Here is a 54,933-nt window from a genome sequence, read left to right as displayed (position 1 = left end):
ACAAAAGCGGCGAACTTGATCAAGTCCGCCGCTAACCGGGTTGCTTTAGCCGCTAACCCAAACCGGTCCGGTGTTAATGCAATCCCTTAAATGGCCCTATCCGGGCTTGCCGGGGAATAAAAACCCCAGTAGTTTCCGCCACCCGAAATGCTTCCGGATGACCCGACCCGGGCAAGTACAATAAGAACCATGACCCCTATGGCGACCAACCACCAGCGTGGGCTGGTAGCACCGGTACGTTGTACGGCCCTGGCTTCGTACTGCCGGACTTCCCGGGTATGGGTGCTGTCCCGCAGGTTGTGTTTTTCCTGTTTGGCATCCGAACGGAGTTTTTACATGTCGTTTGCAATCTCCTTCATAAGTCTGCGGTTGCTTTCCTGTCATTCCTGAAACCGGGCTGCTTCTGCCTCCCAGCGCTGTTGCAGGACCAGTATACGGGTGTTTAATATATCCATAATACAGTTTTAAATGGTTAATACTTATGCGTAGGGGCTGTTCCAGGGAGGATAAAATACAATGCTCATAACGGGGTGCGAAACTTTCCGGGTTATTGAGGGTACCTGCCGGCTCGGGTGATCGAAACGTGAAACAGCTACCACCGTTGGTCTATGTTCTAGATGACATACCTTTGGTAGATACCGTCCCCCCCGGAATGGCGTTGCCCTCAAATACACGGGTATAAGGGTAATTTTTGCTTCATTTTGCATTACCCATAAGCGACTTTATATGATCAATGACCAAATTTTCCGACATTACAGATCGCGGAAAACATGAAACAACTATCTTGAATGGGATTCCTGAACTTAACCGGGCACAACCGTTCGGCGGGTTTCCTATGGCCAATGGAACAGAATACGATAGAGCCCTTGGAGCCATAGCGGTACGAATGCCCATAAAATATCACCTCGGGCACTAACCTACCGTCCCGTCGTTAAGCAAATTGTCGGAATTCGCAGTCGAGACTTTTGTTAATACCTTCTATTATGCATCTAAATTATTTGCAATACAAAAATTAAAATAATATTTATACAAAACATATTTTTAAATGAGTTCACTATATTAATCATTCTCCATACATAAAAAAATCATATATTGCTATTTCGATTATACATATAACTGATGCAGTAATTATTTATTGATTTACAGACAGATAACACCATCTTTAATAAACAAATGAAAATCTGTCATGAAATCGGAAAAGAAAAAACCAGACGATAATACTGCAAAAGAAGATTCGAATCTTAATGCAAAGACTTTGGAAAAAGCATTAAGAACCTTAAAATCCAGATTGGCGACCAATGATATAAAGTATATGAAGGAGATTCCCGGAGAATATACTACAGGTATTCGAAGTGCGCTTGGGTTAGGATACAATACTTTAATCAATCGTTATCACGATCCAAGGAAATTAACCTTGAAAGATATTCTGAATACTGCAGACATTACCAATACCGATTATGAGATAGTACTAAAAATTGCAATACGTGAAGCTATACGTAATCATACCAAACGAGACATCTCCATATTTTTGCCTAATGAAGGGGAAATTACTGAATAATTAAATAACGGAACAAATAAACGCATGATTAAAATAAATGTACAGTATATGAAAAAAATAATATTGATCCTTAGTATCTATTTTGGATGTTTTAATGCCTTATACGCTCAAAACCAGCCCGAACTGGAAAAAGACAAAACAGCATTGAATGAAGTACTGAATACATTTATGAATAGTCTAAAAACAAAAGACAGTACCAGTCTATACAATTTATTTTATGAAGGTAACGTGACCTGGGTTGGCGTTTATAAAGAAAAAACTCAACAAAAAAGGCTGGAAAAAGACAATGAGGCATTGGACTACAAAACAGCTGATTATAAAACCTGGTTTAGAAGTACAACCAAGGGATCGATAAAAGAAGAAAAATTTTATAACGTTAATATCGATACGGATGGCAGCATCGCTTCGGTTACATTTGATTTTAGCTTCTGGGCCGGGGGTAAAAAAGGGTTATGGGGAAAGGAATCCTGGGGGCTTGTCAAAATAAATAATGAATGGAAAATTACAAGTGTCATATTTTCTATGGAACAAGAAAATATTTCACCCGAACCGGACAGGAATAAGTAATTCAGTTTAGTGGATGGATATTCCGTAGATATTGTAAAAACTGTTAGATGATGAAATTGATAATTCAGATTAGATTTTCACTCAACCAGGTAGTATCCAAAAAAACTGTGTAAGTAGTGATTTAGGCGGGTTTTAAAACCCGCCTAAATTTTTGTTTAATTTTATAAACACAGTTCTTATGAAGGATTTTAAGCTACAATTTTTAGAAAGTGACGTCTTGGATCTCTCTACTGGTCAAGGACAAAGAAGTCGTGCAAAGGATTGAAGATATTTCTGAACTCTCCAAAGATCGTAAAAAATATAAAAAGCACTGATTTTTTGACATTCCAAATTTCAGTGAGTTAAAGAAATAAAGCAGTACCATTTCGCCACTCTTCAAGCTTTAATTTAGCTATGCTAGCATTTAAATATATAATGCTTACCCGGATCATTAACATACAAAAACAGGAATTAGGTCCTCACCCTGCCCTGCCGGGGGTGTACAGAAACGGCCGGGGATTTTAAAATATTAAACATTTCATCCTCATCTTTTATATCTTTTGTTTCTGGTGAAACACCCCCGGTTTTCTAAGATATGCCGCAAAAACGGTAGACATCACCATAAGTATTGCAATTTCAAATGGTTCCCCTTTATACATATGGACAAAAACAATCAGCGTCATATAGAAAGCCAAAAGCATTGTGCCCCAAATCAGCGTTTTGTTTACCAGGAACAGGGCCACTGCTATCAGCAGGCCAATACCCACAATGGTTACGGTCATATCATTTGCCACGACTTTATCCAGCTTATCGGGTTGAAATATTTTTTCTGTGGCATTAGCGATATAAAACACGGATATCACGATCGAGGGAAGCCAGATTAATATGGTCCGTACTATTTTCTCCGCTTTCATTTTTTTACTGATGTTTATTTATTTTTCAAGACCTGCTTTACCATAATTACAGGCTTTTACAATGGTTACCCGGCATTCCCGGTCTCAGTCTTTACCCCTCCTATAATCTTTTTGCGGTGAAGATATCCCCATGTCTTGAGTGCATCGACTACCGGATGAAGAGATTTTGTATGCGGCGTAGCACTGTACTCCACAATGGGAGGAAATGCGTCAATAACTTTACGTTTTACGAGTTCGTTCATTTCGAGCTCTTTAAGTTCTTTTGACAACATTCTGTCACTGATACCATCTACCTCTTTGGCTATTTCCTTAAATCTTTTTGTTCCATTTAAAACGGCAATCAAAATCTGTAATTTCCATTTTCCGTTCAACACTTCCAATGCATCCCGGACAGCCAGTAGATCTTTGTTATCACATTTGTTGTTATCCCCTCTTTTGCTCATTACTTACCTTTTGTATAGTGCTTACTGAAAGTATAGTACTAATTATTAGTAATCAAATATACTTAATATTGCATTAGCACTAGTGACTTATGTACCCTAAAAACATATTTATCCTTTTTTAATTATCAGATCAGTAAAACCAAAAAACAGGAACAATGCAAAAAAAGAACAGATCGGGCCTTTTGAAATGGTCGTATTATATAGCTACCCTATTGTTTACCTTGATTATAGTATTCTCCGTAGGGAATTATTTGTTTAACCACGATTTTATCCGGGAAGGTTTTATTAAAATGGGCTATCCTACATATATTATTTACCCTTTGGCAGCAATTAAAATTCTCGGACTTGTTGTGATCTGGAGCAGAATGCACAACCTGCTTTATGGCCTGGCCTACGCAGGTTTTTTTTATAACTGTATTCTGGCTGCTTTTGCTCACCTTATGATTGGCGATAACGGACAATGGTTTGCGGTTGTTGCCTTAATTTTAATTGTGATATCATATTTTATGTCAAAGCAATTGCCGATCAATAAGGCTAATAAAGGAGCATCAGGCGAAAAGAGAGGTAGGGTTTGAGCCGGGGTTTCGGCACATCCCAAACAGAGTTCGGGATATTCAGTCCCCCGCTCTGAATGCCTCCGGTTACGCAGCCCACGGCGCATCCGCAACAGGCTTATACGTCACACTCCTCTCTGAGTCTGAAGGGCTTAAAAAAACAAAAACTCAAGTCATCCCTACGAAAACCACCTGAGTCTGTCGTTTATTTATTAGGAAATTGGCTTACTTTTGAATATGCCTATATTACCAATGATTTGTATGTGCTGAGGGTAAGGTTGAAGTAGGTTAATTTAGCGGTTAAAAGGAGTTTCCTCGCCGGTACGCGATTGTATTACGTTCTTTTCTCCCCTCTCGCCGGCTCCGCGACCGTACCACAAAATTTAGTAGCTTTAACCCATGAACAGAAATCATAAATTCCACAATCCCGAAGGGCGTATGTTTAGGTAAAACAAACTTTATAAACAAAACACTCAAATCCAGTAGGTGAAAAATTACAGATTTCCGGTTACCAGGTCTACACTTTCCGCAAAAGAATTAGGAGCGTTTATAAAAGACCAGTATCAGTTGAACGAAAATTTTACTTGTGAATTATTCAGGACAGGAATGAATCACACTTATTTCATTTCATCAGGCGAAACAAAACATGTCATAAGGGTTTATAGTCACAATTGGAGGTCTGAAGATGAAATTACCGAAGAGATAAAACTGCTCAATCTTCTGAAAGGAAATGAAATAACGGTCTCTTTTCCAATTCAGGATAAAAACGGGGAGTTCATTCAAGAAATAAATGCCCCTGAAGGCACCAGGTATGTAGTGCTTTTTTCATTTGCACAGGGTGGCAAAATCAGATTTATTGACAAAGAGACCTGTTTCTATATTGGTTCGCTAATGGCAAAAATCCATAACGTTACTCTAAATAAAGCTATTGACCGGATTTCTTATAACAAACAGTCGCTTATAGCATTGCCTTATGAGCATTTAAAACAATACTTCCCCGGGAAATTAACAGAAATGGAGTTCATTAAAGAGTTCGGGGAGTCTTTCCGGGATTCGGATTTTGACGATATTCATAGGGGAGTTGTACATATGGATATCTGGTATGATAATATGGCTATAGCAAATGAAAAGGAAATTACAATTTTTGACTTTGATTTTTGCGGAAACGGATGGCAGGTTTTAGATATTGCCTATTTCTGTAAACAATTATTTTTCATAGAATCTGACAAAAAACAGTATGAAGCAAAAATCCAAAGTTTTCTAAACGGATACCGGAATGTCAGAGCGTTATCAGACAATGAACTCAGGTTAATACCTAAAGCCGGAGCTTCTGTTTTTATTTTTTATCTTGGTGTACAGGCCCGGAGATTTGATTGGTCAAACATATTCCTGACTGAAAACTACCTCAAAATGTTTGTCGGAAGGATAAAATCCTGGCTTGATTATTACAAGGAGAAAGAAATAACTGTGGTTAACAACTAAGCGTTGTATGGATACAACAAAAAGCTGTGTAGGCAATGTTGAATCTTTATTACTGCAATATCAAAAATATGGAACAATTAAAGCAGCTTATCATTAAAAAAACAGGGTTAACTGACAATCATTTTGAACAGCTGTATTCTTTCATGACACAGATATGGATTGATAAAAACGATTGCCTTATTGCCCCCGGAAGGGTTTGCGATTTTATAGGTTTTGTAAACTCGGGCATCTTAAGATATTATATTGATAAAGGCGGAGCGGAGTTCAATATTGACTTTCATTTACCGGGGAGTTTCGCCAGCGCCTATTCAAGTTTTTTAACTCAAAAACCCGCAATAGGCTATTTGCAGGCCCTGGAGCAAACGGAATTATTTATCCTTAAAAAAGAGAAATATGAAGAACTCCTAAAAGCATCTGACGATTGGTATAAACTGGCAAAATATATCAGTGATGATTACTTTTTAAGGAAGTGTAAACGGCAAACTTCTCTTTTAACGGATTCCGCAAAAGACAGGTTCGATTTGTTACTTAACACCTATCCTAAAATAGAACAATTGGTCCCTCAGTACCATATTGCCTCCTATCTTGGCATAAAACCCGAATCACTGAGTAGGATAAAATCCTTAACATACATCAAGAAATAAAATAGAATAGTTGTTGACCTTTGAGTTCTAAAACAGTTATTATGAAACTCAAAGAAACATTCTTTATTCTAATTGCAATAACGTCCTCATTGGCAACAGGGCAATCTTCAATGCCTTCAAAAAAATATGTTGCCATCCAAGGCCGCAATGTATGCTACTATGAACAAGGGCAGGGCGAGGTCATAATCCTTTTGCACGGCTGGCCCCAAACTTCTTATGCCTGGAGAAAAGTGATTCCCATACTGTCGGAAACACATCGGATAATAGCTATCGATTTACCGGGGACAGGATGTAGTGAGCCCACTGCAAAATATGATACAAAAAGTATCGCAGCCATTGTCCGTAATATTACCTCTAAACTTGGCATAACATCTTTCCATTTGGTGGGCCATGATGTAGGAGCCTGGGTCGCGGCTACATATGCACTACTTTATGAAGAGCAATTAAACACCTTAACATTGATTGAGGCCGGTATTCCCGGATTAATTAACCCTTCTCTTTTTGTGCCTGAAAATGCCGATAAAATCTGGCAGTTTTATTTTAACCAGATTGAAATGCTTCCGGAAGAACTGATAGCAGGAAAGGAGAAAACCTATTTGTCCTGGTTCTTCAACAGGAAATCCTTTGTGAAACCGGCCATCTCCAAAAAAGACCTGAACATGTATTATAAAGCATACAAGGGTAAAAAAAGGCTTAAAAACGGTTTTAATTATTACAGGGCTTTTAATAAAAGTAGTGAATACAATATTGAACTTAAAAAGATCATACACATACCGGTTTTGGCTATTGGCGGAAGCTATGCGGTGGGTTATGGTGTTGGAAAATCGGTGGAAAGCATCACTACAGATCTAAAATCGGTTTCTTTGGATAATTGTGGTCATTACATTCCGGAAGAAAAACCGGTTGAACTTAGCCGGCTGATTCAGGAGTTGATAGCTGGGAGCCAAAGAAATAAAGAATAAATGACACAGGAGTCTCCATTTTTGGGGACAACGAAAAACACTCACGCCCGTCGAAGTGCTACGGCCTGCAAATGTCTACGGCTACGTAGCTTACGGATCGGGAGTAGATATGGCTTCACCTCATCCATTGCTTACAAATTTACCCCACACACCTTTTGATAACAAAAAAAGGAATTGTGTATATTTATGTATTACAACCCATTTTCGGATAAAGATGTGCGATAACTTAAATTCAAAGAATAACAGGTAAAATGAATGCATTACATAAATTAGGATTCCCGGAAGGAACAAAACTACTTATAATACATGCAGATGATGCCGGCCTTTCCCATTCTGAGAATACAGCTACAATCCGGGCATTAGAAAAAGGAATTGTAAATTCATACGGTATTATGGTTCCGTGTCCGTGGTTTTATGAAATAGCACTATTTGCTAGAAACAATGCTCATATTGACAATGGAATTCACCTGACACTTACTTGTGAATGGGAAAATTATAAATTCGGACCTGTTCTACCTGCATCCGAAGTTCCGAGTTTAGTGGACCGGAATGGCTACTTCTATAAAACCCGGGAGGAACTTAAAAAGAATGCTTTGGTTGAAGATGTGCGAAAAGAACTCCAGGCGCAAATAGAGAAAGCACTTCAATTCGGATTAAAACCCACTCACATGGATTCGCATATGTATAGTGTGGGAGCAAATCCGGAATTCTTAAAAATTTACAGGGATCTGGGCAAAAAGTATAACCTTCCGGTTTTGATAAACAGGCAAATGATGGAAATGGTTGGGTTGGATCCTGATTTGAATATTGAAAAAACCAATTTTGTTATTGATAAGACTTATGTGGGAGAATCCAGATATTTTGAAAATGATAAACTGGATGATTACTACAGTGACATTTTGGAAAATCTAACGAGTGGCCTGAACCTTATTCTAATCCACCCGGCATTTGATAATGATGAGATGAAAGGCATCACCATAAATCATCCGAATTTCGGCTCCGGGTGGAGACAACTAGATTTTGATTTTTTCACCAGTGAGAAAACCAGGTTAAAACTTGAAGAGAATCACATCCAGTTTATAACATGGAAAAATATGCTTCGAAGGTCTTTGTTTTAAGCCGAAAGTGTCTAAATCTGTTTCATGGCAATCAGTATCCCCCGGCAGCACAGCCTTTCCGCAGATGCTCAGTTTTTTCCATATTCGGGAACAGGAAAGTTTTTCGAACCGGCATACCGTACGGAATGCCCTTTGTAAGACCACACTCCCAGCCCGGAAATCATCAGTTTCATATGGTATATGAATTTCTCTACGTTCTCATCATAAAAACTAAAGTGAGAAAGACCCTTATGGAGGCGTTCCAGTTCGTTTACATAGTCGTCGTGAATCCGCATCGTTTCCTTACAGGCTTCTTCCAATGATATGTTGTGCTCATGTTGCAGAACGATTACAATATTGAGCTTTTCCGATTCGATATCCAGCTCCTTACGGAGGGAAGCAAGATCGTTCTGGATAGCGATAATACGGCACATCAGAGCTTTTAACCGTTCTATGACCGGATGTTCGGAAATGTGTCGTGGTACGATATAGCCTATGGAGAGCTCCACGGGTTCTCCGAACGTATACATGGAGATGGAATACTCGCGGATCATCAGGAGGTTATCAACCGTAGGGTACCGATCGGAATGTTTATAAGGCGTTTCTTCCATAACACCATAGGTGATATAACGGTAAAAACCTTTGGCCCACCGTTCAAACCAGTAATCGTCGGCATAAGGTCTGAACTCATCCCTGCTCAGGGCCACCTACCGCACTAATCCGATATCGTCTTTTTCGGGAGGCGCCCCCAGCATGACGTCTATGACATGGTCCCGGATTCCCCGGAGCTCATGACGCGGACAGAGTTCATAATAGTCGTCGAATTTCGTTAGCCAAAGCATAAACCGTACAAACGGACGCAGCAGTTCCATGTTTCCGACAGCAGGGAACAGATAGGATGTGGCCTCGGCCAGTGCGTGCTTCTTATACATTTTACGGGTATCCTCCGACATAAAGGCGTAATCCGTATCTATCCATTGAATTTCCTCCTCGTTAAACGAACCGGCAAAAGGGCCCACGGCATGAAGCCATGGGTATTGCGGGATTGGAATGTTAACCTGTTGTTTCATGTTGTTTACATGTTATAATCACCGGTGATTCGTAAATTTTTCAACAACCTATATGATAAACTGATCTATAGCATGCCAAAATAAATCTTCTGCTTTCTGATTTGAATTGAGCTTTTACTTCCTTGAGAACATTGCGCACAACTTTATGTTGGTGATTAATTCATCTCCTGAAATCTTTTTACCACAAACGGATCATAAACCGGTCAGGTTGGCGCCCCCTGCTTAATAGTTTCCACCGAGGGAAATCCCGTTGCCGTATTGTAACGGGCCATATTGAAAGACACGGCCTTCCACCCGCTCAGGGTAATGCTCATATAGTGTACCCAGTTAACCACAGCACTATGCCACTCCCCGAAATCGGGCAGGTTGCGCTGCAGCATTAAAAATTCCTTCAGGTCTTCGTTATGCATACGGATGTCTTCGGCACAGGCCGCCTCAAAGGAGACTCCTTTTTGATATTCTATGACCTTTACCAGGTTATAATAGACACCCCCGGTAAGCTGATCTTTAATCAGGGACTGCACATCATTGTACAAGAGCATCATCCGGCTGGCCAGGGCCTGTAAGCGTTTCAGCGAAGGATGTTCGTGAATTTCATCGGGAAGGGCAATCCCGGTATCGATCTCGGTAAGCTGTAAAAAGGGGTACAGGCAAAGGGAATCTTCGCGTATGGCCAGGCATTCGTCAATCCCCGGATACCTGTGCTCTGCCTTGTATGTCAGTTCTTTTTCCAGGCCATTAAAATAGCGTTCTATCATGGCGACGAAACGACCGTAAGAAGCCGGGGAAATATACCGCAAAAGTTCTTCCCGGAGAGACGCCAGTAATGGTCCGAGGGGAATTGCGGCGGTTGCGCCTTCCGTTTCTCCGCGGAGCACGGCGAGGGAACGGTCGCGGATATCCGGCAATTCCGCAGGGGTGATCTCCTCGTACATATCGTCGTTATACAGCGTCCAGAGCATGAGCAGGCAAACGGGCCGGAAGCGTTCGTGGCTCGCAGTGGGAAACCAGTGCGAGGCAATATGGGCCGTACGGGTCTTTTTATATTTTTTTCGTACGGTTTCACGGTCCTCGTAAAGATAAAGATAAGTGCCGTCTATCCATTCTGTATCCGTAATGTATTGCAGGGCGTCCGCATATGGGTTTTTAAAACAGGGAAAGGGATAACGGAATCCGGTTTGAAGAATTTCCTTGACGTTCATAATAAGAGGTATTGAGACAGGTTAAAAGACTGGGACAACAGCTCCCGGCAAAACGAAAAAATGCCGGATAACGAGCAGTAAGGATCAATGATCTGGAAACCATAAGCGGTGTTCCTTTCCACATAAAATTAAACCTATATTCCGGAAATACCTTACGGATTTCCATAAACTGCAGGTACAGCCTCCTTAACGGAACTATTTACAATTTTGCCAACCATCCCCGGCAGGATGAACGGAAAAGTACGGCACCATATAACGGACATAATTTCAGGGAAACATCACAGACCGAAGCATGGGACTGTGCAAAGTTCAGGGACAACGCGGGTTAATAATGTTTGATTTTTACCCGTGGGATCGTTTCGCCTTTGCCATTTGGCGGTGACGGATATCCGCCGGGTTCATATCGCAGGGTTCCGCTTTTATAATACCAGGCATTTAAACCGCTGACCATTAGTTTTACGTAATAAAAATACGCTTCGACCTCTTTTTGGTACGGACCGAAATCCGGCAGATTGTCTATTAGGGTTACAAATTCCTCTACAAACTCGTCATGCATCTTCATTCCCTCCTTACAGGCTTCTTCAAAAGATATGTTGTTGTGATGCTGTAATAGTATAATGATGTTGAAAGTCTCGGTTTCTATCGACAGCTCTTTTCCGATGGTTGCAAAATCGTTCTGAAGCGCAGTTATAATAGCCTGTAGCAATACCAGGCGCTGAACAACAGTATGGTTATAAATGTTATCAGGTAAGGCAAAACCGGTTAAGAGACTGACCTGTTCTATAAACGGGATCATGCCGATAGAATTGGCACGGATCAAATGAAAGAGAGGGATCGGGGGGAGCTCTTTACTGATCTTATATGGCGACTCTTCCATGATCCCATCCGTTATAAAGCGATCTCTGTAGTTTCTGGCCATCCGTTCGATCCAGAAGTCGGGCATCCCGAACCTGATCCATTCTTTTCTGCCGGTTTGCATTTGACGAAGAATCCCTTTTTCTTCCGGCTTGGGATCATCGCCCATCATAACCTCAAAGATCCGGTCCCTGAAAGCCGCGATCTCCTTTACCGGTAAAATTTCCACATAATCGTCTGTCACCGTCATGTAAATTACATAACGCGATAAGGAAAGTACTTTTTCTTTGTCGAGAATCGTAGGGGCCATATAGGACCCTACGTCGACCAATCGCATTTTTTTATAGGTCTCCCGCGCCTTTGGCGACAGAAATTGATAATCCTGGTCATACCAGTTACTTTCTTCTTCATAGAAAATGCCGCTGAGCGGGCTCTGAGGGGTTGCCCAGGGATATACCGGCATGGGTACTTCGAATTGCTTGTTCATGGTGAAATGGGTTTAAATTAAGGATGGGTATTCATCATGGTTTTTAGGGACTGTCTGCCAAAAAAAAAGCAGGAATATTACCCGGAAAATTTCTTGGGCATTGATGACTGATGATTAAGACCGGTTGTATATAAAAGTCAGGACAACAGCTCCAGGTAAAAGCAATACATCACACCGTGAGCAGTAAGGGTCGGTTAAGCAGCAAGGCTAATTTAATCACAAATTCCCGGTTTCCCTTATGGAAATCCGTAAGTGCAGTCAAAAAAATACAGTACCCTATTTCACGGACTTTCAAAAATTACCGCACCCATATTTCATCACAGGCTATCATCGGCCTTTTGCGGTTATGATGGCACCAAAGCGGCCATTGTTTAAGAGGAACGGTCTTTATTTATAAACCAGCCCTCGCCGAGTACTTTTTTTGAGAATCGCTTTTTTCTGCTTTAAGCTATCTTAGGAATATCACCACAAGATATAAAATACTGAATTTATGCCCCTTATACTTCAATCTTCATGCTAAAAACAAGAGAGATTATGTATATTTGAGTATTGACAGTCATCTAAGAACACATCTGTTTGAAAACAAGGATAAGAATGAAGAAACAAATATTATTTATACATGGTGGAGGTGAAGGTGGTTATGAAGCAGACACTAAATTAGCGGATTCCCTCAGAAAAGAACTGGGAGATGCCTATGAGGTACTTAATCCCGAAATACATTTTAACGACACTCTTCCGGATTTCGGATGGCTTAAGCAAATCGGTAAAGAGATTTCATTGGTTAAGGAAGAAATCATCCTGGCAGGACACTCTTTTGGTGCCTCGATGCTTTTGAAATACCTGTCGGAAAACCAGATACCGAAAAAAATTGACGGCCTTTTTCTTATAGCTGCACCGTATTGGCATGGTGACGAAGCGTGGAAAAAGGGCATTAAGCTGCACAACAGTTTTACGGATAGCATACCAAAGGATATTCCGATTTTTCTCTACCAATGCGAGGATGACGAGGTAGTGCCGTTAGCCCATCTCGAATTTTATGTGCAAAATCTGCCGCAAGCTATCGTTCGTAGAATCAGCAGCGGGGGGCATCAATTTAATAATGACCTGTCACTCGTAGCAAAAGACATTAAGTCGTTATGAAGATCAAGATCAGGATAATTAAAAAAAGAACATCGGAAAAGCGGTGTTAATCTATTCGGACAAGACCATTAGTGAAGTTGCTTATGAACCCGGTTATACCGAATCCAACCATCTCCTGCGTTTTTTCAAGAATCAAACCGGCCGGCCCCCTACCGAATTTCCATGATCTTATTAAAAGGATAGTGATTAAGCAGAGAAAGATAGTCTTTGTCTTCAATGGAGATAGGAATCTTGTATAAAGAAACCAAAAATATAAAGCAGTGCAATCAAATATCCGGTTTATCAGAAATGCAACCCTGGTTTTTAATTATGAGGGAAAAAGTTTTTTTAATGGACCCCATGTTCGCCGGGATGGGAATATATCCCGGTTTTCCCGGAACCATGAATTCCGAATTGAGCCCCCTTGGTCAATATGTCGGTAAAGCCCGAAAGTTTATTTGACGTAGACGCGGTATTGGTCTCGCATCTCCATAATGATCATTGGGACCAGGTAGCCATAGAAACTTTACCCAAAGATTTAAAAACGGCAGTTCATTTTTTAATCTTAAATTTACGTCGTGAAAGAAAAACTGATCCTGAAAAATAGAAGCGTCCTGTTGCCTGTTATGGGGTTAGTATTGTTATTGCTGCTTTCACCATGCAAGGTTAGAAATTTTCTTCAATCAGAACTCAATATCCCGCAAACTGAAGTTGCCAACAAAAATAAATCTGCAATTGGCAATTCTAATTGCAGTAATTTTGAGAATGGCACAAGCATTTTAACCAAAGAAAAATCTTCTTCTCAGCATTTACCCGTATTCGCAGCAGACAACTTTAAGTTGACTTTTAGTCCATCTGGTTTCTCTACCAATTGTATATGGCCCCGCAGGATAAGAAACTGCTTTGTTTCTACAATTCCCCTCTATATTTTATATCGGAACTTTAGGGATTATCTCTAAAGGCCTTTTATTCCAAGACAATGTCCTTCAGTTTATAATAAGGGGACTTGTATCAATTTCAAAATGAAATTTCAGGAAAAAACCTGAAACAGGCTTCGCTTCTGTAGTAGTAATTCACATAATGCTCAGCCTGGTTTATGGTAGCAAATGCAAGTTGCTATAGTCGCCTTTTGAAGGATGTAGCCTACCTGGCAAGCTTCTTTTTTAGTATTCATCCAACTATAAAAATTCAGATTTAAATGAAAAATTCCATAATAATCATATTTATAACATCAATGTTCTTTTCATTATTAGGAACAACCCGATTACAAGCACAGGATTTTAATCCAAAAAAGAATAATTATTTAATACTTTCCAAAAATCTACAACAACTTAAACCTGTTTTACTAACTGCCAATGAACTGGCGAAAGAAGATAGTGAAGAATACGGGGCCTTTTATGTGATCATTTGCGGTAAGACAGTAAGCGGCATTCCGGACAACAGTGATTTTAATGCACTCCTGGAAGATGCTAAAGCCCAAAACGTAAAGGTTTTTGTCTGTGCCATTTCGCTTAACAAGTTTAATATAAACCCGGACCAAATACCTGAACTTCTGGAAATTACCGAAAACGGCATATTATATGGATTTCAGTTGACCAAAAAAGGGTTTATCACACTAACCATTTAATCAGTAAGAAATGAAAAATATCAGTATAAAAAACGATGCAGGATTATTAGCTCTGGCATTGCGATTCGTTGTAGGGTGGACGTATTTTTCTGCTTTTTGGAGAAGAACAATTTTAGCGGATAAACTCGATCCTGAAGCAGTGGGATATATTGGTGAAAAGTTCAATCATTTTTTGCCCCATGCTTTAGGCATTAAGCCCCTGATTCAATACCTGGTAGAAAATCCGGATATGCTATGGTTAAATATGGTGGCTTTCACCATTATTGAAGGCATTGTGGGATTGTTTGTTATTTTCGGTCTGTTCACAAGAATTATGAGTATTGGAGTGTTTGGCCTCGCTATGGGTATTCTTCTTGGGGCTGGCTGGATAGGGACCACCTGTTTAGACGAATGGCAAATTGGTGTGTTAGGTATTGCTGCCGGTTTTGTATTATTTCTAACAGGTAGTGGCCAATATTCGCTTGATAACCACTTAATGAAAAACAATTTTGCCATCACAAAGAAGAAATGGTTTGTATGGGCAGGCTCAGGCATTTTACCCATTAAGGGAAGTATGTTTCCTAAAGTAGTTCTGGTTGGTTCCCTGTTGATTCTTGGAATGACTTTGATGACGAACCAAGTGTTTCATGGTGGTTTGTGGGGACCGCTTCACAATAAATCCGTAAAACCAAAACTCGAAATAACCGAAGGCGAAATCAATAATGATATACTTTCATTTGATATCTTTAGAACAGAAGGTGTTGATGTGTACGGTTCCTGGATTATTGGTATTGAATTATCAGATGAAGAAAACAATATTATTATCCGGTACACACAAGATGACCTGGCTTCCTTAAATAAAAATAATATTTCTAATTACTATATAGCCAGGGTAAGACCGGGAAAACATAGCTTAATTGTACCACTGGGAGCAAAAGCAAAAATGAATTTGCATAGCCCTCATCTGAAATCTTTATCACACGGAAATTATACGATTAAAATCACCGATATAAGTGGTGCTTTCTGGGAGTATGAATTAAAAAAATGACAAGAGGTAACAAAAGCTGAGAATAGATAAAACAATAGCGACTCCGGTTAGTAAGGGCCGGATCGCTATTGTCTTTGCGTTAAATAGAGCCTACTTTAGAGGGATGAAAAATGTAGAGTTCTTTCTTTTTAAATTATCCAGCATTTTTGCCCAGTCCACAAGTTTTGGGAATGATCCTGAAAATGAATGAAAAAAGGATTTATTTAGGTATAAAAAAAGAGGGATCTCAAAAAGAAACCCCTCCCGGTTGGCCTACAAGGACTCGAACCTTGAACGACTGAACCAAAATCAGCTGTGTTACCAATTACACCATAGGCCAGTGCATTATTGCGGATGCAAATTTATAACAAAGTTTGATTTGCACAAATATTTTTCACCTTTTTTATCTGCCATCATATTTCCCGTCAGTAAAGGTAGCCGGAGGGCTTTAACCTTTATTTAAGAAAATACGAAGGTTTTATTCTTATTTTCACTTTCTAAACACCAAAATATCAATGCCTACAACTACTTTTAATCGTTGGAATACCCTTCTCGGATGGGTTGTATTCCTTATCGCTTTAGTTACGTACGGGCTTACGGTAGAGCCCACGGTAAGTTTCTGGGATTGCGGCGAGTATATAGCCACTTCTTCCGGACTGGAGGTAGGGCACCCTCCGGGAGCCCCTCTTTTTCAAATGCTCGGGGCCGTTTTTGCCATGTTTGCCGCCGGGCCAGAAGACATTGCCCTGGCTGTCAATTATATCTCAGTACTGTCCAGTGCTTTTACCATTTTGTTTATGTTCTGGGTCATCACTAACCTGGTGAAAAAGATCGCCATAAAGAACGGAGAAATATCCGCAGAAACCGCTATTGCCATTTTGGGTAGTGGTATCGTAGGTTCTCTGGCCTTTACGTTCTCCGACACCTTCTGGTTCAGTGCGGTGGAAGCCGAAGTTTACGCTATGGCCAGTCTTCTCATGTCCCTGTTGCTATGGCTGGGACTAAAATGGACCGACGACCTGCACTCTCCCCGGGGAAACCGATGGCTATTACTGATAGCACTTATCACCGGTATGGCATTCGGACTTCACTTCATGGGGTTTCTTGCCATTCCCTCTATTGTTCTTCTGTACTTTTTTAAAAAATACCGGGCTATTACCCTTAAAAATTTCATAACAGCCCACCTCTTTGCGGTTGTTATCCTTATTCTCGTCTATCAGTTTTCCCTCACGTACACCTTAAAACTGTTCGGGTGGGGTGAAATATTTTTTGTGAATCACACCGGACTTCCGTTTCATTCCGGCAGTGTTATTACGGCACTTGCAATAATCGCATTATTCTGTTTTGCGCTCCGCTATACCAGGCGGAAAAAATTATACGGAGCCAACACTGTAGTACTTTGCCTGTTGCTAATGTGTATAGGTTTCTCTTCCTGGCTTATGCTGCCTGTACGGGCAAATGCACATACACCCATTAACGAAAATGACCCGTCGGACGCGCGTCTCCTGCTCTCTTATTACAACCGGGAACAATACGGAGATGCCAATTCCCCGTTCTACGGCACCATGTATTCTGACATGTTTGCCGATAAAGACCCGGACCGGCCTTATAAAGATGACAAACCAAAATACGAACGGGATGAGAAAACAGGAAATTACGCAATTGTCAATAATTATAAAAATGCCCTCCAGGCTCCTAACAGCCGTCATGTAAATATCCTGCCCAGGATGTGGAGCAGGGAACACGCAGCCAATTATATGAAACTCTCCCGCCCGTTACAGTTCAGCATCAAACCCGAATATATCTCCCACAAAGAATTAAAAGATACCATAAACCGGTTTAAAGCGGACTATACTACGGGCAAGATCGACGAAGAAGGCTATGTAAATTTCCTGCAACAGCTGGCACCTTATATAGATGTGGATCCGCCTGCCTTATGGGACAATCTGAAATTCATGTTCCGATACCAGTTCGGTTATATGTACTGGCGCTATTTTATGTGGAATTTTGCCGGACGTCAGAACGACGTTCAGGGGCAAATGGACAATAATGGCAACTGGATAAGCGGCATAAAGGCCATAGATGAGAAATTGATCGGTTCCCAGGATAACCTGCCTTCGGATGCTTTGAACAACAAGGCCCGTAATACCTATTTCTTTCTTCCCCTCCTTTTGGGACTGGCGGGATTACTTTTCCAGATACGAAAGGACCCCAAACGCTTTTGGGCACTCTTTGTGTTTTTCCTCTTTACCGGCATTGCAATACAATTTTATACCAATGTACGTCCCTTTGAGCCCAGAGAACGCGACTATTCCCTGGTAGGTTCTTTCTATGTATTTGCCATATGGATAGGTATGGGAGTTTTTGCCCTGTACAGTGGCCTTCGAAAATCAGTCCGGCCGAAAGTACTGGCCCCTGCCCTGAAAATAGCCTGCCTGCTAGCCGTACCGGTAGTTATGGCCTACCAGAACTGGGATGACCATGACAGGTCCGACCGCTATATTGCCCGTGCCATGGCCAGAAATACGCTCGACTCCATTCAGAAAGACGCCGATGCCATCGTATTTACCCTTGGAGAAAATGATATTTTCGGCATGTGGTATGCCCAGGAAGTGGAAAAACACCGTACGGATGTAAGGGTAGTCTATCCCGGTTATCTTGCTACGGACTGGTATATAGACCAAATGAAACGAAAAACACATAAAAGCAGCCCTGTTCCGTCTCAACTCATACACAGCCAATATGTATACGGAACAAGAGATATACTGTATCATCAACCGCTTACGGAAGAGCGGTGGGATATCAAACGCTTTATGAACTGGATATCCAATGACCGGAATACCATGGAAAACCTCATACGCCGTCAGGGCGGTTCCCCGGAGCAATACCCGGAAGTCGTCCGGAATGCCGTTTTTTATCCCACCCATAAAATCCGGGTTCCGGTAAATAAAGAAAACGTACTGCGCACCGGGCTGGTTAAAAGCAATGATGAGCACCTTATCACGGCCTATATAGACATAGATCTGCCACAGGGAGGCATAACCAAAAGCCAGATGATGATGCTCGATATCCTTGCCAATAACGACTGGAAACGGCCCATCTATTTCACCGGGGGAAGTTTTGACCCGGCAGATTACCTGTGGCTCCCGGAATATATGCAGCTCGACGGACTGGTCTATAAACTCGTTCCCATCAAAACTCCCGTATCCAAAGAAAATCCTTTTGAAATGGGCAGGATTGACAGTGAACTTATGTATGATAAAGTTATGAAATGGGATTGGGGCAATTCTGATAAGGAAGGGATTTATCACGACTCCATTATACGCAGGAGAAGTATTTCCTATCGCGTACATATGGCACGCCTGGCAGAAACCCTGTTACGGGAAAATAAAAAGGATAAAGCCGTTGAGATCATGGATCTGGCAATGCGGAAGATGCCGCCCGACAAGTACGGGTATTACACTTTCCTGGAACCATTTATCGAAGGATATTATCAGGCAGGAGAAACCGGAAAGGCCCGGGACCTCTTTCGCAGGACCAGTGGAAAATACCGGGAAAACCTGGATTATTACCTGACCTCAGGTAACCATCCGCTTATTACGGCAGAAGACATATTGTTTGACATACAGCGTTACAGGGCACTGGTGGACATTGTAGTTAAAAATGACGGGGAAACATTCGGAAAAGAAGAGACCACAACATTTAACCGTTACCTCGACCGTATGGAAAACGATTATCTGTCAAGGCAATCGGGGAAACTGTAAGAACCTTTAAATAGATAAAAACCCGCCTTATATACCGAATAATTATTAAATTCGCCTTTTCAGAGAAAACCAGGTTTATGACGACAGACATATTTAAACGATGGGATACTATAACCGGATGGATCATATTTGCCATCGCTTTACTGACTTATGCGCTCACCGTTGAACCCACGGTAAGTTTCTGGGATTGTGGAGAATACATAGCAACTTCGGCAAGACTGGAAGTCGGGCACCCTCCCGGGGCACCGCTCTTTCAGATGCTGGGCGCGTTCTTCGCCATGTTTGCCCCCGGAACGGAATATACAGCCTTGATGGTCAATTGTATGTCTGTACTTTCCAGTGCCTTCACCATACTTTTTTTATTCTGGATCATTACTAACCTCGCCGGAAAAATGGCTTTCGGCGAAGGAGAAATATCCCGCCCGGCAGCCATCGCCATCCTGGGCAGCGGTGCCGTAGGGGCCCTGGCCTATACTTTTTCCGACAGTTTCTGGTTCAATGCGGTAGAAGCCGAGGTTTATGCCATGGCAAGCTTACTGATGTCCCTCCTGTTATGGCTGGGTATCAAGTGGGTGGACGAACTGAATTCCCCGCGTGGAGACCGATGGCTGGTCCTTATAGCATTTGTAACCGGAATGACTTTCGGTGTACAGTTTATGGGGTTTCTGGCTATCCCTACCATAGGCCTGTTATACTATTTTAAAAATTATAAAACCACTACGGTAAAGAATTTTTTGCTCGCCAATATTATAGTCGTTGCCATCCTGCTTCTGATATATAAATTTTCACTTACTTACGTCCTGAAGTTTTTCGGGTGGAGCGAGATTTTCTTTGTAAATACCATAGGGCTGCCCTTCAATTCGGGAAGTATCATTATGGGACTTATATTTATACTGATATTTTATTTTGCCCTTAATTACACACGTAAAAACAGGTTATACCTGGCCAATACCATTACCCTTTGTTTCCTGTTCATGTTTATCGGTTTTTCTTCCTGGCTGATGCTGCCCATCCGGGCAAATGCCCACACCCCGATTAACGAAAACGATCCGGCCGATGCCCGTGCACTCCTGGCTTACTACAACAGGGAGCAATACCCCGGTGTTGACAGCCCGGTTTACGGGGCTATGTATTCCGATATGTTTGCCGGACAGGACCCGGAAGACCCCTATAAAGACGATAAACCCAAATACGAACAGGACAAGAAAACAGGGAAATATGTGATTGTAAACCATTATGAAAATTCTCTGCCGAATGCCAACAGCAAACACGTGGGCCTGCTGCCCCGGATGTGGAGTTCCGAGCACGCAGCCAATTACATGAGGCTTACCAGGCCGCTGGATTTCCGGATAAAATCGGAATATCTTTCCAATTCCGACCTGAAAAATGCCATTAACCAGTTCCGGACCGATTATGCCAACGGCAGGATAGACGAAGACGGTTATGTGAACTTTCTTCAGCAGTTCGGCCAGTATATCGATGTGGATCCGCCTGCATTGTCCGACAATATAGGCTTTATGCTCCGGTATCAGTTCGGGTATATGTACTGGCGTTATTTTATGTGGAACTTTGTGGGACGCCAGGATGATATCCAGGGGAAAATGGACAATCACGGTAACTGGCTCAGCGGTATTAAATTCATAGACGAATGGCATCTCGGCCCGCAGGATAACCTGCCTTCGGATGAACTGAACAATAAAGCGAGGAATACCTATTTCTTTCTGCCGATGATCCTTGGCATTATAGGACTGATTTTTCAGATCCGGCGAAATCCGAAGCAATTCTGGACACTCTTCGTGTTTTTCATGTTTACGGGTATAGCCATTCAGTTTTACACCAACGTCAGGCCTTTCGAACCCCGGGAAAGGGATTATTCGCTGGTGGGTTCCTTCTACATCTTTGCGATATGGATAGGTATCGGCGTCTTTGCCCTGTATGAAGAATTTAAAAAATGGCTCGCCCCCAAAATACTCGCCCCCGTTGTTACCGCCGTATGCCTTCTTGCCGTTCCGGCGGTTATGGCATACCAGAACTGGGACGACCACGACCGCTCCGGCAGGTATACGGCCGAAGCCATTGCCAGGAATTACCTCAACTCTATCCAGAAAGATGCCGGCGCCATTATATTCTCTATCGGGGACAATGATACTTTCGGCCTGTGGTATATCCAGGAGATCGAAGGGCATCGCACCGATGTAAGAGTCATAAACTCCAGCCTCTTTGCTACGGACTGGTATATTGACCAGATGAAACGAAAGGCATATGAAAGCGAACCCATTCCTTCGCAACTCACCCATGCACAATACGCTTATGGGGTCAGGGATGCTATTTACTACCAGCAACTTACAGACGAACGCTGGGATATAAAAAGGTTTATGGACTGGGTAGCCAATGACGAAAATACCATAGGAAACCTCATAAAAAGACAGGGAGGAGACGTACGGCAGTATCCGGAAAACACCAAGAGTACCATCTTCTATCCGACCAATAAAATAAGGATACCCGTCAACAAGGAAAATGTACTCAAAAGCGGACTGGTAAAAGAGAAAGACAGTGCCCTTATTGTGGATTACATAGATATAGACCTCCCGAAAAACGCTATCGGCAAGAACAGGATGATGATGCTGGACATCCTTGCCAATAATGACTGGAAACGTCCTATTTACTTTACCGGAGGGAGTTTTGCAGCCGCAGAATATATCTGGATGAAAGATTACCTCCAGCTCGACGGCATGGTTTATAAACTGGTGCCTATTAAAACCCCGGGAGAACAGGGGAACTTTGAGATGGGAAGAATTGACAGTGACCTTATGTACGACATTGTTCAGAAATGGGCCTGGGGAAATTCCGGTTCTCCGGATATATATCATGATCCCGAAACCCGTAAGAACAGTATTTCGTACCGTAGTAATATGGCCCGGCTCACGGATACCCTCTTAGATGAAGGCAAGAAAGAAAAAGCCAGGGAAATTATCGATCTGGCCATGGAACAGTTTCCATTCGAATATTACGGGTACTATGTCTTTCTGGAACCTTATGTAAATGGTTATTACAAAACCGGGCAAACCGAAAAAGCAAGGGAGTTATTCCTGAAAATAGCCGGAAAATACCAGGAAAACCTGTCCTATTATCTCTCTTCCCGAACGGCCTATGTGTCGCAGGAAAATATCATTTATGATATCCAGCGTTACAGAAGCGTACTGGATGTGGTAGTTGAAAATGATGAAGAAGGTTTCGGAAAAAAACAGACGGATATTTTTAACAGCTATCTGGACCGCCTGGAACAATCCTATAACGGGCCGGCCAGTGACTCCCTGGAAATTATGGAGCCGCCTGCGGAACAACAACCTGTGGAATAAAAATCTTACATGATTTTAACATTTTTTAAAAACCAAAAAGACAATTTTGTATATTAGCATCATAGTACCTTTTAGAATTTCATAATCTATATCAAAAACAACTATGGGTTTCTTCAAAGACTTTAAATCGTTTTTATTAAAAGGAGACATCGTTAATCTCGCAACTGCAGTTATTGTGGCCGGGGCGTTCGGCAAGATCGTTTCTTCCTTCACCAATGACATATTGATGCCACCTATTGGATTATTGCTTGGGAATATGAAGTTTTCCGAGCTGAAATACGAATTAAAAGAAGCAGTAACAGATGCCTCCGGAGAAATTACCCAGGCTGCGGTCACTATTAATTATGGCAATTTTATTCAGTTCATCATTGATTTCGTTATCATAGGGTTCTGTATATTTGTATTGCTCAAAGCTTATGAAAAGAGCAAGAAAAAAGAAGAGCCCGCACCTGCAGCCCCAAAAGGCCCCACACAGGAAGAATTACTTGCAGAAATAAGAGACTTATTGAAGAAATAAACCGCTTCACTGCATATTCTAATCTAAACCCTCCCCGAAAAGGAGGGTCTTTTTTTATACCTGAACAATGGAGATAATATACGACAACTCAAAGTATCCCGGTAGCAAAAGTCAGGTTTTGCCGGCAAGATTATAAAATTCCGGATTTTGTTCTTTTGCCTTGCAACTTACGCTTCAACCCGATATAACCAGAAACTTTCAAAATCACCAAATTGTTTAGAATAAAACATTTTGTTTTAAAAATATATTTCTTTTCTACATAACTTGTTCATCTGGTTTTTATACCTACTTTTGCTAACTTAAAATTGTTAAACCATTTATTACCGGTCTGAATATATGAAATGCCCCGTAATGGCATTCCATCCAAACAGTGAAACCTGACGAAGTGGTTCATGAACACCTTTTTCATAAAACAGTAAACAGGTGAATAAAAACAAATAAAAATATTAACAGATGAAAGTTGCAGTTGTAGGCGCCACCGGAATGGTTGGCGAAGTTATGTTACAGGTGCTCGAAGAACGCCGTTTTCCCATAACAGAATTATTACCCGTAGCTTCGGAAAGGTCCGTGGGAAAAGAGATCCTTTTCCAGGGCAAACCCCACAAGGTTATCAGTCTCGCCGATGCGGTAGCTGCCAAACCGGCGATAGCATTGTTTTCGGCAGGAGGTGCCACTTCCCTCGAGTGGGCTCCTAAATTTGCCGCGGCAGGTACCATTGTTGTCGACAATTCCTCGGCATGGCGGATGGATACCGGAAAAAAACTGGTAGTCCCGGAGATTAATGCCTCGGAAATCACAGAAGAGGACAGGATTATTGCCAATCCCAATTGTTCCACCATACAAATGGTCATGGCCCTGGCCCCGTTACATAATAAATATACCGTTAAAAGGGTCGTAGTCTCTACTTACCAGTCCATTACAGGTACCGGTGTAAAAGCCGTACGTCAACTGGAAAACGAATACGAAGGAATACGGGGTGAAATGGCTTATCCTTATCCCATACACCGGAATGCCCTGCCGCACTGCGATGTATTTGAAGATAACGGCTACACCAAAGAGGAGATGAAACTCGTCAGGGAAACCCAAAAAATACTGAACGACAACACCATAGCCGTTACGGCTACCGCCATCCGGATTCCCGTAGTAGGCGGTCACAGCGAATCGGTAAACCTGCAGTTTGAAAATGATTTTGAAATAGAGGACATCCGCAGAATCCTGAGTGAAACCCCCGGGGTTACCGTACAAGACAATACCGACACCAATACCTACCCTATGCCAATCTATGCACAGGGCAAGGATGATGTCTTCGTAGGAAGGATAAGACGTGATCATTCACAACCCAACAGTCTTAACATGTGGATCGTGGCAGACAACCTCCGCAAAGGGGCAGCCACCAATACCGTTCAGATTGCGGAATATCTTGTTGCCAATAACCTGGCGAAGTAATATTCCCTTTATTTTCCTGTCACCACAAAAAGTGTACTGGGTCCTGGAATTCAGTACACTTTTGCTTTTAACGGTAAGAACAGGACCGCATATATTACATTTCCTTCCGTGCCGCGAAAGAATATACAACACCCTCCCAAGGTTTTGTTAAAAACCTGCCCCGTTCCGTTTTGTTTTTCATACTTTTGCCTGGAATGAAAGCATTTAGGGCACATATCAGTTTTTCCCTTATAACCGCAGTATTGTTTTCCATACTGTTCCAGGCTTATCATGTCATCGATCACGCTTCCGAAACTCCTCTTTTACTTAAGGAGAAACAAAATGTAATCAACCAGTCGGTATCCAAATGTCCTGTTTGTGATTTCAAATTATCGGTCTTTAATACTCCCGAAATTACAAATTTCACTCCGAAAGGACCTGTGGAATCTACCATCTACATCAACGACTATACTCCTCCTGCCCTATCTGCATCCGGCGGAGGCATAACGGCCCTCAGGGCACCTCCCTGTATATAAGCGGTTTTTTCCGGCCGGATTGTTACGATCCCGACCTTTACGGGTATGGCATCTTTTCCCGATGCTTCCCATATCCTATATTTTTTCCGAAACGGGACAGTAACTCCGCATAAAAAAGCTTCTTTCCATTACAGGAAAGACCGCATACATTCCGCAACAAGGGATTTTCCATAATTTTCCTTGTCCGATCCTAATCAAAAACCAGTTGAAGGCTTATGAAATTAATGTTTTCCTTATTCCTGTTCGTTTCCCTATTGGTAAATCCGGAAGTTGTTCTATCTCAAAACTGTACTGCTACACTACAGGGTGAGGTCGTAGATTTTCACGATGGTACTCCGCTTGTGAATGCAGTAGTGCAGATCCTCGATACCCAAAAAGCTACGGCTACGGATATCGATGGTAAATTCACCATTACCGGAATATGTCCGGGCAGCTATGAAGTGGAGATATCGCACGAATCCTGTACTACCCGTATCATGAACATTCGGATTTCCGGAAATACCAAACAGCGCATTACCCTGGAGCATCACCTTGAAGAACTCAAAGAGGTAGTGGTAGAAGGCAACAGGGATCACCCGATCACCAACTCGGGCACGGAACAGGTACTCCACCAGGAAGTGATTGAAAAATTCAGCAGCGCCTCACTTGGAGATGCATTAAAGGAAATAAGCGGTGTATCGTCCCTGAATACGGGAAGTTCCATCGTAAAACCGGTAATACAGGGGTTACACAGCAGCCGGATCATCACCATGAACAACGGGGTACGGCTACAGGACCAGGAATGGGGAATGGAACATGCTCCGAACCTCGACCTGAACGCTGCCGGCAGTCTGACTGTCGTTAAAGGTGCCGCCGCCCTGCAATATGGCGGTGATGCCATAGGAGGAGTAATCATTGCCGATCCGCAGAAAATTCCGGTAAAAGATACCTTATACGGGAAAACCCTCCTGTCAGGTGCTACAAACGGACGTGGGGGAGCGCTGATGTCATCCCTCACCAAAAGTTACAAAAGCGGATGGTACTGGTCTGCCCAGGGTACATTAAAACGCTTTGGGGATTTTAAAGCGCCGGACTATTCCCTGACCAATACGGGGTACTCACAACAAGCCTTTACTACTTCATTCGGATTAAACAAGTTCACTTACGGATTTGATTTTTACTATAGCTTTTACCGCAATGAAATAGGAATATTAAGGTCTTCCCATATCGGTAGCCAGGAGGATCTGCTCAATGCCATCAACAGCCGGCAGCCGAATGTTACGGAACCTTTTTCTTACGATATCAATGCTCCCAAACAGGAAGTTACCCATCACCTGGCCAAACTCCGTTTCTTCCGGCGATTTGAAAAACTCGGAAAATGGAACGTACAGTACGATTTTCAGCAGAACAACCGGCAGGAATACGATATCAGGAGAGGAAACCTTAAGGGAGTTCCCGCTATGGACATGGAGCTCACCACTCATACGGTGACCTCCGATTTCCAGTTCGATGCCCACAGCGACCGTAAAATAAATACGGGCATTATGCTTCGTTACCAGACCAACCTGCCCGATCCGGAAACGGGTGTACGCAGGTTAATTCCGGATTACGACCGTTATGATATCGGGGCTTTTGCCTCCGTTTCACAATACCTTACCGATGCCCTGGTCCTTGATGCCGGCCTGCGCTACGATTTCTCTCATCTCGATGCCAAGAAATTCTACCAGAAAAGTCGCTGGGAGCAACAAGGATATGATGGAGATTTCCGGGATATTATTATTGAGGACTACGGGGATCAGTGGCTGACCAATCCCGTTTTTGATTTTCACAGCGTTTCGGCTACGGCAGGCCTCAAATACGAGTCAGGTTTTAATGAGATACATTTTAATTATGCCATGGCCAACCGCGCCCCGAACCCGGCAGAACTGTTCAGTGACGGGCTTCACCATTCCGCTGCGGCCATCGAACTGGGAGATTTGAGAATAGATCAGGAAACATCGCACAAGTTCTCTCTTTCATTTTCCAGGGATACGCAAAAATTACATTTAACCCTGGTGCCTTATGCCAATTTTATAAACGACTTCATACTCCTCGAACCTACAGGAGGCGAACTGACTATCCGCGGGGCATTTCCCGTATGGCAATACAAACAGGTTAACGCCCGGTTTTTAGGTGTGGATTTCGATGCCACCTATCACATTGCCGACAACTGGGTTTTTACCCATAAATTCGCATACGTACATGCCAGGGATGTCACCAGGGACAGGCCTCTTATCGATATTCCGCCGGCGAATACCTCCAACCGGATAACATTTACGAAACCGGAATGGAGAAACCTGCAATTAACACTGAGAAGCGATTATTTCTTCAAACAGAACGAATTCCCGGACAACAACTTTGATCTCCGGGTCGTGGAAAACGGGGAATATGTTAACCGGGAAGTAGATATCAGTACCCCTCCCGGTGCCTATCATCTTTTGGGGCTGGACGCATCTGCCGGTTTCCCGTTCCTTAAAAAATCGGAACTGACGGTAGGGTTGTCGGTCAACAATATATTTAACACCAATTACAGGGATTACCTGAACAGGCTCCGGTTTTTCTCGGACGACCTGGGCAGAAATTTCCAGTTGCAGATAAAGATTAATTATTAATTCAATAAACCATTTGTACTATGAAAACAATCAAATTGCTTGCCTTTTTATGTACAGGAGCCTTGTTTTTCACCTCCTGTTCCAGCGACGATGATAATCCGGATCCTGTTAACGAGGAAGAACTGATTACCAAAGTCACCATAACCCTGCAAGCCGAAAATGCGGAAACCGTGACGATGGAATATTCGGACGAAAGCGGATTAGGCCATGATCACGACCATGACCATGAAGGCGAAGGAGCGGAAGACGACCACGACCATGACGGACTTGAAGGTGTTGTTTCCGGACCTCTGAAACCAAATACCTCCTATACAGGGTCTATAGCCCTGTGGAACGAATCTGTTTCCCCTGCCGAAAATATAACCGATGAGATAAAAGAAGAAGCTGACGAGCACCAGTTCTTCTACCAGGCTATAGGCGGACTGGAGATCGATACCGACTATCTGGACAAAGAGTCCGATTATCTCTCTACCGATTCGAGTAACCCGGTGGGACTTCAATTTAACTTAACCACAGGTGCCGCAGGACATGGCGACCTGAGAGTCGTACTTCGCCATCAGCCCAAAAAACCTAATACCGGACTTGATGATGCGGGAGGAGAAACGGATATGGATATCAGCTTCCATGTACATATAGAGGAATAAAATTCCTGAAAAAAGGGTAAAAAAGCAAAAGAGGCGGTGTATGTACATCGCCTCTTTTACTTAACAAGATCAACCTAAAACAAAACCCAAAAAGGGGGCGCCGACGCAAACTATAAAGCCGGAACGCCACTCCTTTAAGGCCCCCTAAAACCCAATAATCCTTCTATTACATTTACAATTATCCAAAAAATTAATAATAGCATGTTCTTTTGATTTATCGAAAATACCATCTCCCATCTTATCCTCACCCTATCATTTTCGAACAACGGAGTAAAAGTAAACTTCCTGTGGTGCCCGTACAACAACTTGTAGTCTGCATTTATAAATCAAGGGTTCGTTTTAGACGAAAAACACTACATCACAAACTAATTAAAAAACTGATTATCAATACAATAAAAACGAACGGAATGTTAAAATACAGGGGTCGGCGCCGAAGACTTCTTATCAGGTAAAAAAGCTGCTTTTACAGAATAAAACACCAGTTAAAAGGCACTGTTTTTCAGATCGGCCGTTAACTTTTTTATGAAATAGGAAGGATAGATTCCCGTCTGACGATAAAAAGCCCGGGTAAAAGATTGTGAAGTATTGTACCCGGCCTCTTCGGCCAGGGCCTGTATGCTATAAGCCCGCAGGCGTTCCTCCGTTCTTAAGCGATGTACGATGTGATCTATCCGTAAGCCGTGAAGATATTGACTGAAATTTACTCCCCTGCTGGTATTGATGACGCGGGAAAGATAAGTGGTATTTGTCCCCAGGTCTTGGGCCAGATCATACAGGGTGATTTCCGGACTGGTAAAACGCTTCTTCTGTTCAAAAGCGGAGAGTCCTTTTATTATTTCTGCAAAAATAGCTTCCGGTACCCCCGGATCTGCACTCTCCCCTTTGACTGTCAAAGGTGTTTCATTCAATACATTACCTGATAACAATTCGTTGTATCGTAAACGATATCTACGCTGGCGCAAATAGTAATAAATCAACCCGGTACCCAGCAGGAACATCCCGGAAAGCAATATCCCCTTATAAAGCCTGTTGCGACGATGACGTTGCTCCATATCGCGGATCAATGCTTCTTTCTGCCTCAGAAGGTTCGGGGTATCATACCTGCGGGAAATCTCCCCGTCCAGGGACCGGACTTCCAGTAATTCCTTATCCAGATCCAGCATTTTATCAATAAAGACAAGCTGGCTGTCAAGTTTTTGTTCCTTTTTATATTGTTCGGCAAGGTACTCATAAGCCAGTCTTAATTCGGGAAATTTATAATTTATACTTCCCGCAATAGAATCGGATTTTAACAACATGGACCGGGCTTCCTTGTCGCTCCCCAGTGCCCGAAAAGATTGCCCTTTGTAGTAATGAGCCATGGCTATCCTGTGTAAATCAGTAAGATGAGGAAGGGCCTTATCCAAACTGTCTAATGCAGCCATATAATTCTTCGAATAATATTCCATAGAGCCACTACTGGATAACAACCTGTAATATTGTACCGTATCAGCGTATTTCAAACTTTCTCTTATTCCTCTCCCGAAATATTTTCTTGAAGAGTCAAGTTCCATTAATTGTAGATGGTTTATAGCTATATTATATATTACAATCCTTATATTTTCTAAATATACATCCCCATATTTTGGGTCGTTCAAATATGCCTCTTTATATTTTGGATTATATTCAAAAGCATTTAAGTATTCTTTTGACATAGCTAAAGCCCCTCTATGATCCCCTCCTCTGCTTTTTAATGCAGCAATCATTAACCGTACGTGATTTCTCTGTATAAGGTTATCTCGTTCTCTCGCATATTCGGAAGCGGTAATATAATGAGATAATGCATTTTTATAATCATCCTTTCTATAGGCCCATGCCCCTTTTAACAGATATCCAACAGCAGGATAAGATTTATCATGGGAATTTCTAGTCAAAGTTATAATTGTATCCGCATATAATGATCCGATTGTATCAGCGAAATCAGCAGCATAATAATAATACCCCTTCGCCATCTGCACAGAATCTTTTTCCGCTCTCCCTTTTGCTATATAAGCATCCGCAATTACCTTTGCTTTTAATGTATCTTTAGGCAGCAGTTTGTAAAACAGCGTATTGAGTTCATCATAACTTTTACCGGATAAAGTGTCTCCGGACTGTTGACTTTCCTGAGCCGTCCCTAAAGAAAAGCCGCATAACAGGATGATAAAAAGAGTATAAGGTAGGAAGTTCACTGCTGAATTTTATACAAAACTAATTATTTCCGGTTCTTTTACACGGTTTTAACACTCCACCCCCTAAAAGAAAGAGACGAAATCTTCTTTCTACCTGTATTTTGCATTATTTTTGGGTACACAAAAACATACACTAACCACAACAAAATGAGAAAAATAGTAATACTTGCTATCGCAGCACCGCTTCTGTGGTGTTCCTGTGAAGAAAAAGAAACAAACGAAATGAGCCTGACTTATCCCGAAACCAAAAAAACAGATATCTCCGATGTATATTTCAATACTGAAATAAAAGATCCTTATCGCTGGCTTGAAGATGACAGGTCTGCAGAAACTGCCGAATGGGTGAAAGCCGAGAACAAGGTCACCCGGGATTTTCTGAAACAGATACCCTTCCGCGAACAGATCAAAGAGCGCCTGGAAAAGCTTTGGGATTACGAAAAAATATCCGCCCCGATGCAGGAAGGGAGCTATACTTACTATTATAAAAATGACGGTTTACAGGACCAGTCGGTGTTATACCGGAAAAATGAAGAGGGTGAGGAAGAAGTATTCCTGGACCCGAACACCTTTTCCAAAGACGGCACGATATCTCTGGGCGAAATGGATTTTTCCAAAGACGGCAGCCTTTTTGCCTATTCTATCTCCGAGGGAGGAAGTGACTGGAGAAAAGTCATAGTCATGGATGCGGTTTCGAAAGAAATCATGGGTGATACCCTTACCAACATAAAATTCAGCGGAATCTCATGGAAAGATAACGAAGGCTTCTACTATTCCAGTTATGACAAGCCCGAGGGCAGCGAGCTTTCTGCCAAAACCGATCAACACAAGCTGTATTACCACAAGCTGGGAACCCCGCAACGCGAAGACACTGTTATTTTCGGCAATACCCCGGAGCAGAAAAACCGGTATGTAGGAGGGTATGTAACGGAGGACCAGCGTTACCTGGTCATATCCGCGGCAAATTCCACTTCGGGCAACAAGCTGTACATCATGGACCTTCAATCTCCAAAATCGGAACTCAAAATCATTACCGACAACGAGGACAATGACTCTTCGGTCCTTGACAACAAGGGCTCTCTGCTTTATATTGTTACCAATTTCGAGGCCCCGAACCAGAAAGTGATAACCGTCGATGCTTCCGATCCATCCCCGGAGAACTGGAAAGACCTTATTCCGGAAACGGAAAATGTCCTTCAGATCTCCAAAGGAGGAGGATTCTTCTTTACCAAATATATGGTCGATGCCATCTCCAAAGTATATCAATACGATTACGAAGGAAATAAAATAAGGGAAATAGAACTTCCCGGAATTGGTACCGTTAACGGGTTCGGAGGTAAGGAAGACCAGGAAGAACTGTATTATTCGTTTACCAATTACAATGTACCGGGCAGCATTTATGCGTATGATGTAAACAGCGGGATATCTTCACCGTACTGGATGCCCGACATCGATTTCAACCCGGAAGATTATATTTCCGAACAGGTATTCTACAATTCCAAAGACGGTACACGTATCCCCATGATCATTACGTACAAGAAAGGGATAGAATTCAACGGAAAAAACCCTACTATACTATATGGCTATGGCGGGTTTAACGTCAGTCTGCAGCCATCTTTCAGCACTCCCAATGCCATTTGGCTGGAGCAGGGTGGTATTTATGCTGTTCCCAATATCCGCGGAGGCGGGGAATACGGGAAAAAATGGCATGATGCCGGCACCAAAATGCATAAACAAAACGTATTTGACGACTTTATAGCCGCTGCGGAATACCTGATAAAAAACCAGTACACTTCGCCGGACTATCTTGCCGTAAGGGGAGGTTCCAATGGCGGATTACTGGTCGGAGCCATAATGACACAGCGTCCGGACCTTATGAAAGTAGCGCTTCCCGCCGTTGGTGTCCTGGATATGCTCCGCTATCATACATTTACTGCAGGAGCAGGTTGGGCCTACGATTACGGTACTTCCGAAGACAGTGAAGAAATGTTCAGGTACCTGCTCGGTTATTCCCCCCTGCACAATATTAAAGACACCGTGCATTATCCGGCTACACTGATTACCACGGCAGACCATGACGATCGTGTCGTACCGGCACACAGTTTTAAGTTTGCCGCTACTTTGCAGGAAAAACAGGCGGGAGATAACCCTGTTCTCATACGCATAGAGACCGATGCGGGTCACGGAGCGGGAACGCCCATCAGTAAGACGATAGAACAAACCGCGGATATCTTCGGATTTACATTATACGAAATGGGATATAAAGAATTACCTAATCCCGAAACAGAAAAAGAAGAAGTTTCTGAATAACAGAAAAACAAATCCTCTCCGGTTGCCGGACATAACCGGAGAGGAAACATATTTTATGTATGTTCCTGCAGTAGCCCGATAAGGGTATTGGCATCGAGTTCTCCGCTTTGGCGCCAGACCATTTCCCCTCCCTTATAAATCATCAGAGTAGGCAATCCCTTAACCCTGAGAGCATTGGCCAGCTCCTGATTTTTATCTACGTCAATTTTAATCACTTTTGCCTTATCGCCCATAGCTGCGGCCACATCCCGGAGTACGGGGTGCATTGCTGTCGATGCCTCGTTCCAGTCAGTATAGAAATCCAACAGGACCGGGACACTGATATCTATTAATTCACCGAATTTTGACATTTTAGCACGGAATTAGTAATACAAATGTAATATTTTCTATGAATTATGCGGTTTTTCCGGCTTTTTTTAGTTCTATTACGGTAATTTCAGGCCAGATTCCCAATCTTCCGGGATATCCTAAAAAGCCCAGCCCCCGGTTCACGTTAATGTACTGGCCCATTTCCTGGTAAATACCTGCCCAGTACTTATAACGCCATTTGATAGGACTCCATTTTATCCATCCGGGAATTTCCACACCAAACTGCATTCCGTGCGTATGTCCGCTGAGGGTAAGGTGATAATGATACGGGTGACCTATTACCTGCTGCTCCCAGTGCGATGGATCGTGGCTCATGAGTATTTTAAAATCTTCCTGGCCTATATGTCGTACTGCCTTATCCAGATCTCCCGCCTTCTTGAAGCCTCCTGCCCCCCAGTTTTCCACACCTATAAGAGCTATCTTGTCTTCTCCTTTCTGCAGGTACCTGCTTTCGTTGAGTAAAAGGTCAAAACCCAGCTGTTTCTGCAATGCTTTCAGTTGCTCCAGATTGGCTGTTTTCTCTTCCTCACTGTTCCAATAGGCATAATCCCCGTAATCGTGGTTTCCCAGTACGGCATACATACCATCTTTAGCCTTCAAGCGGGAAAAAGTTTCCATCCATGGAAGCAGTTCGTCGGATTTGTTGTTAACAATATCTCCCGTAAAGAGAAGCACGTCCCCTTCCTGCCGGTTTATCAGGTCTACCGCATATGCCACCATTTCCTTATCGTCGAAACTACCGCTGTGAATATCGGATATCTGCGTGATCCTGTAACCATCAAAAGCATCGGGCAGGTCCTCAAATTCCAGGATGTGTGTCAAGACCCTAAAATCATATTTTCCTTTGTATATTCCATACAGAAGACCGGCAAAAGGTATGGAAGCCACGCCCAGAGCAACAGCGCTTAAAAATTTTCTCCTTGAAGGAATAACGGTATCGGATGTTGAACTACTCCACTTGCGAAATCCTCCGATAACCAATCTCGCCAGGTCTTCTCCGAACAGAAAAATAACTACTACGAGTTGAAACACCATAAAGATCATCAGGTAAGCAAGAGCATAGCTTCGCGCTCCGCTGATCCCCCTGTCCCCGCCGGTCAGGGCAAAATAATATATAAAAGTCCCCAGTACTACCAGTGCCAGAACAGCATACACAAACAGGAGATACGGGTTTTTAGTAAATACCCGGACCGCCTGAAAGGCATAAAATCCCAGCAGGGTGTACAAAAAGACAAAAAGAATCCAGTTCCACATGTGTAACCTGTTAGTTTTGAGAGTACAAAATTAATACATTAAAGTTCCTGTGGTTGTTATGGTTATGTTAAAGAAAAGCAGAGGCATGGCTGCATCTCCCTTTAAAAGTTTGGCGTATCCCTATCCTATATCTATGTCCGTCCTTCCAAATAACCTCCGCTATTATTGATCTTTGCCGGAAAAATCCCCGAAAAATTCACTCCGGTCTCCGCGGTTGCCATACAAGGCAGATGCTGACATTCCCTTAAATACCATCATGCTCCCTGTGCCATCGGAGACCTGGACAGACACCCTCCCAACCTACTGCCAAAAAGCAGCGCTTTTAAAAACAACTCACCACATTAACATTCTAGCGTTTCTTTTTTTAACTTAAACCCCGGAACGACAGGATTCATTAAATACTGTACCACATATTTGTATTTCTTAATCCGGAACCATACGATAAATCCAAAGCTGATCAGGACATGAAAAATACACCGGGCCCTATTGCATATAATTATACCATCCCCTTAAAGTATCATCTTCTCTTCTGGATAGTATATTACTTGTTCAATACCATACGCTGGGGCGGCTATTTCGACGACTACCTCTATTCGGCAAAATCCAACCTGGTCAGTTTTTTTGTAAGCATTCTTTTTTGTTACTGGCATATCTATTTCCTGATCCCGAAATACATTGTCCGGAAAAAGATCATCCCTTACATTTCCTGGATGGTCCTTTCTTCTGTTTTCTTTTACTTTCTGAAGACAGGAATGATCTATCTCTTTATTGACAAGACCATATGGCCGGAAGCGCCGGAAGGACAGACAGCACCGGGCTTCAATCATTTTATCACCGTTGTCCTTGGAGAACTATACGTGGTGGCATTTGTATCCGCCATTAAACTGACAATAGACTGGATTTCCGTAAAAAATCAACGGGACGAGTTGCAAAAGCTACAGCTACAAACGGAGATCAAATACCTCCGGGCACAGATACAACCTCATTTTTTCTTTAATACGCTGAACAGTTTGTATGCACTTACCCTGACAAAATCGGACAACGCTCCCAGGGTAGTGGTAAAACTTTCCGAGATCATGCAGTACGTCCTTTATGATGTGCAGGAACCGGATATACACCTTACCAGGGAAATCCGGTATATCAACAGTTATGTCAACCTTGAAGAACTCCGCCGCGGAAATGTTGAACTCTCTCTTAGTATTATCGGCGACATAGAGGATATAAAAACACCGCCCTTATTGTTCCTTCCTTTTATAGAAAACTGTTTTAAGCACGGGGGCAGCGTAGATGAGGAGATGCATATAGATATTACTTTTAAATCGCTTCCCGGCGACAACAGCCTGCATTTTCTGATCAAAAACACAATAAACCCTGAGGATGACTCCATAAAACCCAAAGGGGGGATAGGCATACAAAATGTAAAACGAAGACTTTTTCTGTTATACCAGAATAATTTTATACTGCAAACGGGGATAAAAAGACAGTGTTTCATAGCCTACCTTAAAATCCCCGTATCCGCATAACAATTAATTATTTTTCAGTTTCCGTATAATTGCTTCTATTTTATCCTTATCCGAATAGGCTACCGCGGTTTCATCCCGGAATTTAGGGCTATTCATAGAGAATTCCGGGATACGGGATAAGACCTGTTTAAAGGCCGTTGCGGAAAAATGAACTTCCCGGAACCCGTTCTCCGAAAAACCCGTGATATTATCCGCATTTATACCTCCCCCGGGCATGATTGCCGGGCGTCCCTTACAGTGCTCCTGTAACTTTACCAGCATGTCCATTCCTTCGGAAGCGGTGCTTTTTTGCCCGGAAGTCAATATTCTTTTGACTCCCAGTCGGTATAGCCGGTCTGCTGTTTTCAGGGGATCGTTAGTCCAGTCGAATGCACGGTGAAATGTAAAGAGAAGAGGACCGGAAATATCCACAAGTTCCCCGGTACGTTCCGCGTCCAGATCATTGTCCCGGGTCAGGACCCCGGATACAATCCCGGCACAGCCGGTTTCCCGGCAAAACGCTATATCTCTTCTCATAACATCGAATTCCGCATCGTCATAACAGAAATCCCCGCTCCTCGGACGGATAAGTACATAGACCGGAATGTCGAGTTCTTCCGTTACTTTCTTTATAAGTCCGTAAGACGGGGTAATTCCTCCGACTGCGAGTTCCGTACAGAGTTCAATACGGTCCGCCCCGGCCAGTTGGGCATTACGGGCAGACAGAAACGAATTGGCACAAATTTCTATGACCATGTGTTGTTTTATTTTTCGCGAATAATCTGTTATAATCAAACGAACGCGGGCACCCTCAATAGGAAAGTGCCCTCTGTTGATCTGTCGTTCTGTTGATAAAATTTTTTATAAGAGAACCGCAGCTTTATTTCTTTTCGGCGGTCAGTTCATTTCCCGCCTCCTCGTTTTTATCTCCGTGCTTCACTCCCATGGCATCCAGTCTCTTTATAACCGGTTCGAGGCGATAAAGAAAATTATCGTAATCTTTATTTTCTTTTGCGCTCCACGCCACTTCGCCCATGGCAATAGCACGCGGGTACTCCATATATTCCACTTTTTCGGGAGAGTCTATATATTCCGTCCATAAATTCACCTGGCTTCCAAGTACATATTTTGCTTCCTCGGCAGTCAGTTCTTCAGGTATGGGCTCAAAGCTGTAAACCTTTTCCAGGGGCAGATACCCTCCTATAGCCAGCGGGTCCCTGTTTTCCTTATCTTCTTTATATTGATAATAATCCAGGTAACAGTAAGCCGTAGGGGTCATGATCACGTCATGATGTTGTTTTGCTGCTTCTACCGCCCCTTCGATACCTCTCCACGACATTACCGTAGCATTCGGTGCCAGGCCTCCTTCGAGTATTTCGTCCCAGCCTATGATTTCCCTGCCTTTGCTGTTCAGGTATTTTTCGATCCGCTGAATAAAATAGCTTTGCAGTTCGTGTTCGTCGGCAAGTCCTTCGCTTCGTATAAGCGCCTGGCAAACCTCGCATTGTTCCCATTTTTCTTTAGGTGCCTCATCGCCTCCGATATGGATATATTTTCCGGGAAAAAGTTCCATAACCTCATCCAGGACCCCTTCCAGAAAAGTAAATGTTTCCTCCTTGGTACAATAAATATTGCTATGTATTCCCCAAAGGCCCTGTACCTGATAGGGCCCGCCGGTACAACCGAGCTCCGGGTAAGCAGCCAGTGCTGCCTCGGAATGGCCGGGCATTTCTATTTCGGGAATAACGGTAATAAAGCGCTCCTGCGCATATTTAACTACTTCCTTTACTTCCTCCTGCGTATAAAACCCTCCGTAACGGATGGTATCCCATTTTCTCGGTTTATCCTGGTAGTGTCCTATAACGGTACTGTCACGGTAAGCCCCGACTTCTGTCAGCTTAGGATATTTTTTTATCTCTATGCGCCATCCCTGATCTTCCGTAAGGTGCCAGTGAAACGTGTTGAATTTGAACATCGCCATCAGGTCTATATATTTCTTGACAAACTCCACCGGGAAAAAATGCCGTCCCACATCCAGCATCTGACCGCGGTAAGCAAAACGGGGCTCATCATATATTTCTACGGTAGGAATACCGATCTCCTTTTCTCCGTCCTCCCTGTAATTTCCGCTTTCCAAAGCTACGGGCATAAGCTGGCGCAGGCTTTGAATGGCATAAAAAGCCCCTTTGGGGGTAGCTGCGGAAATAACGATCTTCTTTGGGGTTACACTGAGTTTATACCCTTCTTCATTGGTAATGCTAGCATCTTTCAGGAATACTACAGCATTACGGGAGTCTTTGTCGGTTTTCTCCATCCGGATTTCCGAACGGTTATTTATATAGTCGGAGAAAAAGGTGGCCACCTGTGAAAAAGATTCCGGATACAAAATTTTTGTATCTTCATCCAGAACAAAAACTTCATTCTGGAATTCCATCTCCAACGGCTGTGGGATTACACCTACTTTTTCGACATTTTTCTTCTCCTTCCCACAAGCGGAATAGAGAAGAACCAATGTCATTAGTATGCAAAACCGGGTCGTTTGTCTAATAATACGCATAAAGGTTATTGTTTTTGAATTAACATGCTTTAAATCAAATATATAAAAATACATTTAAAAACTGCTAAAAATATTTTCCGTATGGTGTTATCGATACCATTTTTCAATTTCTTTCACAGAAATCCCTGATGAGGGAATACATAACACAGCCGGGGATCGGATATGATTTCCCGGCTGTGTATATACTAGAAATTGAAATTGAACATCTTCTGTTTTTTATCAGGGCCTGTACGGGTTAAATGTCCGCAGCAGCGGCAGCTATCTGCTTTTCCTTTTTCTCCTTTTCCTGGGCATCCACAACAGTAACAGCAGCTATATTCACCATTTCTTCCACACTTGCGCCCAGTTGCAGTATATGTACCGGTTTGCGCATTCCCATTAATATGGGACCAATGGAATCTGCTTTGTTGAGTTCTTTCATCAACTTATAGGTAATGTTAGCGGCATCCAGGTTGGGGAAGATAAGCGTATTTACTTTTTTACCTGCCAGTTTGGAGAACGGGAACTTATCCTGGAGCATATCCCTGTTCAATGCAAAATCCGATTGCAATTCCCCATCCACGATAATGTCCGGGTAATACTTGTGAAGATAGGTAACTGCTTCCCGCACTTTCGAGGCTTCCGGAAAGGAGGAAGAACCGAAATTGCCATAAGAAAGCATGGCAATAACCGGTTCAAAACCGAACATCTTCACCGTATGCGCTGTCATTTGGGCTATTTTGGCGAGTTCTTTTCCCGTCGGATTAATATTTATGGAAGTATCCGAGAGGAACATGGGCCCTCTTTCCGTGATCATCAGGTTCATGGCAGCAACTTTTGCCGTTCCTTTCGCTTTCCCGATCAGTTCGAGCATAGGTTTTACGACGGACGGATAACTCCTGGAATATCCTGTTATGAGACCATCTGCGTCTCCTTCATTGACCATCATGGCAGCAAAGTAGTTGCGTTCCCGCATTTTTTTCTCCGCTTCGTAAAGGGTAATACCGCTGCGCTGTCTGCTCTCCCAGTAACGTTTTGCGTACTGGTTCTTCTTATCGTTGTGTTCGTCGGTTTTGGGATCGATGATCTCAATATCCGCATCAAATTCTATTTCCTTCTTAAGCTCCCGGATAATGTCTTCCCTCCCCAGAAGAATAGGATGCCCTATACCTTCTTCATAAACAATCTGGGCGGCTTTTAGCACATCGAGCTGATCTGCTTCTGCAAAGACAATACGTTTCGGATCGGTCTTGGCCCTGTTATGGAGCAATCGTACTATTTTGTTATCATTGCCCAGCCTTTGCATGAGCTCCTCTTCATACTTTTCCCAATCATCAATGGGTTCTGTGGCAACTCCGCTTTCCATTGCAGCCCTGGCTACTGCCGGAGGGACCCTGGCAATAAGTCTCGGATCAAAGGGCTTGGGAATAATGTATTCCCTCCCGAAGTTGAGTTTGGTTTCTCCGTAGGCAATATTCACCTGCTCCGGCACACTTTCCTTGGCCAGTTCCGCAAGTGCTACCACGGCAGCCTTTTTCATTTCTTCATTGATCTTAGTTGCCCGTACATCCAGTGCTCCCCTGAAAATGAAGGGAAAACCGAGCACATTGTTCACCTGGTTAGGGTGGTCGGAACGCCCAGTGGCCATGATAATATCTTTTCGTGTCGCGACCGCCAAATCATAAGAAATCTCCGGGTTGGGATTGGCCATGGCAAAAACTATAGGGTTTTCGGCCATGGACAACAGCATTTCCGGGGTTACGATATCGGCAATGGAAAGACCTATAAATACATCGGCATCCACCATAGCTTCTTCGAGGGTATCTATTTTTCGGTCGGAAGCAAACTCCATTTTTTCCATAGAGAGGTTCTCCCGGTCTTTCCGGATCACTCCTTTACTGTCCAGCATGACAATATTTTCTGCCCTGGCGCCGAATGATTTGTACAACTTGGTACAGGATACCGCTGCCGCGCCTGCCCCGCTTACCACTATCCTTATTTCCTCTATTTTTTTACCGGAGATCTCCACGGCATTGAGCAGCGCAGCTGCCGATATAATGGCCGTGCCGTGCTGGTCATCGTGCATTACCGGTATATCCAGTTCTTCTTTTAGTCTTCTCTCTATTTCAAATGCTTCGGGAGCCTTTATATCTTCGAGGTTTATCCCTCCGAATGTGGGCGCTATATTCTTTACCGTTTCAATAAATTTGTCCACATCTTTGGTATCCACTTCTATGTCAAACACATCGATATCCGCAAATATTTTAAAGAGTAATCCTTTACCTTCCATAACGGGTTTTGCCGCACTGGGGCCTATATCTCCTAATCCCAGCACCGCTGTTCCGTTAGATATTACGGCAACCAGGTTACCTTTGGAAGTATATTTATATGCATTGCTAACATTCTTCTCGATTTCCAGGCAGGGCTCTGCCACCCCGGGAGAATACGCAAGCGCGAGGTCTCTCTGCGTAGCGTAGCGTTTGGTAGGAACCACTTTTATTTTTCCCGGCTGGGGCTTTGCATGGTAAACCAAAGCCTCTCTTCTGAGCTTGTTATTCTTTTTAGTCATGTCCAGTATTTTATAGGAGATACAAAGGTAAAAGGAAAATTAACCGGTGGCATAAGAAATCGTTAAAATTGAAACGCCGGACCCAAGAAATCCGGCGTCTGTCCGTATTCTGTTTTGCTCCCCTGCACCCGTCAGTGTACCACTACTTTTATCTCTTCTTCTTCGGTAATAACATTAGAGAGGTTAATAGCCGTTTCTATAAGGGCGAGATGGGAATAGGCCTGCGGGAAATTCCCCAATAACCTCTTTGACTGAAAATCGATATCTTCACTGAAAAGCCCTAGGTGATTACTGTAAGAAAGGAGTTTTCCGAACATCTTTATCGCCTTTTTGTGCTCCCCTATTTTATACAGGCTGTTAATAAACCAAAAGGTACAGACGGTGAAAGAAGATGTCGGGAGGCCGAAATCATCTTTGTTTTTGTAGCGGTACAGCAGTCCTTCGTAGCACAGTTCTTTTTCGATAGCCTTGACGGTTTTGATGTACTTAGGGTCATTGGCCTGGATAAAACCATAAGGCTCCATCAACAGCACGGAAGCATCAAGGTCCTCCACGCTGTAGGCCTGGGTAAAAGCCTGGACCTTCTCGTTCCATGCCTTGTTCAGTATATCTTCGCGGATCTGCAGTTCCAGGTCTATCCATTTGGTGACATGCTGCGCTTTTCCGAGGATATGGGCTACCTTTATGGCACGGTCTATGGCCACCCAACAAAGAACTTTGGAAAAAGTAAAATGCCGTTCCTCCGTACGGAATTCCCAAATCCCCTTATCAGGTTCTTCCCAGTGCTCACGTACGACCCAGACTATTCCCTTGGTTATGGTCCACAGTTCCTCGCAATTATCCAGTGAGGTTTCGAATTTCACGATCTGCTGGTGGATTACATCCATGAGGATGCCATAAATATCATTCTGACGCTGCTCGTAAGCGGCATTACCGATCCGTACCGGTTTGGAGTTCCCGTAACCCTTGAGATGATCCAGCGTTTTTTCCTCCAGTATCTTTTCTTTGTTGATACCATACATGATCTGCAGCTTTTCATCTTTGTCCGGTATGATATCTATGATAAACTGTAAATAATTCCTGGCCAGATCCACATGCCCCAGGGCAGAAACGACTTTTATCACCATAGAGGCATCCCGTATCCAGCAAAAACGATAATCCCAGTTTCTCACTTCCCCGATGGTCTCCGGGAGTGAAGTGGTAGCAGCAGCCAGCACGGCCCCGGTCCTGTTATGGCTCAGTAACTTGAGGGTCAGGGCACTTCGTATGATTTCCTGGTTATACTTCTTATAGGAAGGTGTACGGTCTGTCCAGTTCAGCCAGTATACCTTGGTGCGTTGCATATCCAGATAGGCCTGCTGGGTGTTCTGCCGGAATATTTTTTCGTTATAGCTGAGCAGAAAGAACTCGTCCTGCTTGAGCTTTATCTCTTCACCGTCCACAATCTTTTTCTTGTCCAGGCTGCTGTACAGGTATAAGGAATCGTATTTGCCTTCCTGTGTAACACTCACAATATAATCCGATTTTATTTTTGTGGAAGTGTCGGCCAGGGCATATTCCAGTTTAGGATCGTATTTTACCCTGAACACCGGTTTTCCGGAGACATATTGTATGTAACGGATAATATCGGGCGGGGCATAATGCCCGGGGCCTTCGAGTTTATACCGCGGCATAAAATCATATATCTCAAAAACATTTTTCCCTTCCGAAAATCTGGTCACCAATATGTTGGTGTTAGGCATATAATTTTGTTCTATAGTATAATTATCGGATACGAGAATTTCAAAACTGCCGCCGATCTCGTCATCCAGCAGCTTGGCAAAAACCGAGGACGAGTCAAACTCGGGAAGACAACACCAGTCCAGGGAGCCTGTTTTGGAGATTAATGCCGCACTTTTACAATTTCCTATGATTCCGTAATCGAGATTATCCATGAATTCAAGTATGGTTAAAGTGGTTTATATATATGGCAAATACCCGTTTCCGGCAATCGTGCCGATTTGATGTGAGAACCCGGGAACTACTTTCCCGGAACGGATATTCACGCCTTTAATAATACTTTTTAAGACCTTAAAATTCGAATAAAATCCTTAAATTAACGAAAAAAAGATCGCTTAATTCAACTTTTGCGAAATAAATAAAATAAAAGGAGGCGAATCATGAAATGAAAAAAATATGCATCCGGAATATGAAAAAGAAAACAACACAAACAGCTATTAAATTACAAATCTAATGAACAAAACCATTATTGTTTCTAACAGACTCCCTTTACAAATATCCCTACATAATAATAATCTCGTGCTCACCCCCAGTGTCGGCGGACTGGCCACCGGAATGAAATCCGTACATGAGGGTGGTAAAAGCCTGTGGATAGGGTGGTCCGGCCTCAAAGAAGAAGACCTCGATCCAAAACTTACGGAAAAGGTAAATGCAGCCATAGCCAAAGAAAACTGTGCGGCAGTGTCCCTTACCGGAAAGGACCTCAACAACTTCTATTACGGATTCAGCAACAACACCTTATGGCCCATGTTCCATTATTTCATGGAATATACCACTTTTGAGGGGAAACACTGGGAATCCTATAAGGAAGTCAACCGGAAATTCGCCGAAACCGTATTAGAGCACACCAATGACGGAGATACCATCTGGGTACACGACTACCAGTTATTACTGCTTCCGGAACTCATAAAACGGGAACGTCCCAATGTTTCGGTCGGTTTCTTCCTGCATATTCCTTTTCCTTCCTATGAGGTATTCCGGGCACTCCCCTGGCGGGAAGAATTGCTTAACGGTATGCTGGGAGCAGATCTTCTTGGTTTCCATACCTACGATTACGAAAGACATTTTTTGAGTTCCGTACGCCGTATATTGCGGCTGGATACCCATTTTAACGAAATCTCTTACCAGGGACGTACCCTCCGGGTAGATTCTTTTCCCATGGGAATCGACTACAACAAATTCCGGAATGCCGCCATTGCACACCACGAACAGGGCCCGGAATATAAATCCGACCTGAAAAAACGACTGGATGCTCACTTACAATCAGCCCCGGACGCCAAGATGATACTTTCCATAGACCGGCTGGATTACACCAAAGGTATTCCCAACCGGCTAAAAGCATTCGAATATTTTCTTGACAAGTATCCGCAATTCCGCGAAAAAGTACGTTTTATACTCCTGGCCGTCCCATCGCGTTCCAATGTACCGCAATACCAGCTACTGAAAAAAGAAACGGACGAACTCGTAGGGCGTATCAACGGAAAATTTTCTACCGTCAACTGGACACCTATATGGTATTTCTACCGTTCCATGCCTTTCGAGAACCTCATTGACCTGTATACTTCATGCGGAGTAGCCCTGATAACACCCATACGTGACGGTATGAACCTGGTTGCCAAAGAATATATTGCTACACGGGTGGACAAGGACGGTGTTCTGGTCTTAAGCGAAATGGCAGGGGCAGCAAAAGAAATGAATGAGGCCCTGCTGATCAATCCGAATAATTTTGAGCAAATAGCCGACACCCTAAAGAGGGCCCTTGAAATGACCGAGGAAGAACAGGCGGAAAGAAATGCCTTTATGCAACGACGCCTGGAGCGGTACAGTGTGGAAAAATGGGCCAAGGAATTTATGAAAGCCCTGCACGCCACCAAACAGCAACACCATGTCATCGTTTCCAAAAAGATCACCCCCGAAATCAAAAAACAATTATTTGGCTCCTATTATAAAGCCAAAAGAAAACTCATTCTCCTGGATTATGACGGCACCCTGGTGAATTTTACCAACATCCCCAAAGATGCCAAACCGGACGATGCGCTTTACGATCTGCTGGACGACCTGAGCAATCAGGAAAACACGGATCTTGTTCTCATAAGCGGCAGGGATAAGGAAACCTTTACGAAATGGTTCGGCGATCGCAGGTATACGCTTATCGTAGAGCACGGTGTATGGTTAAAATCCGGCTACAAGGAATGGCAGGCCCTCGAAAAGCTGAAAAAAGAGTGGATGAATAACCTGAGGCCCATTATAGAAACTTTTGTAGACCGTACCCCGGGAACTTTTATAGAAGAAAAGAACTTTTCACTGGCATGGCATTTCCGTAAAGCCGACCCGGAACTGGCCCAACAGCGTGCCACGGAATTGAAAACCGTGCTTACCAGCCTTATTTCCAACCACGAACTCAGTGTGCTGGAAGGCAATAAAGTCATAGAGATCAAAAGCAGTAATGTAAATAAGGGAAGGGCTTCGTCGCGCCTGCTTGCAGAGAAAGATTACGATTTTATTTTTGCCATTGGTGACGACTGGACCGATGAGTATATGTTCCGGGAGCTTCCCGAAGAGGCTTATACCGTAAAAGTAGGGCTCAAGGAAACCAGTGCGAGATATTACATTAAAGACACCGATAGTGTCAGGGAATTGCTAAAGGGTTTTTTAAAGGGTAAAGTCTGAGCAGGGCCATTATTTGCCTTTTACAGTCCCATAGATGTAAAAAACATACCCGAAAAGACATTCCTATACCAGCTTTCCTGTTCTGGAGGTAATGGGATAGTCCTTTTTGCCTGTAAACGGAACATCCTCAAAATAAAAAATATAACACATTTGGAATATAAGAAGGTATATTTTATTGAATATCTATTTTTTAGATACCAAAAAATGTATTTCTTTTGTATTATTGCTCCTTATACATGCCGTAAGAGATTTTGTGTAGAAAGCCTCTCGTTAATGAGATTTTTATGAGTCAAGTTACCTTAAAAGATATAGCTTCCATACTCGGGGTTTCGGTCACCACAGTGTCCAAAGCCCTGAAAGATTACCCGGATATAAGTGATGACACCAAGCATGCGGTAAAACTTCTGGCGGAAAAGCTGAATTACAAGCCCAATATACATGCAGTGACATTGCGCAGCAATCAATCCAAAACCATAGGGGTTATATTGCCCAAGGTAGACCATCAGTTTTTCGCGGAGACCATTACAGGTATTATTTCCGAGGCCAATATACATGGTTACCAGGTAATTGTTTTGTTCTCTGACGAATCCATGGCCATGGAAGAAAAGCAGGTAGACCTGCTTCTTGAAAAGAGGGTAGATGGCATTTTGATGTCACTGGCCAATGAAACCAACCGTTATGATCATTTGCACAAAGTTGTCAAAAATCAGGTGCCCCTGGTACTGTTTGACAAGATCACGCGCCAGGTAAACTGCTCTAAAGTCATCATAGACGATGAAAAAGCAGCTTCTAAAGCTGTTGAACATCTTATAAAAACAGGTTGCCGGAAGATTGCCCTCTTTGGCGGCCCCAAGTTCCCCAGCAACTACAACTCCAGGCTGAAAGGATATACAAAGGCCCTGGAGAAACACGGAATTACCCCCGACGAATCGCTGGTGTATATCTGTGAGGACCTGAGTATTGCCGAAGGAAGGGAAAATGCCAAAGAATTACTTCAGGCACATCCGGATACCGATGCCATTTTTTGCATTACTGACCATATAGCACTCGGCGCCATTTCATACCTGAACGATGCCAATATTTCCATTCCGGACCAGATTTCGGTTATGGGCTTCAGTAACTGGCTCATTACTCCCTACATAAAACCGCATTTATCTACGGTAGATCAACCCAGCGTTCAAATAGGTAAGGAATCCGCATCTCTGCTCATAGATGAAATACACCGTAAAAACAAAAAGCTGCCGGTTGAATTCTATGAGATCAAGCTACAGACACACCTGGTATTACGGGAAACAACCAAAGCGATTGTAACCAGTAAATAAGATAGAAACATCAGGATTTTTTCAAAAATTCTATATTCCGCTTTAATCCCTCGTACTTCGTACGTTTTACTGCCGATTTCCGAAAAACTTCGCGGAATACTTCTTCCGTAATCTCCTCCCAGTCCTTTTTGCTCATTTTCAGCAAATCGGGGTGCGGATCGAACAAGGGTTCATTGTGAGGTTTGGAAAAGCGGTTCCACGGGCACACGTCCTGGCACACATCGCACCCAAACATCCAATCGTCCAGTTTTCCGTCAAATTCAGCGGGGATGTTCCCTTTAAGCTCTATAGTAAAATAAGAGATACATTTGCTTCCGTCCACGACCATCGGTTCTACAATGGCCTGTGTGGGACAGGCATCTATACAGGCCGTACAGCTGCCGCAATGGTCGGTAGTCACGGGATTATCATATTCGAGCTCCAGATCTACGATAAGTTCGGCTATGAAAAAGAAAGACCCTACTTTTTTGGTTATGAGGTTGCTGTTCTTCCCTATCCAGCCCAATCCGCTCCGGGTAGCCCATGCCCTGTCCAGTACCGGTGCGGAATCTACAAAGGCCCGGCCGCCGACTTCTCCTATCTCTTCCCCTATAAACTCCAAAAGCTGCTTTAATTTATCCTTGATAACGAAATGATAATCCCTTCCGTAGGCATATTTGGAGATCTTAGGACTATCCGTATCCTGCGACTGTACTTCTTCCGGGAAATAATTAAGGGTAAGGGATATAACACTTTTTGCCCCCTCCACCAGCAGCCGGGGGTCCAGCCGTTTGTCGAAGTGGTTTTCCATATATCCCATTTCGCCGTGCATATTCTGCTTCAGCCATTGTTCCAGGCGGGGGGCTTCTTCTTCCAGGAATTCCGCTTTGGATATACCACAGGACATAAAGCCGAGGCGTTTTGCTTCGGCTTTAATACGCTCTGTATACCTGTGTTTTACATCAATCATGTGTTGTGTTCTCTGCGGACGGGACAAAGATACTTACTTCGCCACAATTATCCGAAATACAGCCAGAAAACACCGTATCTTCATCAGAACCCATACCGGATACCCAGCTGTATCTGGTAAGGGTTTCCGGATGGTGATGCCACCCCGGTATTGGGATTGACATTGTAATTATAAGTGTTGGAATCCGTATCAAAACCTCCTATCGAATAGATATTCTGGTTGCCAAGGGTTTTACGCGCTCCCCACTTTTTATTGAGCATATTGGCCAGGTTAAATACATCGGCAGACAGTTCGACATACTGGGATTTAAAGGTATTGAACCTTTTCCTGAGGCTTACGTCCCAGGTCCCGAAGAAATCATTAACCCCTCCGTTCCTTCCGGCAATCTTTCCGTAACTGTCCCGGATATAATCTTTCAGGTGTTCACTGGCTTCCGGGTTGTTCAATATTTGTTCTATACCGTCCCTGTATGCTTCGGGCGTTTCGGGATTACCGGGATCAAAGATATAGGCCAGGTCATTGGAGCTTACGAAATCCCCGTTTACGTTACCATTAACAATGAGCGAATAACGCGTTCCCCCAAATCCGGAATAGCGGAAAGAAAGACTGAAACCGTGAAAGGTGGGCAGGGAGCCATACAAGACCAGTTTATGACGAAAATGATTGTTGGAATAATTCATCTGCCCCAGATCTCTCGGGTCACCGGGGGTCATGGTCACTAGGGTTGCCGTATTGGCCACATCCCCGTTAAAGCTGGTGTTGTCTTTGGTATCGTTCCAGGTATAACTGAACGACAATATGCCGTCCTCGAAATATTGATATGTTCCGTCCAGTACAACAGCGTAGTTGTTTACCTTTCCGTCACTGTTCAGTTTCAATACACGTCCTACCCTGTCCGTTTTCCTTCCTTCGGCCCAGTTTGCAGCTCCGTTGGAAGGGTCAATGGTACTGGCCGGCACATATACGCCGCGGTTCCCTTCGTTAGCCAAACGAAAATAAGGATCATCCACCATATTGGCATCGGTGTACATGTAATTATTCCTCGCAAAGGATGCATAAAGGCTCAGTCCCATTTTAAAACGATCGGTAAAAAAGCGGTTATAGGAAAGGTTGGCTTTATAAAGTGTTGGTATTTTTACATCGTCTCCGTTCATATTTATGGTATTGATAGGAGTAATACCGAGCTCTTCGAGTATTTCTGCTCCAGGGGCCGTGGAAGGATCCGCCCGGTATCCCGGAAAGTCGGGAGTAGGAATATCCACATTATTGCGGTTAATATCCACGGATGCTACGCGGGTACCGTCAAATACCATATTGTTTATCATCACATAATTATTGATATCCGCTCCGAAAATTCCGGCACCGAACCGCAAGATATCTTTTTGCCTTTCCCCGATATCCCATGTAGCCTGTATTCTGGGCTGAAGTTGAAATGTGGTAAGGCTTTTGTCGGTACGAAGCCCCAGATCCTCATAGACAATTTCATTAAAATTCGGCTTATCCATGTAATTGGTATAGTCTGCCCGGATACCGGCCATAAACTCAAATCCGGGAAAAAGGTTGGTCTGCATCTGGGCATAGGCACCGGTTGCGATGATATTCTGTGTTACCGCCGGATCGTTCATCAGGTTTACTTCCCGCACATAGCGATAAGGGTCCAGGTTTTCGAAATCATCCAGTCCGGTAAAATAGAACCTTCCGTTCATCTCACTTCCGTACACGGACTTCATATGTGTATACATCAGGTCAATCCCGAAAGTGTAATCTATTTTATCCGTGCTGTAATACAGGTTATCCACGAGCTGGAACACATTGTTGTAGAATGATTCCGGAATATAGCGCTGTCCCCCGAGCTGAATGGTGGTAAATACATCATTACCGTTTACCTGGGATTGCACCCGCTCTACAATGGCACGGGGAATATTCGCCGAAGGTATCTGGTCTCCGGGAAAAGCACTTTCCGATGTCCTCAGGTACTGAAACTTCAGTTCATTCGTCATTTTCGGGTTCAGTTCGGAGCGCAGGGAAGCCAGAAAACTATTGTCCGTCGTACGTACATTACCGTACACTTCATACAAGTTGATACTACTGTTGTCCGAAATCCCCCTTCGGTTAAGGTCAAAAACATAATTGTTACGGAGCGTCAGGAGGTTCTTTTCATTCAACTGCCAGTCGATACGGGCAAAGACGGCATCTGTTCCCCGTTTCCTGTTGAAAGAACCAAACTGCGGAGAATCGGCCACACCGTATTTACTGCGCGCAATATCAAGAAAACGGTCGAGGGATTGCTGCGATACGTTATACCTGCGTTCGTCTTCCGGGGTACGTATATCGGCAATCTGCAACGGATTGGTATCTTCCTGGTGGTCCCATGCCACAAAAAAGTGCATTTTATCTTTAATGATCGGTCCCCCGAGAGAAAAACCGTATTGGTAAGATGAAAAGTCTTCATCGCGTTTATTACCGCGAATATCATTCGGACTGGATAACCAGTCGGTACGGGCAAAGGTAAAAATGCTTCCTGTCAGGGTATTGGTACCGGATTTGGTGACTGTATTTATGGAGCCCCCTCCGCTTCTTCCGTAGGTGACATCGTACTGGTTCGTCGAGACTTTGAACTCACGAATGGCCTCCATGGAAATGGCATACGAGCCACCGCGACGATTTGCAGTACCCCCGGATGTAGGGTTTCGTGCCGTCATACCGTCTACCGTAAAATTTGTAGACGAAGGCAATTGTCCGGAGAGGCTGTTGCCCGTGCTCAGCGGGGACAGGTCTATCAAAGAAGTAAAATTACGCCCGTTTACGGGTAATTTCTGGAGATCGCGGGCTGTCACCGATGTGGCCGCCCCGAAATTCTTTATCGTATTCTTCAATTCGGAGGCAGACACCACCACTTCATCGAGTGCCTCCGCAGATTCTTCCATTTTAAAATCCACCCGCAGGGCATCGCCCTGGTTCAGTTCATATCCCGTCCTGGTCTGGGTGCCGAAACCGAGATAAGAAACAGTGATCGTATAAGGTTTTCCGAGCGGAAGCTGTTTAATACTGTATTTACCGTTCATATCGGTTATGGTAGCCGTTGAAAACCCCGTGGATTCGTTCTTCACCATTACGGAAACTCCCATCAGGGGTTCGGAAGTATGGTCAACGACAGTCCCTTCGATAATGGCATGGGTTGTTTGTGCTGTTATCGTGAACACCGGATATACCAGCCACAACAGCAATAGTAGAGGAATAGATTTCATATAAGATAGGATTCAGGTTTATGAGGAGCAAAAATAGAAGGGGGGCATTATGCGATTGTATTGTAGGAATTAAATTAATGTAAACAATACGCTATCATATTAAAAAGGAAGAGACCAATAACACCGGGAGGTAATTTTCAGAACAACTCCCCCTGAAAGCCGCCCTTGGTCCTGCCAAGATGCTTGTAGGCTGCCTCGGTAACCTCACGTCCACGGGGGGTCCTCATAATAAATCCTTGCTGGATAAGGAAGGGTTCATATACCTCTTCGATGGTATCCGCACTCTCGGAAACAGCAGTTGCCAGGGTGGTGATTCCCACGGGGCCTCCTTTAAACTTATCTATAATGGTAGAAAGTATTTTGTTATCCATTTCATCCAGTCCGTAAGCATCCACATTGAGTGCTTTTAACCCGAATCTTGCAATTTCGATATCAATATTTCCGTTGCCTTTGATCTGTGCAAAATCGCGTATCCTGCGCAATAAGGCATTGGCTATACGGGGTGTCCCCCTGCTCCGGCCTGCAATTTCTATTGCAGCTTCCATTGTGATGGGGGTCTTAAGTATATGGGCACTGCGTTCTACTATTGTAGACAAAAGTTCGGTCGTATAATATTGCAGCCTGCTGGAAATACCGAAACGGGCGCGCATAGGAGATGTCAGCAGGCCGGAACGCGTGGTCGCCCCTATCAGGGTAAACGGGTTAAGATTGATCTGTACGGTACGTGCATTGGGCCCGCTCTCTATCATAATATCAATCTTGTAATCTTCCATGGCCGAGTACAGGTATTCCTCTACCACAGGGCTCAGGCGATGGATTTCATCTATAAAAAGTACATCCCTTTCATCCAGGTTGGTCAATAATCCGGCGAGGTCACCGGGTTTGTCCAGCACGGGGCCGGAAGTCACCTTTATCCCTACGCCCAGTTCGTTGGCCAGGATATGGGCCAGCGTGGTTTTTCCAAGTCCCGGCGGACCGTGAAACAGGGTATGGTCCAGGGCATCCCCGCGAAGGTTGGCAGCTTTCACAAAGACCTTAAGGTTTTCCAATACCTGGTCCTGCCCGGCAAAATCATCGAAAGAAAGCGGCCGCAGCGTTTTTTCTATATCGATCTCTTCCGGAGAGAAATGGTCGCCTGTAGGATCCAAATACTCATTCATACGGACAAAGATAGCAGAAATGGACAACAAAAGAATTTATCTTGCCTCCTAAATTCTGCACAGCCCATTTACATTCCTTCTTTTGTGATAAAAATCGTAACTTCCCGTTATTTAATATAAAGATGATCGCAATCTCATGGAAACCGAAAAATATTCCGCAAATATTGTAAAATATATCCCTTTTCTCTATGTCGTATGGGCCGATGACCTGTTATCGGCTTCGGAAATAGCCGTATTTAAAAAGGCGGTCAGGGAAGATTCCTTAAGTAAGGAAGAAAGAAAACTGATAAGTTCCTGGCTGAAAACCGAAACCCCTCCTCTTGACAAAGAAATCACTTCCTGGAAGCACCTTATAGACCAATCGGGCATAAAGCTTGTGGAGAGTGATAACTACCCGCTTACCTCATTCAGCATGAAATTGTCCTTCCGAGGGAACAATGAAGAGGAGATATCGAACGAAAACCTCAAGTTCATAGAGATCAACCTGGGCATACAACCCAACCATTACCGGCACCTGTTCGATATACAAACCCGGCAATCCCCGAAGGCGGATTTTTATGACCCGGAAAAAATTGACGGGATTCTGAAAGGTGAACATGCTCCCCATATCGACACCTTCCGGAAATTCCTGTCCGATCCTCTTTTCCAATGGGAAATTTCGAGAGACAAGGACACCTTCCGCCTGCGTGTGTTGGAACAGGTGAAGCTTCTTGCTTCCGCAGGGTACGGGGCCATGGCCTATGAGAAAGCGTACGGCGGAATAGGTAATATGCCCGCATATGCAGGCATATTCGAGAACCTCATGTTCATAGACGGCAGTCTTACCATAAAATTCGGCGTGCAGTTCGGCTTGTTCGGAGGTAGTATCCAGAACCTGGGCACCCGAAAACACCATGACCAATGGCTGAAGGCCACCGGAGAAGCCGGCATACTGGGATGTTTTGCCATGACCGAAACCAGGCACGGCTCCAATGTACGGGGTATTAAAACCACCGCCACTTATGTTAAGGAAACGGACAGTATAGTTATTGACACCCCCGGCAAAAATGATAATAAGGAATATATCGGCAACGCACTGCACGCTACGATGGCAACCGTATTTGCGCAACTTATCGTAAACGGTACCAATGAAGGCGTACATGCCATAGTTGTCCGGATACGTGATGAAAAAGGAAACCTTACCCCCGGCGTACATATTGAAGACAATGGGTATAAGCTGGGATTAAACGGTGTGGACAACGGTAAAATATGGTTCAAAAATGTAAGTGTGCCCAGGGAAAATCTCCTCAACCGTTTTGGTAATATAGACGAGGAAGGGAATTACTCCTCGGACATTAGCAACCCTAACAAACGGTTTTTTACCATGCTCGGCACCCTGGTAGGCGGACGGATATGTGTGGCCAAAGGGGCTGTCGGCGGAACCAAACTGGCACTGGCCACTGCAGTGAAATATGCATTGTCCCGCAGACAGTTCAACAGCGGGGAAAAGGTTCAGGAAGACCTTATCATGGACTACCCTTCGCACCAGTTACGCCTTGTCACTCCCATAGCACAAACGCATGTTTACCATATTACGCTCGAGCATATGATACGCTCTTACTCATCTTCAACAGAGGCGTCGAGAAGGAAGATAGAGACACAGGTAGCAGCTTTAAAAGCCCTCATCACCGACTTTTCCAATAAAACAATACAGGAATGTCGTGAGGCGTGCGGGGGAAAGGGATACCTCCTGGAAAACAGGATCGGGGACCTCAAAAACGATGTAGATATCTTCACAACCTTTGAAGGTGACAATACCGTACTGCTCCAGCTTGCCGCCAAAGGCGTACTTACCGATTTCAAATCAGAATTTAACAGTGACAGTTACGGCGATATACTCAAACTGGTAGGAACACAACTAAGTGACCGCCTGGCCACTTTTAACCCCCTCTTTACAAACAATACGGATAAAGAACATCTTTTCAACCCGGACTTTCATCTCGAAGCTTTCCATTACCGTGTACGCCGGCTTACCTTTACCGCTGCTTCGAGAATACGGCGTTACGTTAAAAAGGGTATTCCGCCGCAACAGGTATCGCTCAACATTCAGACACACCTCATAGCCCTGGGAAAAGCTTATGGTGTTATGCTTTCTTATGAAATCTTTGCCGACTTCGTAAAACAGATAGCGGATGAAAAGATGCAGTTTATCTTCCGGAAGCTGGGAACGCTCTACGCCCTGCATCACATCCGGGAAAATGCCGCATGGTACCTGGAACACGGTTATATAAGCGGCAATAAGTCCAAAGCGATAAGACAACGCGTAGAACGGCTATGCACGGAACTAAGGCCACACGTGGTATCCCTTGTTGATGGTTTCGGTATTCCGGAACATTGTATGACAGCCCCTATAAGCAAGCAATAAAATATCGTATTTAACGTGAATAATGTATAAGACAAAAGGCATTCTCTCTTCAGAAGAGGGGTATTCCGCAAGCGGAACGGAGAGTTTGGCGGGGCCCAACCCCCGGGTATACCTTTGACTTTTGTATTCCACCGGGGCCTGGACTGTTAATTCACTACACTTAAACATTATTCACGTTCAGAAAAACAACGGCCTCAAAACAACTATTTACAT

General features: G+C 43.6%; 39 protein-coding genes and 1 tRNA gene. 23 read left to right on the top strand and 17 right to left on the bottom strand.

Going from position 1 to position 54,933, the window contains the following annotated elements; all coding sequences use genetic code 11:
• The first annotated feature begins 733 nt into the window (after positions 1-733).
• From ED312_RS23670 to ED312_RS02800, 3 genes are all read left to right on the top strand, one after another.
• On the top strand, positions 734-916 hold the full coding sequence (locus tag ED312_RS23670) for a hypothetical protein (protein WP_123214487.1): 183 nt from the start codon (positions 734-736) through the stop codon (positions 914-916).
• Between the two features lie 270 nt (positions 917-1,186).
• Positions 1,187-1,558 (top strand): hypothetical protein, encoded by a 372-nt coding sequence (locus ED312_RS02805; RefSeq protein WP_123214486.1) that lies wholly within the window; start codon positions 1,187-1,189, stop codon positions 1,556-1,558.
• A 48-nt stretch (positions 1,559-1,606) separates the two neighbouring features.
• Positions 1,607-2,125, top strand: a complete 519-nt coding sequence (locus tag ED312_RS02800) for a nuclear transport factor 2 family protein (RefSeq protein WP_123214492.1) — start codon at positions 1,607-1,609, stop codon at positions 2,123-2,125.
• Positions 2,126-2,655: 530 nt separating this feature from the next.
• Here the strand turns inward: ED312_RS02800 and ED312_RS02795 are convergent.
• Together ED312_RS02795 and ED312_RS02790 are read right to left on the bottom strand one after the other, a co-directional pair.
• A complete protein-coding gene (locus ED312_RS02795; RefSeq protein WP_123214485.1) occupies positions 2,656-3,018 on the bottom strand; it encodes a hypothetical protein in 363 nt (120 codons plus the stop codon).
• A gap of 65 nt (positions 3,019-3,083) precedes the next feature.
• Complete coding sequence (locus tag ED312_RS02790) at positions 3,084-3,461, bottom strand: winged helix-turn-helix transcriptional regulator (protein ID WP_123214484.1); 378 nt, start codon at positions 3,459-3,461, stop codon at positions 3,084-3,086.
• A gap of 155 nt (positions 3,462-3,616) precedes the next feature.
• Between ED312_RS02790 and ED312_RS02785 the strand changes: the two genes are divergently transcribed.
• The 5 genes from ED312_RS02785 (at position 3,617) to ED312_RS02765 (ending at position 8,221) form a co-directional block, all read left to right on the top strand.
• A complete protein-coding gene (locus tag ED312_RS02785; protein ID WP_123214483.1) occupies positions 3,617-4,036 on the top strand; it encodes a DoxX family protein in 420 nt (139 codons plus the stop codon).
• Positions 4,037-4,582: 546 nt separating this feature from the next.
• Positions 4,583-5,497: a phosphotransferase gene (locus tag ED312_RS02780; RefSeq protein WP_240642998.1), complete on the top strand. Its 915-nt coding sequence runs from the start codon at positions 4,583-4,585 to the stop codon at positions 5,495-5,497.
• Between the two features lie 68 nt (positions 5,498-5,565).
• Positions 5,566-6,141 (top strand): Crp/Fnr family transcriptional regulator, encoded by a 576-nt coding sequence (locus ED312_RS02775; RefSeq protein ID WP_123214491.1) that lies wholly within the window; start codon positions 5,566-5,568, stop codon positions 6,139-6,141.
• Positions 6,142-6,182: 41 nt separating this feature from the next.
• A complete protein-coding gene (locus ED312_RS02770; protein ID WP_240642997.1) occupies positions 6,183-7,103 on the top strand; it encodes an alpha/beta fold hydrolase in 921 nt (306 codons plus the stop codon).
• 251 nt (positions 7,104-7,354) lie between these two features.
• The gene (locus ED312_RS02765) at positions 7,355-8,221 is read left to right on the top strand and encodes a polysaccharide deacetylase family protein (protein WP_123214480.1); all 867 of its coding nucleotides are present in this window, start codon (positions 7,355-7,357) and stop codon (positions 8,219-8,221) included.
• Positions 8,222-8,289: 68 nt separating this feature from the next.
• Here ED312_RS02765 and ED312_RS02760 read toward each other — a convergent pair whose 3' ends face one another.
• The 4 genes from ED312_RS02760 to ED312_RS02745 form a co-directional block, all read right to left on the bottom strand.
• A complete protein-coding gene (locus tag ED312_RS02760) occupies positions 8,290-8,907 on the bottom strand; it encodes a terpene synthase family protein (protein WP_123214479.1) in 618 nt (205 codons plus the stop codon).
• Complete coding sequence (locus tag ED312_RS02755; protein ID WP_123214478.1) at positions 8,908-9,270, bottom strand: hypothetical protein; 363 nt, start codon at positions 9,268-9,270, stop codon at positions 8,908-8,910. It abuts the gene before it with no gap.
• A gap of 203 nt (positions 9,271-9,473) precedes the next feature.
• The gene (locus tag ED312_RS02750) at positions 9,474-10,472 is read right to left on the bottom strand and encodes a terpene synthase family protein (RefSeq protein WP_123214477.1); all 999 of its coding nucleotides are present in this window, start codon (positions 10,470-10,472) and stop codon (positions 9,474-9,476) included.
• 325 nt (positions 10,473-10,797) lie between these two features.
• Positions 10,798-11,814 carry a terpene synthase family protein gene (locus ED312_RS02745; RefSeq protein ID WP_123214476.1) on the bottom strand — a complete coding sequence of 339 codons (1,017 nt, stop codon included), beginning with the start codon at positions 11,812-11,814 and terminating at the stop codon, positions 10,798-10,800.
• Positions 11,815-12,408: 594 nt separating this feature from the next.
• Here ED312_RS02745 and ED312_RS02740 point away from each other — a divergent pair.
• The 3 genes from ED312_RS02740 to ED312_RS02720 all read left to right on the top strand — a co-directional run bounded on the left by ED312_RS02740 (position 12,409) and on the right by ED312_RS02720 (position 15,587).
• Positions 12,409-12,954: an alpha/beta hydrolase gene (locus ED312_RS02740; RefSeq protein ID WP_123214475.1), complete on the top strand. Its 546-nt coding sequence runs from the start codon at positions 12,409-12,411 to the stop codon at positions 12,952-12,954.
• A gap of 1,177 nt (positions 12,955-14,131) precedes the next feature.
• Positions 14,132-14,560 carry a DsrE family protein gene (locus ED312_RS02725; protein ID WP_123214472.1) on the top strand — a complete coding sequence of 143 codons (429 nt, stop codon included), beginning with the start codon at positions 14,132-14,134 and terminating at the stop codon, positions 14,558-14,560.
• Positions 14,561-14,570: 10 nt separating this feature from the next.
• A complete protein-coding gene (locus tag ED312_RS02720) occupies positions 14,571-15,587 on the top strand; it encodes a TQO small subunit DoxD (protein WP_123214471.1) in 1,017 nt (338 codons plus the stop codon).
• Between the two features lie 247 nt (positions 15,588-15,834).
• On the opposite strand, the gene ED312_RS02715 is transcribed toward ED312_RS02720, so the two are convergent.
• Positions 15,835-15,906: transfer RNA gene (locus ED312_RS02715), tRNA-Gln, on the bottom strand.
• A gap of 175 nt (positions 15,907-16,081) precedes the next feature.
• Between ED312_RS02715 and ED312_RS02710 the strand changes: the two genes are divergently transcribed.
• The 7 genes from ED312_RS02710 (at position 16,082) to ED312_RS02680 (ending at position 28,441) form a co-directional block, all read left to right on the top strand.
• On the top strand, positions 16,082-19,330 hold the full coding sequence (locus ED312_RS02710) for a DUF2723 domain-containing protein (RefSeq protein ID WP_123214470.1): 3,249 nt from the start codon (positions 16,082-16,084) through the stop codon (positions 19,328-19,330).
• 77 nt (positions 19,331-19,407) lie between these two features.
• Entirely contained in the window at positions 19,408-22,689 is a 3,282-nt protein-coding gene (locus ED312_RS02705; protein WP_123214469.1) for a glycosyltransferase family 117 protein, read from the top strand.
• A 103-nt stretch (positions 22,690-22,792) separates the two neighbouring features.
• Positions 22,793-23,206: a large-conductance mechanosensitive channel protein MscL gene (gene mscL, locus ED312_RS02700; protein WP_123214468.1), complete on the top strand. Its 414-nt coding sequence runs from the start codon at positions 22,793-22,795 to the stop codon at positions 23,204-23,206.
• A gap of 453 nt (positions 23,207-23,659) precedes the next feature.
• Positions 23,660-24,652, top strand: a complete 993-nt coding sequence (locus ED312_RS02695) for an aspartate-semialdehyde dehydrogenase (protein WP_123214467.1) — start codon at positions 23,660-23,662, stop codon at positions 24,650-24,652.
• A gap of 194 nt (positions 24,653-24,846) precedes the next feature.
• On the top strand, positions 24,847-25,167 hold the full coding sequence (locus ED312_RS02690) for a hypothetical protein (protein WP_148044202.1): 321 nt from the start codon (positions 24,847-24,849) through the stop codon (positions 25,165-25,167).
• Positions 25,168-25,382: 215 nt separating this feature from the next.
• Complete coding sequence (locus tag ED312_RS02685) at positions 25,383-27,797, top strand: TonB-dependent receptor (protein WP_317125654.1); 2,415 nt, start codon at positions 25,383-25,385, stop codon at positions 27,795-27,797.
• A gap of 20 nt (positions 27,798-27,817) precedes the next feature.
• The gene (locus tag ED312_RS02680) at positions 27,818-28,441 is read left to right on the top strand and encodes a type 1 periplasmic binding fold superfamily protein (RefSeq protein ID WP_123214465.1); all 624 of its coding nucleotides are present in this window, start codon (positions 27,818-27,820) and stop codon (positions 28,439-28,441) included.
• 482 nt (positions 28,442-28,923) lie between these two features.
• Here the strand turns inward: ED312_RS02680 and ED312_RS23665 are convergent, their stop codons facing one another.
• Entirely contained in the window at positions 28,924-29,994 is a 1,071-nt protein-coding gene (locus ED312_RS23665) for a helix-turn-helix domain-containing protein (protein ID WP_170164434.1), read from the bottom strand.
• 804 nt (positions 29,995-30,798) lie between these two features.
• Here ED312_RS23665 and ED312_RS02670 point away from each other — a divergent pair.
• Complete coding sequence (locus ED312_RS02670) at positions 30,799-32,958, top strand: prolyl oligopeptidase family serine peptidase (RefSeq protein WP_123214463.1); 2,160 nt, start codon at positions 30,799-30,801, stop codon at positions 32,956-32,958.
• 53 nt (positions 32,959-33,011) lie between these two features.
• On the opposite strand, the gene ED312_RS02665 is transcribed toward ED312_RS02670, so the two are convergent.
• Together ED312_RS02665 and ED312_RS02660 are read right to left on the bottom strand one after the other, a co-directional pair.
• Positions 33,012-33,308, bottom strand: coding sequence for a thioredoxin family protein (locus tag ED312_RS02665; protein ID WP_123214462.1), 297 nt, complete (start codon positions 33,306-33,308; stop codon positions 33,012-33,014).
• A 43-nt stretch (positions 33,309-33,351) separates the two neighbouring features.
• Entirely contained in the window at positions 33,352-34,581 is a 1,230-nt protein-coding gene (locus ED312_RS02660; protein ID WP_123214461.1) for a metallophosphoesterase, read from the bottom strand.
• 464 nt (positions 34,582-35,045) lie between these two features.
• On the opposite strand from ED312_RS02660, the gene ED312_RS02655 reads away from it, so the two are divergent.
• Complete coding sequence (locus ED312_RS02655; RefSeq protein WP_123214460.1) at positions 35,046-36,104, top strand: sensor histidine kinase; 1,059 nt, start codon at positions 35,046-35,048, stop codon at positions 36,102-36,104.
• A 3-nt stretch (positions 36,105-36,107) separates the two neighbouring features.
• On the opposite strand, the gene ED312_RS02650 is transcribed toward ED312_RS02655, so the two are convergent.
• The 4 genes from ED312_RS02650 to ED312_RS02635 all read right to left on the bottom strand — a co-directional run bounded on the left by ED312_RS02650 (position 36,108) and on the right by ED312_RS02635 (position 43,122).
• Positions 36,108-36,839 carry a copper homeostasis protein CutC gene (locus tag ED312_RS02650; protein WP_123214459.1) on the bottom strand — a complete coding sequence of 244 codons (732 nt, stop codon included), beginning with the start codon at positions 36,837-36,839 and terminating at the stop codon, positions 36,108-36,110.
• A gap of 124 nt (positions 36,840-36,963) precedes the next feature.
• Positions 36,964-38,640, bottom strand: a complete 1,677-nt coding sequence (locus ED312_RS02645) for a beta-N-acetylhexosaminidase (RefSeq protein ID WP_240642996.1) — start codon at positions 38,638-38,640, stop codon at positions 36,964-36,966.
• A gap of 235 nt (positions 38,641-38,875) precedes the next feature.
• Complete coding sequence (locus ED312_RS02640) at positions 38,876-41,188, bottom strand: NADP-dependent malic enzyme (protein ID WP_123214457.1); 2,313 nt, start codon at positions 41,186-41,188, stop codon at positions 38,876-38,878.
• Between the two features lie 131 nt (positions 41,189-41,319).
• Positions 41,320-43,122 carry a glycoside hydrolase family 15 protein gene (locus tag ED312_RS02635; protein WP_123214456.1) on the bottom strand — a complete coding sequence of 601 codons (1,803 nt, stop codon included), beginning with the start codon at positions 43,120-43,122 and terminating at the stop codon, positions 41,320-41,322.
• Positions 43,123-43,420: 298 nt separating this feature from the next.
• Between ED312_RS02635 and ED312_RS02630 the strand changes: the two genes are divergently transcribed.
• Positions 43,421-45,637 (top strand): bifunctional alpha,alpha-trehalose-phosphate synthase (UDP-forming)/trehalose-phosphatase, encoded by a 2,217-nt coding sequence (locus ED312_RS02630; RefSeq protein WP_123214455.1) that lies wholly within the window; start codon positions 43,421-43,423, stop codon positions 45,635-45,637.
• 284 nt (positions 45,638-45,921) lie between these two features.
• A complete protein-coding gene (locus tag ED312_RS02625; protein WP_123214454.1) occupies positions 45,922-46,959 on the top strand; it encodes a LacI family DNA-binding transcriptional regulator in 1,038 nt (345 codons plus the stop codon).
• 10 nt (positions 46,960-46,969) lie between these two features.
• On the opposite strand, the gene queG is transcribed toward ED312_RS02625, so the two are convergent.
• From queG to ruvB, 3 genes are all read right to left on the bottom strand, one after another.
• Entirely contained in the window at positions 46,970-47,908 is a 939-nt protein-coding gene (gene queG / locus ED312_RS02620; RefSeq protein ID WP_394342841.1) for a tRNA epoxyqueuosine(34) reductase QueG, read from the bottom strand.
• 83 nt (positions 47,909-47,991) lie between these two features.
• A complete protein-coding gene (locus ED312_RS02615; protein ID WP_123214453.1) occupies positions 47,992-51,156 on the bottom strand; it encodes a TonB-dependent receptor in 3,165 nt (1,054 codons plus the stop codon).
• Between the two features lie 137 nt (positions 51,157-51,293).
• Entirely contained in the window at positions 51,294-52,316 is a 1,023-nt protein-coding gene (ruvB, locus tag ED312_RS02610; protein WP_123214452.1) for a Holliday junction branch migration DNA helicase RuvB, read from the bottom strand.
• 136 nt (positions 52,317-52,452) lie between these two features.
• On the opposite strand from ruvB, the gene ED312_RS02605 reads away from it, so the two are divergent.
• The gene (locus tag ED312_RS02605; RefSeq protein ID WP_123214451.1) at positions 52,453-54,720 is read left to right on the top strand and encodes an acyl-CoA dehydrogenase family protein; all 2,268 of its coding nucleotides are present in this window, start codon (positions 52,453-52,455) and stop codon (positions 54,718-54,720) included.
• Positions 54,721-54,933 lie beyond the last annotated feature (213 nt).

The sequence above is a fragment of the Sinomicrobium pectinilyticum genome, assembly GCF_003725735.1.
In the GTDB taxonomy this organism is placed as follows: Bacteria; Bacteroidota; Bacteroidia; order Flavobacteriales; family Flavobacteriaceae; genus Sinomicrobium; species Sinomicrobium pectinilyticum.
The sequence above is the reverse complement of the archived record's forward strand: the minus strand, read 5'-3'. Positions and strand labels throughout refer to the sequence as shown.

What these genes read in the sequence shown, in the direction of transcription:
- ED312_RS02790 (WP_123214484.1), bottom strand. Translation starts at nt 3,461, where the DNA reads ATGAGCAAAAGAGGGGATAACAACAAATGTGATAACAAAGATCTACTG.
- ED312_RS02625 (WP_123214454.1), top strand. Translation starts at nt 45,922, where the DNA reads ATGAGTCAAGTTACCTTAAAAGATATAGCTTCCATACTCGGGGTTTCG.
- ED312_RS02795 (WP_123214485.1), bottom strand. Translation starts at nt 3,018, where the DNA reads ATGAAAGCGGAGAAAATAGTACGGACCATATTAATCTGGCTTCCCTCG.
- ED312_RS02755 (WP_123214478.1), bottom strand. Translation starts at nt 9,270, where the DNA reads ATGAAACAACAGGTTAACATTCCAATCCCGCAATACCCATGGCTTCAT.
- ED312_RS02685 (WP_317125654.1), top strand. Translation starts at nt 25,383, where the DNA reads ATGAAATTAATGTTTTCCTTATTCCTGTTCGTTTCCCTATTGGTAAAT.
- ED312_RS02670 (WP_123214463.1), top strand. Translation starts at nt 30,799, where the DNA reads ATGAGAAAAATAGTAATACTTGCTATCGCAGCACCGCTTCTGTGGTGT.
- ED312_RS02745 (WP_123214476.1), bottom strand. Translation starts at nt 11,814, where the DNA reads ATGAACAAGCAATTCGAAGTACCCATGCCGGTATATCCCTGGGCAACC.
- ED312_RS02725 (WP_123214472.1), top strand. Translation starts at nt 14,132, where the DNA reads ATGAAAAATTCCATAATAATCATATTTATAACATCAATGTTCTTTTCA.
- ED312_RS02805 (WP_123214486.1), top strand. Translation starts at nt 1,187, where the DNA reads ATGAAATCGGAAAAGAAAAAACCAGACGATAATACTGCAAAAGAAGAT.
- ED312_RS02660 (WP_123214461.1), bottom strand. Translation starts at nt 34,581, where the DNA reads ATGTGGAACTGGATTCTTTTTGTCTTTTTGTACACCCTGCTGGGATTT.
- ED312_RS02615 (WP_123214453.1), bottom strand. Translation starts at nt 51,156, where the DNA reads ATGAAATCTATTCCTCTACTATTGCTGTTGTGGCTGGTATATCCGGTG.
- ED312_RS02800 (WP_123214492.1), top strand. Translation starts at nt 1,607, where the DNA reads ATGAAAAAAATAATATTGATCCTTAGTATCTATTTTGGATGTTTTAAT.
- ED312_RS02640 (WP_123214457.1), bottom strand. Translation starts at nt 41,188, where the DNA reads ATGACTAAAAAGAATAACAAGCTCAGAAGAGAGGCTTTGGTTTACCAT.
- ruvB (WP_123214452.1), bottom strand. Translation starts at nt 52,316, where the DNA reads ATGAATGAGTATTTGGATCCTACAGGCGACCATTTCTCTCCGGAAGAG.
- ED312_RS02765 (WP_123214480.1), top strand. Translation starts at nt 7,355, where the DNA reads ATGAATGCATTACATAAATTAGGATTCCCGGAAGGAACAAAACTACTT.
- ED312_RS02690 (WP_148044202.1), top strand. Translation starts at nt 24,847, where the DNA reads ATGAAAGCATTTAGGGCACATATCAGTTTTTCCCTTATAACCGCAGTA.
- ED312_RS02710 (WP_123214470.1), top strand. Translation starts at nt 16,082, where the DNA reads ATGCCTACAACTACTTTTAATCGTTGGAATACCCTTCTCGGATGGGTT.
- ED312_RS23665 (WP_170164434.1), bottom strand. Translation starts at nt 29,994, where the DNA reads ATGGAACTTGACTCTTCAAGAAAATATTTCGGGAGAGGAATAAGAGAA.
- ED312_RS02630 (WP_123214455.1), top strand. Translation starts at nt 43,421, where the DNA reads ATGAACAAAACCATTATTGTTTCTAACAGACTCCCTTTACAAATATCC.
- ED312_RS02695 (WP_123214467.1), top strand. Translation starts at nt 23,660, where the DNA reads ATGAAAGTTGCAGTTGTAGGCGCCACCGGAATGGTTGGCGAAGTTATG.
- ED312_RS02720 (WP_123214471.1), top strand. Translation starts at nt 14,571, where the DNA reads ATGAAAAATATCAGTATAAAAAACGATGCAGGATTATTAGCTCTGGCA.
- ED312_RS02635 (WP_123214456.1), bottom strand. Translation starts at nt 43,122, where the DNA reads ATGGATAATCTCGATTACGGAATCATAGGAAATTGTAAAAGTGCGGCA.
- ED312_RS02605 (WP_123214451.1), top strand. Translation starts at nt 52,453, where the DNA reads ATGGAAACCGAAAAATATTCCGCAAATATTGTAAAATATATCCCTTTT.
- ED312_RS02750 (WP_123214477.1), bottom strand. Translation starts at nt 10,472, where the DNA reads ATGAACGTCAAGGAAATTCTTCAAACCGGATTCCGTTATCCCTTTCCC.
- ED312_RS02770 (WP_240642997.1), top strand. Translation starts at nt 6,183, where the DNA reads ATGAAACTCAAAGAAACATTCTTTATTCTAATTGCAATAACGTCCTCA.
- ED312_RS02680 (WP_123214465.1), top strand. Translation starts at nt 27,818, where the DNA reads ATGAAAACAATCAAATTGCTTGCCTTTTTATGTACAGGAGCCTTGTTT.
- ED312_RS02785 (WP_123214483.1), top strand. Translation starts at nt 3,617, where the DNA reads ATGCAAAAAAAGAACAGATCGGGCCTTTTGAAATGGTCGTATTATATA.
- ED312_RS02705 (WP_123214469.1), top strand. Translation starts at nt 19,408, where the DNA reads ATGACGACAGACATATTTAAACGATGGGATACTATAACCGGATGGATC.
- ED312_RS02650 (WP_123214459.1), bottom strand. Translation starts at nt 36,839, where the DNA reads ATGGTCATAGAAATTTGTGCCAATTCGTTTCTGTCTGCCCGTAATGCC.
- ED312_RS02655 (WP_123214460.1), top strand. Translation starts at nt 35,046, where the DNA reads ATGAAAAATACACCGGGCCCTATTGCATATAATTATACCATCCCCTTA.
- queG (WP_394342841.1), bottom strand. Translation starts at nt 47,908, where the DNA reads ATGATTGATGTAAAACACAGGTATACAGAGCGTATTAAAGCCGAAGCA.
- mscL (WP_123214468.1), top strand. Translation starts at nt 22,793, where the DNA reads ATGGGTTTCTTCAAAGACTTTAAATCGTTTTTATTAAAAGGAGACATC.
- ED312_RS02665 (WP_123214462.1), bottom strand. Translation starts at nt 33,308, where the DNA reads ATGTCAAAATTCGGTGAATTAATAGATATCAGTGTCCCGGTCCTGTTG.
- ED312_RS02740 (WP_123214475.1), top strand. Translation starts at nt 12,409, where the DNA reads ATGAAGAAACAAATATTATTTATACATGGTGGAGGTGAAGGTGGTTAT.
- ED312_RS23670 (WP_123214487.1), top strand. Translation starts at nt 734, where the DNA reads ATGACCAAATTTTCCGACATTACAGATCGCGGAAAACATGAAACAACT.
- ED312_RS02775 (WP_123214491.1), top strand. Translation starts at nt 5,566, where the DNA reads ATGGAACAATTAAAGCAGCTTATCATTAAAAAAACAGGGTTAACTGAC.
- ED312_RS02645 (WP_240642996.1), bottom strand. Translation starts at nt 38,640, where the DNA reads ATGCGTATTATTAGACAAACGACCCGGTTTTGCATACTAATGACATTG.